The 57,330-nt window shown below is 62.6% G+C and carries 48 protein-coding genes and 2 pseudogenes (2 of these 50 cut by a window edge); 22 read left to right on the top strand and 28 right to left on the bottom strand.

Going from position 1 to position 57,330, the window contains the following annotated elements; genetic code table 11:
• Positions 1-121, top strand: partial view of a hypothetical protein gene (locus tag NMG46_RS07460; protein ID WP_254817043.1) — the final stretch only. 131 nt of this gene lie to the left of the window's left edge; only the last 121 of its 252 coding nucleotides appear in the window; the start codon falls outside the window, past its left edge; the stop codon is at positions 119-121.
• Positions 122-202: 81 nt separating this feature from the next.
• Here the strand turns inward: NMG46_RS07460 and NMG46_RS29860 are convergent.
• Both NMG46_RS29860 and NMG46_RS07455 read right to left on the bottom strand, forming a co-directional pair.
• A pseudogene (locus NMG46_RS29860) lies at positions 203-360 on the bottom strand (FAD-dependent oxidoreductase); the annotation flags it as partial.
• Positions 361-454: 94 nt separating this feature from the next.
• Positions 455-1,786 (bottom strand): sorbosone dehydrogenase family protein, encoded by a 1,332-nt coding sequence (locus tag NMG46_RS07455; protein WP_254817042.1) that lies wholly within the window; start codon positions 1,784-1,786, stop codon positions 455-457.
• A gap of 396 nt (positions 1,787-2,182) precedes the next feature.
• Here NMG46_RS07455 and NMG46_RS07450 point away from each other — a divergent pair, with 396 nt between their 5' ends.
• Positions 2,183-3,142 carry a DMT family transporter gene (locus NMG46_RS07450; RefSeq protein ID WP_352800181.1) on the top strand — a complete coding sequence of 320 codons (960 nt, stop codon included), beginning with the start codon at positions 2,183-2,185 and terminating at the stop codon, positions 3,140-3,142.
• 68 nt (positions 3,143-3,210) lie between these two features.
• Here NMG46_RS07450 and NMG46_RS07445 read toward each other — a convergent pair whose 3' ends face one another.
• A complete protein-coding gene (locus NMG46_RS07445; protein ID WP_302894053.1) occupies positions 3,211-4,407 on the bottom strand; it encodes an ROK family transcriptional regulator in 1,197 nt (398 codons plus the stop codon).
• Positions 4,408-4,550: 143 nt separating this feature from the next.
• Between NMG46_RS07445 and NMG46_RS07440 the strand changes: the two genes are divergently transcribed.
• The 8 genes from NMG46_RS07440 to NMG46_RS07405 are packed head-to-tail and all read left to right on the top strand — an operon-like array spanning position 4,551 to position 11,440.
• Entirely contained in the window at positions 4,551-5,324 is a 774-nt protein-coding gene (locus NMG46_RS07440; protein ID WP_254817040.1) for an ABC transporter substrate-binding protein, read from the top strand.
• A gap of 15 nt (positions 5,325-5,339) precedes the next feature.
• On the top strand, positions 5,340-5,816 hold the full coding sequence (locus tag NMG46_RS07435; protein ID WP_254817039.1) for a hypothetical protein: 477 nt from the start codon (positions 5,340-5,342) through the stop codon (positions 5,814-5,816).
• Positions 5,817-5,873: 57 nt separating this feature from the next.
• A complete protein-coding gene (locus NMG46_RS07430; protein WP_254817038.1) occupies positions 5,874-6,812 on the top strand; it encodes a carbohydrate ABC transporter permease in 939 nt (312 codons plus the stop codon).
• Positions 6,805-7,707: a carbohydrate ABC transporter permease gene (locus NMG46_RS07425; RefSeq protein WP_254817037.1), complete on the top strand. Its 903-nt coding sequence runs from the start codon at positions 6,805-6,807 to the stop codon at positions 7,705-7,707. The genes NMG46_RS07430 and NMG46_RS07425 overlap by 8 nt, the downstream gene beginning before the upstream one ends.
• A gap of 10 nt (positions 7,708-7,717) precedes the next feature.
• Positions 7,718-8,815 carry an ABC transporter ATP-binding protein gene (locus NMG46_RS07420; RefSeq protein ID WP_254817036.1) on the top strand — a complete coding sequence of 366 codons (1,098 nt, stop codon included), beginning with the start codon at positions 7,718-7,720 and terminating at the stop codon, positions 8,813-8,815.
• A gap of 3 nt (positions 8,816-8,818) precedes the next feature.
• Complete coding sequence (locus tag NMG46_RS07415; RefSeq protein ID WP_254817035.1) at positions 8,819-9,592, top strand: SDR family NAD(P)-dependent oxidoreductase; 774 nt, start codon at positions 8,819-8,821, stop codon at positions 9,590-9,592.
• A gap of 37 nt (positions 9,593-9,629) precedes the next feature.
• Entirely contained in the window at positions 9,630-10,631 is a 1,002-nt protein-coding gene (locus NMG46_RS07410; protein ID WP_254817034.1) for a sugar phosphate isomerase/epimerase, read from the top strand.
• Positions 10,628-11,440: an SDR family NAD(P)-dependent oxidoreductase gene (locus tag NMG46_RS07405; protein ID WP_254817033.1), complete on the top strand. Its 813-nt coding sequence runs from the start codon at positions 10,628-10,630 to the stop codon at positions 11,438-11,440. Before NMG46_RS07410 ends, NMG46_RS07405 begins: the two co-directional genes overlap by 4 nt.
• Positions 11,441-11,500: 60 nt before the next feature.
• Here the strand turns inward: NMG46_RS07405 and NMG46_RS07400 are convergent, their stop codons facing one another.
• The gene (locus tag NMG46_RS07400) at positions 11,501-12,019 is read right to left on the bottom strand and encodes a DUF2267 domain-containing protein (RefSeq protein WP_254817080.1); all 519 of its coding nucleotides are present in this window, start codon (positions 12,017-12,019) and stop codon (positions 11,501-11,503) included.
• A gap of 677 nt (positions 12,020-12,696) precedes the next feature.
• Here NMG46_RS07400 and NMG46_RS07395 point away from each other — a divergent pair.
• Positions 12,697-13,068, top strand: coding sequence for a VOC family protein (locus NMG46_RS07395; protein ID WP_254817032.1), 372 nt, complete (start codon positions 12,697-12,699; stop codon positions 13,066-13,068).
• 760 nt (positions 13,069-13,828) lie between these two features.
• Positions 13,829-14,380: a hypothetical protein gene (locus NMG46_RS07390; protein WP_254817031.1), complete on the top strand. Its 552-nt coding sequence runs from the start codon at positions 13,829-13,831 to the stop codon at positions 14,378-14,380.
• Between the two features lie 39 nt (positions 14,381-14,419).
• Here the strand turns inward: NMG46_RS07390 and NMG46_RS07385 are convergent, their stop codons facing one another.
• From NMG46_RS07385 to NMG46_RS07375, 3 genes are all read right to left on the bottom strand, one after another.
• The gene (locus tag NMG46_RS07385; RefSeq protein ID WP_254817030.1) at positions 14,420-15,094 is read right to left on the bottom strand and encodes a response regulator transcription factor; all 675 of its coding nucleotides are present in this window, start codon (positions 15,092-15,094) and stop codon (positions 14,420-14,422) included.
• Positions 15,091-16,509: a sensor histidine kinase gene (locus NMG46_RS07380; RefSeq protein WP_254817029.1), complete on the bottom strand. Its 1,419-nt coding sequence runs from the start codon at positions 16,507-16,509 to the stop codon at positions 15,091-15,093. Before NMG46_RS07380 ends, NMG46_RS07385 begins: the two co-directional genes overlap by 4 nt.
• Before the next feature lie 172 nt (positions 16,510-16,681).
• Positions 16,682-18,199: a S10 family peptidase gene (locus NMG46_RS07375; protein ID WP_254817028.1), complete on the bottom strand. Its 1,518-nt coding sequence runs from the start codon at positions 18,197-18,199 to the stop codon at positions 16,682-16,684.
• Positions 18,200-18,473: 274 nt separating this feature from the next.
• On the opposite strand from NMG46_RS07375, the gene NMG46_RS07370 reads away from it, so the two are divergent.
• On the top strand, positions 18,474-18,977 hold the full coding sequence (locus NMG46_RS07370) for a hypothetical protein (RefSeq protein WP_254817027.1): 504 nt from the start codon (positions 18,474-18,476) through the stop codon (positions 18,975-18,977).
• A gap of 112 nt (positions 18,978-19,089) precedes the next feature.
• On the opposite strand, the gene NMG46_RS07365 is transcribed toward NMG46_RS07370, so the two are convergent.
• Positions 19,090-20,424: a four-carbon acid sugar kinase family protein gene (locus NMG46_RS07365; protein ID WP_254817026.1), complete on the bottom strand. Its 1,335-nt coding sequence runs from the start codon at positions 20,422-20,424 to the stop codon at positions 19,090-19,092.
• Between the two features lie 4 nt (positions 20,425-20,428).
• On the bottom strand, positions 20,429-21,691 hold the full coding sequence (gene oiaX / locus NMG46_RS07360) for a 3-oxo-isoapionate-4-phosphate decarboxylase OiaX (RefSeq protein ID WP_254817025.1): 1,263 nt from the start codon (positions 21,689-21,691) through the stop codon (positions 20,429-20,431).
• Positions 21,692-21,875: 184 nt separating this feature from the next.
• On the opposite strand from oiaX, the gene NMG46_RS07355 reads away from it, so the two are divergent.
• Both NMG46_RS07355 and NMG46_RS07350 read left to right on the top strand, forming a co-directional pair.
• The gene (locus NMG46_RS07355; protein WP_254817024.1) at positions 21,876-22,589 is read left to right on the top strand and encodes a transcriptional regulator NanR; all 714 of its coding nucleotides are present in this window, start codon (positions 21,876-21,878) and stop codon (positions 22,587-22,589) included.
• 277 nt (positions 22,590-22,866) lie between these two features.
• Positions 22,867-23,835, top strand: coding sequence for a GlxA family transcriptional regulator (locus NMG46_RS07350; protein ID WP_254817023.1), 969 nt, complete (start codon positions 22,867-22,869; stop codon positions 23,833-23,835).
• Positions 23,836-23,912: 77 nt separating this feature from the next.
• Here the strand turns inward: NMG46_RS07350 and NMG46_RS07345 are convergent, their stop codons facing one another.
• From NMG46_RS07345 to NMG46_RS07315, 7 genes are all read right to left on the bottom strand, one after another.
• A complete protein-coding gene (locus NMG46_RS07345; protein WP_254817022.1) occupies positions 23,913-25,820 on the bottom strand; it encodes a hypothetical protein in 1,908 nt (635 codons plus the stop codon).
• The gene (locus tag NMG46_RS07340) at positions 25,817-26,851 is read right to left on the bottom strand and encodes a Gfo/Idh/MocA family protein (protein WP_254817021.1); all 1,035 of its coding nucleotides are present in this window, start codon (positions 26,849-26,851) and stop codon (positions 25,817-25,819) included. The genes NMG46_RS07345 and NMG46_RS07340 overlap by 4 nt, the downstream gene beginning before the upstream one ends.
• A gap of 1 nt (position 26,852) precedes the next feature.
• The gene (locus NMG46_RS07335) at positions 26,853-27,917 is read right to left on the bottom strand and encodes an ABC transporter permease (RefSeq protein WP_254817020.1); all 1,065 of its coding nucleotides are present in this window, start codon (positions 27,915-27,917) and stop codon (positions 26,853-26,855) included.
• The gene (locus NMG46_RS07330; RefSeq protein WP_254817019.1) at positions 27,914-29,458 is read right to left on the bottom strand and encodes a sugar ABC transporter ATP-binding protein; all 1,545 of its coding nucleotides are present in this window, start codon (positions 29,456-29,458) and stop codon (positions 27,914-27,916) included. The genes NMG46_RS07335 and NMG46_RS07330 overlap by 4 nt, the downstream gene beginning before the upstream one ends.
• Positions 29,455-30,108, bottom strand: a complete 654-nt coding sequence (locus NMG46_RS07325; RefSeq protein ID WP_254817018.1) for a DUF2291 family protein — start codon at positions 30,106-30,108, stop codon at positions 29,455-29,457. Before NMG46_RS07325 ends, NMG46_RS07330 begins: the two co-directional genes overlap by 4 nt.
• A gap of 111 nt (positions 30,109-30,219) precedes the next feature.
• Positions 30,220-31,161: a D-ribose ABC transporter substrate-binding protein gene (locus tag NMG46_RS07320; RefSeq protein WP_023675475.1), complete on the bottom strand. Its 942-nt coding sequence runs from the start codon at positions 31,159-31,161 to the stop codon at positions 30,220-30,222.
• A 263-nt stretch (positions 31,162-31,424) separates the two neighbouring features.
• On the bottom strand, positions 31,425-32,252 hold the full coding sequence (locus NMG46_RS07315; protein ID WP_254817017.1) for a phosphogluconate dehydrogenase C-terminal domain-containing protein: 828 nt from the start codon (positions 32,250-32,252) through the stop codon (positions 31,425-31,427).
• Between the two features lie 336 nt (positions 32,253-32,588).
• Here NMG46_RS07315 and NMG46_RS07310 point away from each other — a divergent pair.
• The 3 genes and pseudogenes from NMG46_RS07310 to NMG46_RS07300 all read left to right on the top strand — a co-directional run bounded on the left by NMG46_RS07310 (position 32,589) and on the right by NMG46_RS07300 (position 35,117).
• A pseudogene (locus tag NMG46_RS07310) lies at positions 32,589-33,262 on the top strand (DUF2161 domain-containing phosphodiesterase).
• Between the two features lie 172 nt (positions 33,263-33,434).
• Positions 33,435-33,860 (top strand): hypothetical protein, encoded by a 426-nt coding sequence (locus NMG46_RS07305; protein WP_254817016.1) that lies wholly within the window; start codon positions 33,435-33,437, stop codon positions 33,858-33,860.
• A 66-nt stretch (positions 33,861-33,926) separates the two neighbouring features.
• The gene (locus NMG46_RS07300; protein ID WP_254817015.1) at positions 33,927-35,117 is read left to right on the top strand and encodes an NADH-quinone oxidoreductase subunit D; all 1,191 of its coding nucleotides are present in this window, start codon (positions 33,927-33,929) and stop codon (positions 35,115-35,117) included.
• 263 nt (positions 35,118-35,380) lie between these two features.
• Here NMG46_RS07300 and NMG46_RS07295 read toward each other — a convergent pair whose 3' ends face one another.
• Positions 35,381-35,812 (bottom strand): hypothetical protein, encoded by a 432-nt coding sequence (locus NMG46_RS07295; protein WP_254817079.1) that lies wholly within the window; start codon positions 35,810-35,812, stop codon positions 35,381-35,383.
• A gap of 349 nt (positions 35,813-36,161) precedes the next feature.
• Here NMG46_RS07295 and NMG46_RS07290 point away from each other — a divergent pair, with 349 nt between their 5' ends.
• The 3 genes from NMG46_RS07290 to NMG46_RS07280 all read left to right on the top strand — a co-directional run bounded on the left by NMG46_RS07290 (position 36,162) and on the right by NMG46_RS07280 (position 39,149).
• The gene (locus tag NMG46_RS07290) at positions 36,162-37,265 is read left to right on the top strand and encodes an HlyD family secretion protein (RefSeq protein ID WP_254817014.1); all 1,104 of its coding nucleotides are present in this window, start codon (positions 36,162-36,164) and stop codon (positions 37,263-37,265) included.
• Entirely contained in the window at positions 37,262-38,875 is a 1,614-nt protein-coding gene (locus tag NMG46_RS07285) for a DHA2 family efflux MFS transporter permease subunit (protein WP_254817013.1), read from the top strand. The genes NMG46_RS07290 and NMG46_RS07285 overlap by 4 nt, the downstream gene beginning before the upstream one ends.
• 94 nt (positions 38,876-38,969) lie before the next feature.
• Positions 38,970-39,149 (top strand): hypothetical protein, encoded by a 180-nt coding sequence (locus NMG46_RS07280; protein WP_254817012.1) that lies wholly within the window; start codon positions 38,970-38,972, stop codon positions 39,147-39,149.
• Between the two features lie 48 nt (positions 39,150-39,197).
• Here the strand turns inward: NMG46_RS07280 and NMG46_RS07275 are convergent, their stop codons facing one another.
• Both NMG46_RS07275 and NMG46_RS07270 read right to left on the bottom strand, forming a co-directional pair.
• On the bottom strand, positions 39,198-39,950 hold the full coding sequence (locus NMG46_RS07275) for a metallophosphoesterase (RefSeq protein ID WP_254817011.1): 753 nt from the start codon (positions 39,948-39,950) through the stop codon (positions 39,198-39,200).
• Positions 39,943-40,755 (bottom strand): nucleotidyltransferase, encoded by an 813-nt coding sequence (locus tag NMG46_RS07270; RefSeq protein ID WP_254817010.1) that lies wholly within the window; start codon positions 40,753-40,755, stop codon positions 39,943-39,945. The genes NMG46_RS07275 and NMG46_RS07270 overlap by 8 nt, the downstream gene beginning before the upstream one ends.
• A gap of 713 nt (positions 40,756-41,468) precedes the next feature.
• On the opposite strand from NMG46_RS07270, the gene NMG46_RS07265 reads away from it, so the two are divergent.
• A complete protein-coding gene (locus NMG46_RS07265; protein WP_254817009.1) occupies positions 41,469-42,332 on the top strand; it encodes a hypothetical protein in 864 nt (287 codons plus the stop codon).
• A 59-nt stretch (positions 42,333-42,391) separates the two neighbouring features.
• Here the strand turns inward: NMG46_RS07265 and NMG46_RS07260 are convergent, their stop codons facing one another.
• From NMG46_RS07260 to NMG46_RS07220, 9 genes are all read right to left on the bottom strand, one after another.
• Positions 42,392-43,903, bottom strand: coding sequence for an aldehyde dehydrogenase family protein (locus tag NMG46_RS07260; RefSeq protein ID WP_254817078.1), 1,512 nt, complete (start codon positions 43,901-43,903; stop codon positions 42,392-42,394).
• A gap of 182 nt (positions 43,904-44,085) precedes the next feature.
• Positions 44,086-45,348: an RNA polymerase sigma factor gene (locus NMG46_RS07255; RefSeq protein WP_254817008.1), complete on the bottom strand. Its 1,263-nt coding sequence runs from the start codon at positions 45,346-45,348 to the stop codon at positions 44,086-44,088.
• A complete protein-coding gene (locus NMG46_RS07250) occupies positions 45,345-45,719 on the bottom strand; it encodes a YciI family protein (RefSeq protein ID WP_254817007.1) in 375 nt (124 codons plus the stop codon). Before NMG46_RS07250 ends, NMG46_RS07255 begins: the two co-directional genes overlap by 4 nt.
• 85 nt (positions 45,720-45,804) lie before the next feature.
• The gene (locus tag NMG46_RS07245) at positions 45,805-46,926 is read right to left on the bottom strand and encodes a DNA topoisomerase IB (RefSeq protein ID WP_254817006.1); all 1,122 of its coding nucleotides are present in this window, start codon (positions 46,924-46,926) and stop codon (positions 45,805-45,807) included.
• Positions 46,927-47,039: 113 nt separating this feature from the next.
• Positions 47,040-47,924, bottom strand: a complete 885-nt coding sequence (locus tag NMG46_RS07240) for a transglutaminase family protein (RefSeq protein ID WP_254817005.1) — start codon at positions 47,922-47,924, stop codon at positions 47,040-47,042.
• Positions 47,925-47,931: 7 nt separating this feature from the next.
• Positions 47,932-50,343 carry a circularly permuted type 2 ATP-grasp protein gene (locus tag NMG46_RS07235; protein ID WP_254817004.1) on the bottom strand — a complete coding sequence of 804 codons (2,412 nt, stop codon included), beginning with the start codon at positions 50,341-50,343 and terminating at the stop codon, positions 47,932-47,934.
• Positions 50,344-50,349: 6 nt separating this feature from the next.
• The gene (locus tag NMG46_RS07230; RefSeq protein ID WP_254817003.1) at positions 50,350-53,721 is read right to left on the bottom strand and encodes a DUF2126 domain-containing protein; all 3,372 of its coding nucleotides are present in this window, start codon (positions 53,719-53,721) and stop codon (positions 50,350-50,352) included.
• 446 nt (positions 53,722-54,167) lie between these two features.
• Positions 54,168-55,373 carry an acyl-CoA dehydrogenase gene (locus NMG46_RS07225; protein ID WP_254817002.1) on the bottom strand — a complete coding sequence of 402 codons (1,206 nt, stop codon included), beginning with the start codon at positions 55,371-55,373 and terminating at the stop codon, positions 54,168-54,170.
• A 238-nt stretch (positions 55,374-55,611) separates the two neighbouring features.
• Positions 55,612-57,330, bottom strand: partial view of a Tex family protein gene (locus tag NMG46_RS07220; protein ID WP_254817001.1) — the 3' portion only. It continues 594 nt past the right edge of the window; the window shows 1,719 of its 2,313 coding nt (coding positions 595-2,313); its start codon lies off the right edge, out of view — the gene reads right to left on this strand; the stop codon is at positions 55,612-55,614.

Raw genomic sequence — 57,330 nt, 5'->3', positions numbered from 1 at the left:
CAGGGAAACAAAGCTGGATCGCAGTTCAACCGGAACTGTCTCCAGCGGGATTTCGAAAGGCAAATCGGAGCCGCGCCTGGGCTATGAAATGGTTAATCCTGCAATCATATCGATCTATTAGCTGCGGAAAAGCAGGCAAGTCTATCGGCGTCCCGGCTACGCAGGCTTGATCCTGCCGGACAGAAGTTGCCACTGCCTGCGCTCAATGTCTGATGCGGTCGCGCAGTGCGTACCAAAGCATGCCGAGCACGTGGAGCGGGCCGCTCAGCGGCGTGCCGCCGGGGAACGGCAGCGTCGACAGGTTCACCCCTTGCCCACCTCGCCGTAGCGACCGACATGCGGCAGGCGCGGTGTCGTTACCTGGCATTTGCATCGAGTCGCAGCCGACTGAAAGTCATATCGGGCGTGGCGCTGTAGCCGAAGGCTGAGGTCGGACTCAGAAAGGCACCTGCGCTCAACGGCCATTCGCCCGGCGGACCCGCCAGATGACATTACCGACGTCATCGGCGACGAGCAGTGCGCCAGTCTGATCGATAGCTACGCCGACCGGACGGCCCATCGCCTCGCCATTACGCCCGATGAAGCCAGTGAGCACGCCTTTCGGAGGACCGCTCGGTTTGCCGCCACGGAAGGGCACGAAGATCACCTTGTAGCCGCTATGCACGCTTCTATTCCACGAGCCGTGCTGGCCGACGAAGGCGCCGTTGCCGTAGGCCGGACCGAGCCGGGCGCCTTTGGAGAAGGTCAGTCCCAGCGAGGCGGTATGAGAGCCCAGGGCGTAATCGGGCTTGATCGCCGTCGCCACGAGATCGGGGCGCTGCGGCTTGACGCGTTCGTCGACGTTCTGTCCGTAGTAGCTGTAGGGCCAGCCGTAGAAGGCGCCGTCACGAACCGAGGTCATGTAATCCGGCACGAGGTCGTCGCCGATCTCGTCACGCTCGTTCACGGCGACCCAAAGCTCGCCAGTTTCAGGATTCCAGGAGAGCCCGTTCGGGTTGCGCAGGCCCGAGGCGAAGACCCGAGTACGACGGCTCGACCGATCCACTTCAAGAACGGCGGCGCGGTTCTTCTCGGCGGCTATGCCGTTTTCTCCAACGTTGCTGTTGGAACCAACGGTGACATAGAGCTTGCGTCCATCCGGACTTGCGATCACGTCCTTGGTCCAATGATGGTTGAGGTCCCCGGCCGGCAAGTCGATGATCTTTTCCGGCGACGTGCCGGCTCGGGTCTGGCCGTTGGAGTAGGGGAAAGCGACGAGCGCGTCGGTATTCGCGACAAAGAGCTTGCCTTTGGACAGCGTCATGCCGAACGGCGAATTGAGGCCTTCCGCGAAGGTCGTTCGCACATCCGCAATGCCGTCGCCATCGGTGTCGCGCAGGAGCGTGATGCGGTTGGCGCTTTTGGTTGCGGCGCCGGCCCGCTTCATGGCCAGGTCCATGAAGACCTTTCTAAGACTGAAACCTTCGTCATGCTTGGCAGGGGCATTGGTTTCAGAAACCAGCACGTCGCCGTTCGGAAGCACATGCAGCCAGCGCGGATGGTCGAGGCCGGTAGCGAAGGCGTTCACTGCCAGCCCCTTCGCCGGGGTCGGCATACCTCCTTTCTGCCAGCCTTTCGCCTCGGCGATGTTAACCGTCGGGATCAGCGTCGGTCTTGGTTTCGGTAAAGTGGGGTTGGGGCCATAGCCGATTATCGCCTCGGTTTTTTGCGCCGGAATGCCAGCGCAGCTCGCCATGACGGCTCCCAACACCGCTACGAGTACGCTTCCTCGGAAGCCGGCATGCATCGGAAGTCCTCCGCATGGATTTGCGTCGTGCTCTTTGTGTAAACGGAAATCAGTGGCTTATTCTTCCAATTGCTTCGAAACAGCGGCGCGTGATCCGAGGGCCAGGAATTCGCGACAGATCTGCTCTCGGTAGAAATATGGCGCGAGGAGATTGTGGCAACCGCCCGAATATCTGTCGCGCGATATGAATCTCACATTCGTATCGCGCGAAATCGATACGGCTTGCGCTTTTCGGTATCGAGTTGCTCATGGGCCAACATGCGTTGGAAAGGAACGAGACCGTGAACGGCGGGACCCACAATGACCCACCGATTGCACTGGCTGGTGAAACAGCTGTTGTCGCTGCTTAGCAAGGCGCTGCAAATCTGCTAAAGTCTGCGGTGGGAGGAGACGGATATCCAATCGCTGCCGATAGCACATCCAAGTGTAGCGAAGGCGAGACCCGACGCATCACTCCCGCTCGCCTATTCTCTCGCGACGCTCTGCTGGCTCCTGTCGGCCGGCGTCTATATCGCCGCCAAGTGGGTTGCCCCCGAGATGCCGCCTTGGGCACTCTGCTTCTGGCGGCTGACGCTTGCCTGCGCGATCCTGCTGCCTATCGTCCATCGTCATCACGGGGCGATGCTCGAGCTGATCCAATCCCGGGTGATCGAGGTGCTGGTCATCGGCGCCATCGGGCTGACCTTGTGTCAGGGCATGATCTACACGGGCCTCAACTACACCAACGCGACAACCGCCGGCATCATCATGGCGCTGTCGCCGATCATGACGATGGTGCTTGCCCGCTTCGTGCTCGGCGAGCCCCTCGGTGTCTGGAAAGCGCTTGGAGCGCTGGTCGCTCTGGCCGGGATGGTGGTGATCGTGGCGCGCGGCGACCTTGCTGCGCTGATGCAGCTGCAGTTCAATCCCGGCGAGTTGTGGATCGTCGGCAGCGCGTTTTGCTGGGGCCTCTACACCGTGCTGCTGCGTCGAGCCAAATTCGCTATCGAGCTTCTGCCGATGGTGGTCCTGCTGCTGGGAGCCGGCGCGCTGGCCGCGCTGCCCCTTTATCTCTGGGAACTGTTTTCCGGGGATCGTTCGGCGCTGCATGCGAACGGCCTGCTGGCCCTCGCCTATGTTGCTGGCCCGGGCGGCGCTCTGATGTACTATCTCTACAATCGTAGCGTCGAGACGCTTGGCGCCGGGCGCGCCAGCATGCTGCTCTATCTGCAGACCGCCTTCGTCGCCGTTCTCGCTTATCTGTTCCTCGGCGAAAGCTTGCACGACTACGATCTCGCCGGCGCCGCCCTCATCATCGCCGGCCTGCTGCTCGCCACCGCGATCAAGCCGAGGCAGCGCACGGTGCGTGTCGCGTAGTGAACCTCAGCACCGCCGCTTCGGCCAGCAACTCGTAAAATCAGAGTACCACCCGAAGCGGAGTCAGGTCATTGAAGCCGGCTGTTGTGGCGCAGCACGAGGCCGACCGCGCCGAGCAATGCGTCGTTCTCCGTGTGCTTGCCAACGATTATCCGCGTGCGCAGCGCAGGTGCCACATCGCGGGACTTGATCAGCGTATGGCGTTCATATGACGCGATCAGTGGCGCCAGGAGAATGTCGCCCGCCAAGGCCATGCGGCCGCCGATTATGATGAGCGGCGGATTGAGCACCGAACCGATCAGGCCAAGGCCACGGCCGGCGAACTCGGCGGTGTCCTCGATCATCCGGAGCGCCCTCACGTCGCCCTGCTCGGCCATCATGATCACATCGTCCATCGTGACCGGCCGCCGCACGATGCGCGAAATCTGCTCGAGCGGCCGGGCAAAGCTGGCATAGAGCTCCAGGCATCCGCGATTGCCGCACCGGCAAAGGTCGCCGCCGGGATCGATGCTGATGTGCCCGAATTCGCCGGCGCCGCCGGCGATGCCGCTCACCAGCCGGCCGTGCTGGACAATGGCCCCGCCGACGCCCAGATCGACCTTGAACAGCACGAAATCGTCGTGGCCGACGGCCGCACCCCACATCAGCTCGGCAATGGCCGAGCAGTTGCTCTCATTGTCGGCGAAGATCGGCTGTTCGAGGACCGGCCCGAACACATCGCGGATGTTGACCCCGGCCCAGGTCGGAACAATACTCGCGCGCAGCACCACTCCTTCGCGGCTGACTGGGCCAGAGACGGAGACCCCAACCCCCAGGAGCCCCGCCATCGGCAGACCGTTCTCTTCGTAGCATCGGGCAATTACTGACTTGGAGAGCTGGGCCGCCTGTTGCGGCTGGTAGTCCAGACCCATGGGGATAGTTTGTTCGGCAACGAAAGAATGCGAGACGTCGGCGACGACGCACCGCATCTCGTCGAGGCCCAGGTGGATGCCGACGCAGGTGCCCGCAGCGGGATTGAGCGTCAATGCCGTGGCCGGCCTGCCAATGCCCCTGGCCGCGTCATGATGGGCCGAGGATTCGATCACCATCCCTGACTTTCTCAAGCCGTTGAGCGCGGTTGAAACCGTCGACCGCGCCAAACCGGTAATGCGGGTAATTTGCGACGCGGAAAGCACGCCGCGCTCGCGCAAGCATCGGACGATCAGGCTCTCCGGCGACGCGGACGGCCTGTCGATCAGCCAATTTCTAAGCGACGGTTTGTTCATGATGGGCACAAAGCATGTTGACTGATAGCTCAAATATGTCATCTTGGAAAGAACGGAGATAACTGCATCTCGCCGGCCACGACCTCAAATCGCAGGCCACAAGCGGTCGAAACGAACCGTGCATCACATATGGGAGTGAAACGATGAAATACCTGAGGACGGCCTTTGCGGCCGCTACCGCCTTCACCTTGATTACCGGAACAGCGCTCGCGGAGCCGAAGACCAACCTCTTGCATCAATGGGCCACCGGATCGGACGCCCAGGCTATCGCCAAGCTCGGCGAGATGTTTACCGCCAAGGGTGGCACCTGGCAGCAGACCTCCATCGCAGGCCATACGGCCAATACATTGGCCAAACTGCGTGCCGATGTGATCGCCGGCAACGCACCTCCCGCTGTGCAACTCAAAGGCCCCGAGATCGCCGAATGGAACGAGACGGGCATGACAGCCAATCTCGACGACCTGGCGAAGGCGGAAAATTGGGAGAAGGTCGTCGCTCCCGAATTGCTGCCGGTGATGAAGCCGACCGGGAATTGGGTGGCAGCGCCGATGAACATCCACCGCATCAACTGGCTGTGGGCATCGCCGAAGGTCATGAAGGACGCGGGCGTCACCGAGATGCCGAAGACATGGGCGGAATTCAACGCCGCCTGCGACAAGATCGTGGCCAGCGGCAAGATCTGCATTTCGCACTCGACCGCCGACTGGACCGACTCGACGGTCTTCGAAGTGGTCGTGTACGGTCAGGACCTCGATCTCTACAGGAAAGCTTTCGTCGAGGGCGACGTCGATGCCATGCGTAGCGACGGCATGGTCAAGGCCTTCGAGCAGTTTCGCACCATGACCTCGAAGTACATGGACCCCGGCATGAACGGGCGTGACTGGGATACCATGTCGCATCTAGTCGGCCGCGGCTAGGCCGCCTTCCACATCATGGGCGACTGGACGATCGGCCTGCTGACGGCCGGCGGCTTCAAGGAGGGCACCGACTATGTCTGCGCACAGGCGCCGACCGATTGGGGCAAGCCCGGCTTCATCTTGAATTCGGACTCGGTCGTGTTCTTCAAGCAAAAGGACCCGGACTACATCGAGGGACAGAAGCTGCTTGCCAGCATCATCCTGTCGCCCGAATTCCAGACCATTTTCAATCAGACCAAAGGGTCCATCCCGGCCCGCCTCGACGTCGATCTTTCGAACGGCTTCAATCCCTGCCAGCAACTCTCGCAAAAGGATCTGCAAGCCTCGATCGCCGCCGGCACGCTCGTGCGTTCAATGGCGCACAACATGACGGTTCCGCAAAAGGTCCGCGGCGCAATAATGGATAGCATCACGGAGTTTGTAGCAACGCCGGATATGAGTGCGCAGGACGCGGCCAATGCGATGGCGGATGCGGCCGAAGCGCAGAAGTGACGCTGCCGATGATGGCCGGGGGCGAAGCGCCTGGCCAGACCTCGCCGGAGCAGCCCGATGTCCACCCATGATCTGATTGTACCAGCCGCAGCTGCCGCCGCCCGTCCGTGGCGCGAGCGCCTGGGCACGATGGTGCCCATTCTGGTGCTGGCGCCGTCGATTGCGGCGAGTTTCATCTATGTTTTCGTCTTCACATTCTGGACGCTCTACATCTCGCTGTCCAATTCGTCGCTGTTGCCGACCTATGGATTCGTCGGCCTGGACAACTACGCTTCGCTTTGGGCAAACCGGCGCTGGAACATCGCCTATACGAATCTCTTCCTGTTCAGCGGCTTCTATATCGTTGGCTCGATGGCGGTTGGCCTGCTGCTTGCGATCGCGATCGACCAGCGCGTCCGCGGCGAGGCGGTTTGGCGCACCATCTTCCTTTATCCGTTGGCGGTGTCCTTCATCGTTACCGGTACGGTGTGGAGCTGGCTGTATAACCCTGTCGACGGTATCCAGGCCTTCGTGCGCGGGCTTGGCTGGACCGACTTCAGCTTCGCCCTGACGGCCAACCGCAACACCGCGATCTATGCGGTGATCATAACCGGTATCTGGCAGTCGTCCGGTTTCGCAATGGCACTTTTCCTGGCCGGTCTGCGGTCGGTCGATCCGGATCTCGTCAAAGCCGCGCAAATCGACGGCGCGTCGGTTTTCCGGACCTATCGGAGGGTCATCCTGCCAACCATCGCTCCGATATTTCTGGCGGTGGCGGTCATTCAGATACAATTCGCCATCAAGACCTTCGACCTGGTGGCGGCGTTGACGCGGGGCGGGCCGGGCGTGTCCACGACCTTCCCCGCCATCTATGTCTACGACCTGATGTTCCAGCGCGGCCAAATCGGCGAGGGTGCCGCCGCGGCGATGATGATGCTCGCGGCGGTCGCGGTGGTGCTGGTGCCGTACTCCTTGTGGATCGTCTGGCGCCGGCGGGCGGAGGGCCGCAATGGCTGAAGTTGCCCCCAATGCCCGTTTTGATCCGGAAGAAGCCGCTGCCACGCGCCGGCATTTCTGGAGCCGCTTCCTTGTCTATGCCGTGCTGACGCTGTTCGCGGTCGTCTATCTCGTGCCATTGCTGGTGGTGATCTTCAACTCGTTGCGCGAGCAGTCGGAGATTGCCCGCAACGGCCTCATCTCCGTACCGCGCAGCTTCCGGTTCGATGCATGGGCGCAGGCCTGGGGATCCTACTGCGTCAGCGGTACCTGCGAGGGCATGAAGCGCAATTTCTTCAACTCGCTGGCGATGACGATCCCCGCCACCATCATCTCGACCATTCTCGGAGCGATGAACGGCTACATCCTCTCCAAATGGCGCTTCAGGGGTTCCGAACTGATCTTCAATCTGATGCTGCTCGGCGTATTCATGCCCGGCCAGATTTCGCTGATGCCGTGGGCGTTCCTGCTCGGCAAGCTCGGCCTGACCAATTCCACATATGGGCTGGTGCTGATCCACGTCGTCCAGGGCATCTCGTTCACCACCCTGTTCTGCCGCAATTTCTACGTCAGCATACCGGACGACCTGATCAAGGCGGCACGCATCGACGGCGCCGGCTTCTGGCGGATCTTCCGCAAGATCATCCTGCCCCTGTCGCCGCCCATTCTGATTGTCACCGTCATCTGGCAGTTCACCGGCATCTGGAACGAGTATTTGTTCGGCGTCGTTTTCACATCAGGCCAGCAGCAGCCGATTACCGCGGCACTGGTCGCGCTCACGGCCGGCGGCACGACCGCGCGTGCTTACGATGTGATGAGCGCAGCCGTGCTGATCGGCGCGTTGCCACCACTGCTGATCTATCTGTTCGGTGGAAAATACTTCGTGCGCGGCCTCACCCAGGGCGCCATCAAATGAGGCGTCGCCCATGTCCGCGTTGATGATCCGCAACCTTCACAAGAGCTACGGCTCGCTCGAGATTCTTGCCGGCATCAATCTCGAGGCTAAGACCGGAGAATTCGTCGCCCTTGTCGGCCCGTCGGGTTGCGGCAAGTCAACCTTGCTCGCCATGATCGCCGGCCTCGAAACCGTCACGTCGGGCGAGATATGGATCGGCGACCGGCTGGTGAACTCCGTGCGACCCAAGGACCGCGACATTGCGATGGTGTTCCAGTCATACGCCCTCTATCCCACCATGACGGTGCGCCAGAACATCACCTTCGGCATGGAAAGCCGCGGCGTGCCAAAAGCGGCGCAGGCGGAAGCTGTCCAACGGGTTGCCGCGCTCCTGCAGATCGAACAGCTGCTTAAACGCAAGCCGGGCCAGCTCTCGGGCGGCCAGCGGCAGCGCGTCGCGATGGGGCGCGCCCTCGTACGCGACCCGAAGCTGTTTCTGTTCGACGAGCCCCTGTCCAACCTGGACGCCAAGCTGCGCGTCGATATGCGTACCGAAATCAAGAAGCTTCACCATCGCGTCGGCAAGACTACGGTGTACGTCACCCATGATCAGGTCGAGGCGATGACGCTTGCATCCCGCATTGCTGTGATGAACCAGGGCTCGGTCCAGCAGTTCGACACGCCGAAGCGGATCTACGACCGGCCGACCAACATGTTCGTTGCCGGTTTCATGGGATCGCCGGCGATGAATTTCATCCCCGCCCGGCTTACGGGATCGACCAGCATCTCGGTACGCGCCGCTGACGGCAGCGACGCCAGCCTTGCTCTTGCCGCGCCGATGTCCGCCGGTGCGCCAAAGGACGTCGTGCTCGGTATCCGGCCGGAACACATCTACCGTTTCACGACCGACCTGAAGTCGCGCAAACCTGCTGTGGCGTCCATGCAGGCGCCGGTCGAACTGGTCGAGCCGACCGGGGCCGAGACGCTTGCCGTGCTAAGGCTGGGTGACCTGGAGATCACCGGCCGTTTCGAGCCGGACGACGCTCCCGTCATGGGCGAGACGATAACGCTGGGCATCGATATGTCGCGCGCCTGTCTGTTCGATCCAACAACCAAGGCGCTTCTGTAATCGATGTCCGTACAATTCGCAACTTATCCGAGCTTGACCGATCGGGTCGTGCTGATCTCCGGCGGCGCCTCCGGCATCGGCGCCGACATGGTCCGTGCCTTCGCCTCGAATGGCGCCCGGGTAGCCTTTCTCGATGTGCAAGATGAGCCAGCGGAGGCGTTGGTGCGCGAGCTCGCTGGTGCCGGCGGGCAGGCTCCCTTATATCTCCATTGCGATGTGACTGACGTCGATGGGCTAAAGGCGGCGGTAGAAGGCGTGCGCGCGCGGCTTGGTCCGGTCGCCGCCCTGGTGAACAACGCCGCCAATGATCAACGCTATCCCATCGACGCGGTAACGGCCGACTATTGGGACCGCAGCTTCGACGTCAATCTGAGGCATCACTTCTTTGCCGCGCAGGCTGTGCATCCGCATATGAAGGAACTCGGCTTCGGCTCGATCATAAACTTCTCTTCCATCGCCTGGCGTTTCGGAGCGGACCAGATGGTGGCCTATGCCACCGCCAAGGGGGCTGTGGTGGCGCTGACGCGTGCTTTGGCGCGCTCGTTCGGACCGGATAACATCCGCGTCAATGCGGTCGAACCCGGCGCCGTCATGACCGAGCGGCAGCGCGAGCTGTGGTTCAAGACGCAGGAGGCAGTCGACCAGACGGTGCAGCGGCAATTGATCCGCCGCGTCCTGCTGGGCGAGGAGATTGCACGCACAGTGCTCTTCCTGGCAGCCGACGACAGCCGCATGATCACCAAACAGTCCATTACCGTCGATGCTGGTCTGCGCTAGTGACGCTTCTCCGCTCTCCATTGGAACCGCCAAGCTGATGCTTCGTCTCGGCCTTAACCCCTACGGACTGACCTATCATCTCGGACTGCAGGGCCGCGGCACGGCGCGGCACAATCCGGACGGGGTGGGGCTGGAAGGCTTCATTACGCTGGCGCAGGAACTGGGCGCACGCACGCTCGAGATCTACGAACCCTGGTTGACCGACTTGACTGACGCCGAAATCGTCGCCCTGCGCAGGCGTCTTGCCGCGCTGGGCATCGTCCCGGTGGTGAGCGGCGGACTTCTAGTGGCAGGTCCGCTGGACAACGCCTTTCGGGCTGCGCGCCTGCTCGAGGCGACGACGATCCGTATCGCACTGACGCCTGTCCTGTGCGGCGACCGCAATGCGTGGGGTCCGAAATGGAGTGAGTTCAACGCAACGATTCGCGCTGCCTTGACGGAATGGGGGCCGCGTGCGGCGGCCGAGGGCCGCGTGCTCGGCATCGAGAACCACCAGGACTTCGGCAGCGACGAACTTGTTGCGTTCTGCGAACTCGGCGGGCCGGGTGTCGGCATCACCTACGACACCGGCAACACCTTTCCTGTCGGCGAGGCGCCGCTTGCCTTCACGCGCCGGATCGCGCCCCATGTCCGCCATGTTCACCTCAAGGATTATCGCATTCAGTTCACGGATGAGGGCTACCGTCTGGTCCGCTGCGCGATCGGCGACGGCGCCGTGCCATTCGCCGAACTGGCAGCCATCCTTGGCGAGCACCACGACACGCTGACGGCGGTGCTTGAGCCAGGCGCGCTGGAGGCCCGTCACGTTCGCTGGCTCACCGACGACTGGTGGAACGGATATGCGCCGAAGACCGCCCGCGAGTTCGCCGCGTGCCTGAGTGCTGCGCGCGTGAACCGGCTTGCGGACGACGCCGACTACCGCACGCCATGGGAACGGGACGATGACGGCGCGCTCGTTTCGTACGAGCTCGACATGATCCGGCGCAGCGCCGCCAACATGAAGAAGTTCGATTTCATTGCAATGGAGAAATCAGCATGACTGCCCGAGAACTCAGCGGCCTGACCGCCTTCGTAACCGGCTCGGGACGCGGCCTCGGCCGCGTGATGGCCGACCGCTTGGCCGGACTTGGCGCAAACGTCGCGGTCCACGACCTCGATTGGACCCGGCCATCTCAATATGGCGAATTCGCGGATCTCGGCGACTCTGCCCGGGGCTTGGAGAAGCATGGGACGCGGGTGACCGCGGTCACCGGCAATATAGGCGACAAACAAGCTGTCGCCGAAATGAAGAGGAAGATCGAGGCCGATCTCGGCGACGTGCACATTCTGGTCAACTGCGCCGGCGGCGACATCGGCGCCAAGGGCGTAAAGCCCAATCCCAACAACGCACTCGATATCGACTACGAAGACATCAAGGTTCTAACCGAGAACAATCTCATCGGCACGATGCTGGTCTGCCAGGCGTTCGTTCCGCCGATGGTCAAGCGCGGCTCAGGCTCGGTGATCAACATCGCCTCGGCGGCAGCGCATATCGGATGCTCGCCCGAGGTGGTCTACTCGACGCTCAAGGCGGCTGTCGTCCATTATACGCGCTGCCTCGCCAAGGAATTGATCGACGATGGCGTACGCGTCAATGCGGTGAGCCCTGGCGCCACCAAGACGGCACGCTTCCAGGCGAGCCGCGTGGTCGATCCGCAGCGTATGAACTCGAGCAAGAAATCGCTGAACCGGTATGCGGAGCCTGAAGAGATCGCCGAAGCGGTGGCCTTCCTCGCCGGTCCGCGCGCGCGCTTTATCAACGGGCAGGTCATCCGCGTCGACGGCGGTTTCACGATCTTTCCAGGTTAGGCCGCGACAGCCCACATCGGCTGCCCAGCTAAGCCTTGCCATCGAGCGCGGCACATAGCGTCACCGGGGTCGACCAGACCCACTCGCGCTTACGTTCGAAGCTTCGGTCCGTCGCGCGTCCGCATGAGCAGGATCGCCGCTATTGACGCCCACGCTTTCAGGCCAGAGGACCTGGATTTCCTTTGGCAGCGCATCCCGCACCTTTGCCGACTGGCCAAGGTCGATATGCCGTGCAAGCACACGCAGCACCGAGCGTGCCGCATCCCCGGGATCGACAGCACGGGTCGATTTCAATTCATCGGCGATGTGTTGCAGGAACTCCTCGAGCGAGCGTGTCTTGTCGGGCATGTCGGCGGGCCGATAGCGATCATAGTAGGCGCCGCGCACGAGCAGCGGCAGTTCCGCTCCCAATTTGGCCGCCAGTCCGACCTGCAGCCTGTCCCGAAGGGTTCGCAGAACGGCGCCCAATGTATGCCAGGCGACCTGTCGATCCGGACCAAGATCCGTCATGATCTCGTCAAGCCAGATGTTTGTTATCTGCAGCGTTTTGTCAAAAACGTCCAAGCCGGTTGCGCTCATCGTCGCCTCCTCGAAAGGTTCTGCGGGCGAAACGGCGACCGGAGATAATTGTTTCGCGGTCCTGTGAAAATCGCCTGGCAAAGCGGCGGAAAGCGGTTCGGTCGGAGAGCCTGTCGGGGGTTGGTCTGCTCGACACTCTGCATCTGCCGGATTTCGGCGATCTGTCGGAAGTGGCCGTTTTCCACCACGTTGAGTGCAGTCACCGCGGCCAGATTGTCGCCTTTCATTCCACCGTACGGCCTCGCGATAGGCGATTCCCTTGAAACGGATATCGCGCACTGCCGCTAGAACGTCGCACCGGCTCGGATGTCCCTTGGATACAGTGCTGGCGTCTTTGATCGCGGCAAGAAGAAGACAGGCCGAATCGTGGGCGTTCACGGCATAATTGCCGATCGGTCCGAAGCGCGCTGCATAGCGCGCGGCAAACTCGGCCGAACCGCCACCCTGCCCGGTTCGGGCGTGGCGGAAAGCACGAGAACGCCTTGGCCAACACTGAGCTTGCGCTTATCGGCTCCGAACGCCGTCAGCAATGAGACCAGTCCTCACGTTGCCCGAACCCGGCTTTTGCCGGATATCTCTTGACTGATTGAGCGGCCCGCGCCGACAATGTTGGGAAGCTGGTGGGATGTCGCCCACGGTGTTCGGCACCACTTGGCGAAAGCTGCGAAAGGGCTGTCATGGATTGGAAGCTGGAACTGGTCCCGGTCCCCGTATCGGCCGTCGACAATGCCATCGCCTTTTATGTTGGGAAGGTCGGCTTTCACCTTGATCATGATCACACGGTAAGCGACGAGATACGTTTCGTGCAATTGACGCCGCCCGGTTCGGCCTGTTCGATTGCCATGGGCAAAGGCATCGTCGACAGCACCCCGGGATCCATACGGGGTCTGCAGCTGGTTGTGCCCGACATCGATGAGGCGCACCGGCATCTGGCCGCCCAAGGCATCGAGGTCAGCGATATCAAGGATTTTCCCTGGGGCAGATTTGTCTTCTTTGAGGATCCCGACGGCAACACATGGTCTGTCCAGCAGCTCCCTCCTCGCAACTGAGGCGGCGCGCTGCGGCAGGACGATGCTCGACCCAGACGCGATGACCAAAAGAAAAGGCCGGACTGTTGAGCCCGGCCAAGCGTGAAGGTCTGTAACCTCCAGAGGGGAACGCGCCGGACGCAATGGGAGGAGACATCCGACGCAATCCGCATATGGGTCTCTACTGGTGACGTTTCAATGACATTGCAGTGGACCAATGTCGCTTCGCCATAGAGCCAGGAAGGTAAAGCATTCGAAGGGACCGGTGGATCGCGCCGCCTGGTGGACACAAAGGTCGCCGAATGCAGGCGGCTCCTTGCATAGGGACTTCAGTCTGTAGGCCTGTCGACCAAGGGCCTGCACAGCCGAACTTTGGTCCGAGGCTGCTATCGCAAAAGCCCGAAACGCGAGAGTTTCAGGAACCGAGTTCAGAAGAGCCCCGTTGCGATGCCGACTGTTACAGGAGGCCGCTATGGAGTCGAGCGTTCACCAGGCGCGTTGGCTGCTTTTTCCGTTATTTGGCCTGTGTTTCGGGATCGCAGCCATTGGATTTATTGTTGGCTGACGGTGAGAACTCGGCGCCCCCGCCGAGAGACGCAACGAAGCGAAGGCAAAAGACTTGCGCAGTAAATAGTCCCTTCCTGCGCCAGCGAGACCCACCAGTTACCCTCGTGGGACTGGTGGGTCTTGACCTTACCGATACAAACCATTGTTTTAAGCATCGCACGAATTCGAACAGGAGGCAGCACGAAAGGTCCGTATGATTAAGGGGATTTCCGCCATGCGACTGGCAAGTTCATTGATGACGACCCGGAGACGAAGGACCGGATCTTCGCGAGGACGTCATGTCGGCATTTCTGTAGTCGTTTTGACCTTCGTTCTCGTCGTGAACCCCTATCGCGTCGTGTTCGACGGACTATCGCAGCCGCTCGGCCCGCTGGCTGCCTGGGCCAAAGACGGCGGGAACGGCAACGGCAATGGCGGGAACGGAAATGGGAATGGGGGCGGTAATTCCGGCAATCCGGGTGGAAACTCCGGCAATTCGAACTCGAACGCCGGTGCCGGCAAGGGCAAAGCAAAGTCGCAGGACGACAATCTCCCTGATCCCGCCCCTGCGGTAAACCCGGGCAGCATGCCAAAACTCTTTATCAATGCAACCACGGGAGACCGGGTCGAGGTGAGTGGGGCGAGCATTGGCGTGGTGCATTCGAACGGTCTCAGCGAGCGCGTTGATAGCGGCCAATATGAAATGCGCGATGCCAAGGGCCGTACCATCATTCGGCGCCTGGCGACGCGTTCCGATCGGGACAGGTTGCTTGAAATGATCAACTGACGGCCAGATCACACAGCCGCCCCGTGAGGCTGTTTCGGCTCAAGCATGATCGCGAACAGGCGAATGCCGGCGCTCAGTCGCATCGCGTAAAGTCATTGCGGCTTCGGTCCTGTTGCTGACGTTGAGCTTGGCCAGGATTCGCGTCATGTGGTGCTTTATCGTTTTCTCATGCAGGTTCAGCCGAAGCCCAATCCGTTTGTTGCTCAGGCCCGCGGCAACCAGCGTCAGGATCTCCCTTTCGCGGCTGGTGAGTTCGGCAAGTCCGTCGGCTTTCGCCGGCTCATTTGATTGAGCCGACAGATCGGCCAACAGGCGTGCCGACAATTGTGGACAGACATATCGTTCGCCCGACGCTACCGTGCGCAGGATCGCAGCCAACGTCCTCGATCCGACCCCCTTCAGAACATAGCCCCTTGCCCCGCTCTGCAATGCGGTCATCACGTGCTGGTTTTCTTCCGAAACGGTCAGCATCACGATTTTCAGTGCCGGATGGCTCTCCAGGGCCGGTCCGATCACGCTGAGGCCGCCTCCGGGCACCGAGATGTCCATCAGCAGAATGTCGGGCCGCCGGTCTTCGACTATCCGCAACGCATCATCCCTGCTGCTTCCTTCGCCGACGATCTCGAACCCGCCGATCTGTTCGAGCGTGCGCACAACGCCTTCCCTGAACAGCGGGTGGTCGTCAACGATGGCGAGCCTGATGGCTGCTGTCATGTCTGCCCCATTTCAACGATGTTGAGAGCCATTTTCACGATCGTGCCACTTTGTGAGGACGTCACGGTAAACTGGCCCCCGAGGCTTTCCACCCGCTCGCGCAGCCCAACGAGCCCCAGCCCCTCGGGACGCACGATTTGTGGATCAAAGCCGGGGCCGGCGTCGGACACTTCGATACAAACGCGTTCGCCGTCGAAATGTTTCTCGACCGACTGACCTTCACCTCCGGCATGACGGAATCCATTGTTCAGCGTCTCCTGGACGAAGCGGAAGATACAGATCCTGGCCGCCGGCGACAGCGGTGTATGGCCGCCGGTCATGGATAATCTTACTTTGACGCCGGTTCGTTCTTCGTGCGCCTGTACGGCAATCTGGAGAATTTCACCCAGTTCGGCATGCTCTATATGCGGCAGGACAAGGCCCTTGCTGATGCTCCTGATCTCGCGCATGGCATCGTCCAGATGTGCTTTGATGGCCCGCAATTCCTGCGCACGCTTCGATTGCGGCGTAGCAGGATCGGCAATGACCGGGCTATCGATCCCCAGCGCCGCGAGAGCAACCAGTTGCGCGGGGCCATCGTGCAAGTCCGCGCCGATGCGCCTGAGATAGCGTTCGTTGAGTGCGGTGGCACGCTGCGAAGCGCGCTGCACCCGCAGCCTCAACAGTCTGTTTTGAGCAAGCAGATCGGAAAGCTCGGCAATGCGCTGCTTCAACGAGCGGCTCTGCGAACTGATCGTGCGGCTGCCACGGAACACGATTGCCGACAGCCCGAGAAAGAAGGCCGCTGTGACCGCGGCAACGTCCAGCCAGGTTCGAATGAGTGCCTGATGCAGGTTTCTTTCAAAATCAGTGGCGACCTCGTAGAATTCCGAAACGGCCACCACTTCCCCCGACCATGGCTGCAGCACCGGATTGTAAATCTCGAGGAGATGCAAGCCGCTGGCTCTTTCGGCCTCGCTGTCCGGATCGTCGAGCTTGTCGAACTCCGAAACCATTTGGCCTGCGAATGCCGCCCGGAGATTGTCGCTGGGTTCAAAGCGCTTGCCGATCAATGTCTTGTCGGTCGAATACAGGATGGTTCCGTCGCGACGCCAGAGCTTGAAGGATTCGAGCCTTGTGCCGAGTGCCCCTTGTCCCAGCGTTTCATCGAGCGCATGGGCTACGCTCTCGTCGAGGACTTCGCTCTTGCGCATATCCGGAAGCAGCGGCGCAATAACGCTGTCCACGTAAAGAGCCGTAGCGGAAGCCGAATTCTGCGTGACCACGGTTTCTATATGGTTCGTGACTGAAATCCCCACCACCACCATGGCCGACAGGGAGAATAGACCACCCGCGAGCAGGAACTGCGTGGCCAGCGACAGCCCGTTCCAGCGGTCGACGAGGCTTGTCAGCCTGTGTGGCCTGGTATTCCGCATGGCCCGCTCGGCAGCACGCCGCGCCAGTGGCGCGATTCTGGAGAGCCGGCTAATCCGCTGTCGAACGTCGCTAAAAGACGCCATCCTAGGTGTGTAACCGATCAATCGCGATGGAACTAGGGCCTGATGAGAGGGCGAACAGCGCATCCGACGCTTTTTTGCGCAAATCGTCTCATTGCGTCGTTCGGTAAAGCTCGGACGCAGCCTGCTTCAGCGCCGCCCGCCCGTCCGGCCTCAGATACATCATGTGCCCGCCTTCCAGCACCTCGCTGCGAATGGGCTTTGCACCGGCAAGCGAAGGAATTTGACCAAGCAGGTAGCGCGAGCCCAAGTACGGCGTCACCAGGTCGCTGTAGCCGTTGACGATCAGCACGCCGAGGCTGGGGTTCAGCGTGCGCGCCTGCTGAAGGTCGTCCATGACACCCGCATAGCCCTGACGCGTCGGGCTCGTTCCATAATCCCAATTGCCGCTGACTTCGCGGTTGAGAAGCCGATAGCTGATATCCGTACGGAAGTTCAATTCATCACGCACATAGCCGACGAAAGCGGAGGTAAGCGCCGGCACGCTTCGGTCGAGCACCGGATCGGGACCCTCGACTCCCAGGCTCTCTGGCGCCAAATCCGCCGTTGCGATGTTGCCGTCATAGGCGCTGAGAACATTGCCCTTTGCCCGTGCAAACTCCTTGGCGAACAGCCCTATGGGAATGCGTGCAAAGTGCCGCTGGACGAGATCGAGCGGCAGACCGGTGATTGCGGCGACACGCTGGCTCGCCAGGCGCCCACCCTGCTCCAGCCCACCTGCCAGCGCGGCCAGATAATCGCCGAGCGCATAGCGTTCGACTTCCGCCAGCCGCTCCTGCAGAGCCGGGCCGGAAACGCCTTCGCTGTGTAGGCGCACTGCCGCCAGCGACGGCAGTTCCAGCGCCCAGTGGAGCGGCTGGAACTCGTGCGGACGCACCAGCGTGAATTCGAGCGCCGGCGAAATCAGCACGACGCCGCTCGGGCTGATGCCGATGTCTTCCTGAAGCTTCCTGGCGAGCAATGCTGCTCGAAAGCCGCCATAGCTTTCACCAGCCAGGAAGACAGGCGATGCCGTACGGCTGGTCTGCGCCAGATAGAGCCGGATAAACGCGCCTATCGACGCGGCGTCCTGGCTGACGCCCCAGAAGCTGTGTGCTTCCGTGCCGGGCGCTTCACGGCTGTAACCGGTTCCGACAGGGTCCACAAAGACCAGGTCGGTCATGTCGAGCCAAGTGTCGGGGTTGTCGAACAGCCTCTGCGGCGGCGGCAGGAAACTTCCATCGGCCGCCGTCGCCAGAACCCGCGGACCGAGCGCGCCCAAATGAAGATAGGCGGAAGCTGCTCCCGGACCGCCATTGAACACGAAGGTGATCGGGCGGCGCGGTTCCGGTCCCGTTTCTTTCCCGGCGTGCAGAGCATAGGCGACATAGAAAATCTCGGCGGTGATATCGCCTTTGCCGGACGGTAATGACAGCGTGCCGGCCCTGGCCTCGTAATCGAGCGTCCGTCCGGCAATGACGATCGAATGATCGGAAGTCTGCGGCGGTGGCAGGAGCGAGAGAACCCCGCCGGTGGGCGGCGGCCGCTGGGCCGTCTCCGCATGACCGACCCCAGTTCCGGCAACCAGCAGCAGAAGAGCGAGGGCGATTTCTTGCAGCTTGATAGGCATGACGTCTCCGGAGCAATTGGCTGGAAACTAGCACACCGTCGGCCGAACCAAAGTCACAGCACCGTGCGCCAGTACATCTGACAAGAAGGGATCGGGAATCCGATGCCCAGGCGGAAGGTAGGGCGCGAGGGTCGCGGCGGCAGCCTCAACCTCTTGCAGCAGATGCGCGCGGCGGAATGACCTACCAAACGACTTCGTGAATTTTCTGCCGGTTGACTCGATTGGCCCACTTCCTAGGTTGCCATTCGGGGCTCCCGTGCAATCCGAAGTCGGTATGACATCTTTCCACACCCGAAAGCTTGCCCTTCTCCTTCTATCGGTAGGCGCCGCCATCCTGTCTTCCTGCGTCATGCCCGACGACACCTCGAGCACCGCGAGGGAAGACGCCACGGCGGCGGCAGCCCGCAAGGAGATGGTCGGCCTTAGCGAGGCGGACGTTCGAATGTGCGCCGGCTTTCCGACCGCCACTGCCGATGTCGGCAAATCCGGCCAGATTTGGACCTATCAGCGGGTCGTACAACGCGGCAATCTCAACATTGTGGTTCCGACCGTGGCCATTGGCCCGGTCCCTGCGCTCGGAGGTTCCGTCAACGTCGCCCCCGGCGGCTATTGCAACACGCAAATTCGAATGGTTGACGGCCGTGTTGCGGAGGTTGCCTACGCCGGCGACAACAACCTGCCGAACAACCGCGATGCGCTCTGTGTCAGCACGGTCGACGCCTGTGTCGCCTATGCCCGTCAATATCGTCCAGGCAAGGCGATGGGCCGTACCAGATAGCGGGATGAGTGGCATTGCCGCCGACCTAAACGTCTGGGGTTCTGGTTTGCCGGCTAACGACTATCCCCGATCTCGATCGAGCATCACCGATTTGAACTGATGTTCCCCGCTCTCAACCGCCGACCCCATCGCGAATAGCGGAGAAATAGCGGTCGGTTCCGACCTGCCCGCCCTTGAGGGCAATTTCCAGCCCCTCGATCACCTTTACGCGCGAATGCGCCACACAAAGCGGCGAGCCCGGCGATGCCGGCAGCGGCATTCGCACCGTCAGCGCGTCGACGCCCATCTGGCCAAGTGCATGGCTCGACGTGTCGCCGCCGGCGATGACCACGCGCGGTAGCTTCTCTTGAAGCGTCAGTTCGCGGAGAAGCTCGCCAAGGCCGCGCGCGAGCTTATGGCGGGCGCCTTCCCTGAGATCGATTTCAGCACCGCGGTCGGCCGCAGGTCCGAGCGCGGTGTAGAGGATGACGCTCCGCCCGGCCCGTAGGCTGGAGCGGCCGGTTGCGACGGCGCGCGCAATAGCGTCGTTCGAAGCCTCAGAAACCAGTTCGAGCGGGTCGAGCTCGATCCCGTCGAAGCCTTCGGCCAGGGCATGCCGGATCTGTCGTTCCGTCGTCGGCGAGCAACTCCCCGAGACCACGGCGATCCTGTCGGCAGCGCCCGGCGGCGAAAAGGCGGGTTTGGCATCCACGATTCGGTTCGATGCCCATTCGACCAGCAAGGCATATTCGATGCCCGAAGAGCCGACGACGAAATAACCGCCCGGCTTGCGAGCGCGCCAAATCTCCTTGCCGGCAAGCGCTTGGGTTTCCAGGCTGTCGACATCGACAAGCACGATTCCTGTGCCCTCCTCCACAAGCCGGTCGAATGCTTTCGACCGCGACGCAGACTGCAGCGTCGCCAGGTCGACCAGGCCCGAGGCGAGGCTGGTCTGGCGCGACAGATGGATCAGCAGGTCGGATTCGTCCATCGGCGTGATCGGATGGCGGCTCATCACGGGATGGCGGTCGATGCGGAAATATTTTTCGCGATAGGCCGCGAACAGATGGCCGAAGGCGGTGTAGCGCTTCAGCTGCGGCGCGCCGACCACCAGCGGCACGCCGTCTTGCCGGAAAACCGAGCAGCCGATCTCGATCGCCCGGCCGATGCTGCCGATCGCCGGGCTGGAATCGAAGGTCGAGCAGACCTTGTAGTGGCAGATCTCGGCGTTAAGGGTCTTCAGCCAGGCGAAGGCATCTCGCAGATGCGTGTCCATCCACTGCGGCGTCTCGCTGCGGCTGGTGCCGGCCAGCCCGACGGCGCGGCAATGCGCAAACTGCGAAAGCAGCGCCTCGTCCGGCTGGCGCATGAACAGCACGGTCGGCACGCCGCCGAGCTCGAGCGCCTCCATCACGTCGGTCGAGCCGGTCAGGTCGTCGCCATAATAACTCAGAAGCAGGTTCTGCATGGCGTCAGGCCGCCTTGCCGTCGCCGAACTTCTCGATCGACCGCGCCAGCTCGACATGGCTCACGGCATAATCGGCCAACGGAATGTCCTGGACCGCCGCCTGCCAGGCCTGCTGCACGGCGCGCACGCCGGCGCCGGGCCCGTCCGGGTGGCTGACGATGCCGCCGCCGCACAGATAGAGAAGATCGACCGTCCGGCCGGTTCGCTGGAAGGTTTCAGGCGCCTGCCCGCCCCACTGGCCGGAACCGGCGACCGGCAATGCGCAATCGGCCGGCGAAAAGATCGGCGTGGTCACCGCCTTGAAGGATTCGACGAAGGACCAGTCGGGTTCCCAGTATTTCGAGGCGATGCCGTTGATCTGGAACTGGTCGACGCCAAGCAGGCGCCAGAACTGCTGCCACACCTTGAAATCCATGCCGAGGCCGGGATGACGGGTGAGAATGTCCCATCCATTGCGGTGGGCATGGAGCACAAGGCTGGAGCGTTTTCGAAGGTAAGCCATGCCGCCGAAACCGATCGAATTGATGTTGACCACGGCGCAATTGCCGCCGGCCTTTGCCACCAGGTCGTGGTTTCGCATCATCTCGTCGGGATCGGCATGTGAGATGCCGAAGGCATACATGACCTTCTTGCCGGTCTTCTGCTCGTGGTCGAGGATCAGCGGCATGATTGCCCTCACCCGCTCCGACAGCGGTGAATAGGCCGGGCTCATCAGCTTCTCGTCGTCCTTGATGAAATCGACGCCGGCGGCAATCAGCTCTTGCACCATTGCGGCCGTCTCGGGCGGGCGGAGCCCCAGCGCCGGCTTGACAATGGTCCCGATGATCGGACGATCCGCGACACCGGTCAGCCTGCGGCTGCCCGTGACGCCGAATTGCGGGCCCGGATGCGCGCCCCGGTACTCCTCGGGTAGCCTCATGTCGACGATCCGGATACCGGACAGGCCCTTGATCGAAAATATGCCGCCGATGGCGATGGTCATCAACGCCGACAAATCGGTGCCGATGGCGTCTAGCGGAAACGCGATGTCGACGTCGGCGCGCTTGACCGGGCCATTGCGCGCTTCGGGACCGGTTTCGGGAAGAGACGGCCGATCCGCATCGGGCAGATGCCGTATCGCCAGGACTCGCGCCGCGACCCTGGCCTTGAGCTCTTCGGTCTCGCCGGCCAGCGCGACGAAGGTTCCAGTCGACTGGTCGCTTGCGATCTTGGCCGCCAGCGCCTCGATATTGCCGGGCGTTTCGATGCGATAGGTGAGAACAATCATATTCGCGCGGCCTGCCGAGGTGGTTCGAAAAAGGTTCCTTGGCCCTTGAAATCTGGTATAATGAGTACATAAGCTTTGCAAGCCCTCTCCGGCTGGGCAGAGCCGGGCGAGCCGGCAGCAGGCGTTCCGGAATTCGCGCCGGAAATGCTAGATAGGGGCCGGCCAAAAGGAGTGATTCGCGACGATGAACCGTTCGGAGCCGATCGTCCGGCGCAAGCTTTCCGACGAAGTATTCTTGAGACTGAAGCGCCTGATCACCAGCGGCGAATTGCTGCCGGGTGACGACATGCCATCGGAGCGCGAATTGATGGAGCGCTTCGAGGTCGGCAGGCCGGCGATCCGCGAGGCAATGCAGGCGTTGAGCAATATGGGCCTCGTCGCGATCTCGCATGGCGAGCGGGCGAAAGTGCTGCAGCTGACCGCCAAGTCGATCATCAAACAGGTCGACGGCGCCGCCAAGATCATCCTGTCGTCGTCGAAGGACACGCTGGAGCACCTCAAGAACGCGCGTATCTTCTTCGAGCGCGGCATGGTCAGGGAAGCCGCGGAGAGGGCAACCGCCGAGGACGTGCAGCGGTTGCGCGCAACGGTTGCAGAGCAGCGCAGCCATCGTGGCGACTCGGAAGCCTTCATATCCGCCGACATGAAATTCCACACCCAGATCTCGGCAATATCCGGCAACCCGATCTATGTCGCCGTCAGCGAGGCAATGCTTGGCTGGTTAAAGGAATACCACACCGAAATGCTGATCTGGACCGGCAAGGAAAAGTTCACGCTGACCGAGCACGAAGAGATCATCGGACGCATCGAAGCCAAGGATGCGGATGGCGCCGAGAAGGCGATGATCAAGCACCTCGAACGCTCGCGTGCGCTTTACGTGATGAACTCCGGCAGCTGAAAACAAGAGCAAGGTCCCGACCGGCGTAGCGGCCGGCACCTGCTCTCGGCCTACTGACTGACCACAGATCAGCCTGAGCCCGGACCGACGCAGTTTTCTGTTGCCCTCTGAATCCGATGTATTTGCCGCGTGTTTTCATTCAACGATTTCCGCGGCCCGCTTTCGTCAGCAAGCCCGCATAGGCCCTCCTGGAGCCCCCGCGCTTGGCTTGGATTGGCAATTCTTGCAAAGACTATGCTAGGCTTGCCATCCACGAGAACGACACTGGAGTACCGCAATGGCTGTCAGGAGCCTTCACGTTGTGATCTGGCTGCCGTCGAATTTCTATTCGGCCGTCGTCTCGACGCTCGTGGAAATGTTTCAGCTTGTGAATGACGTCTGCCGTTCGCAGGTTCTCTCCTGTGAGTTCGTTTCAAGGAGCGCGCCGTCGGCATCAAGCACCGGAATTTCCTTCCCGACAAAGGCTCAACCATCCCGGAAAATGGATGTCCTGATTCTCATTGCCATGCCGGGTGTCGAGATTCCGGAGCTTCTGCGCTCGCTCGACGAGGAGAGTGAACATTCAAAACCGCTGATCGCGCTCGCGCAGCAGCAGGACGCAATCATCGCAGCACATTGCGGCGCGTGTTATCTGCTCGCCAATTCAGGATTATTGGACGGTAAACGCGCGACGATATCCTGGTGGCTGAGAGCCGAGGCAAGCCGCCGGTTTCCGCAAGTGCGATGGGACGCTTCCCGGCTCCTCATTCGCCACGACCGCCTCTACACATGCGGAGGCGGGTTTTCCGGACTCGAACTCGCCAGGGCCTTGCTGATCGATCTGGGCTTCTCGAAGGAAGAGCGGATCATTCGAAAACTTCTGGTTCTCCCGCCGCCGCGCACATTCCAGAGTCCCTACGAATTTTCCCTCGATGGAATTTCGAACGGAGCCAGCCCATTCGAGGACAAGTTGCGTGAGCTCTCGAAAGACAAGATGTCGGAAATCGATCTGAAATTTCTGGCAACCGAATTGGGCATGTCTTCGCGAACCCTGTCTCGCAGGTTTTTCGACGAACTCCAGACAACGCCGGGAAAATGGATCCAGGAAAGGCGGCTGGAGTTGGCAAGGTCCATGCTTGAGGAAACGAAACTGAGCGTTTCAGAAATTTGCTATCGGGTGGGTTATCAGGACGTCGCCTCGTTCAGCCGTCTTTTTTCCAAGACAACTGGAATGGCACCGGGCGAGTTTCGAAAGCAAATCCGGTGACAACGCGGCAGCGGAGTGCTGCGGCTACACGCAACCGCTACGCAAGTGCGGCTACCCATGAGCCTCGGCAAATGACTTCAGCCGATCCGGACGATTGCGTAGGGTGTCATCACAAGATGGTCTCGGCCCGACGTATCGCGCGGAATCTGGCGTGACAGTCGTCCATTCCAAATCTTGAGAGGGCCCTGATCGGAGCCGAGCCCGGAAACGTCGACCGGAACATCGACCGGGGTAAGGTTCGCCAGCCAGACGATGATCTTGCCTGTCTGGGAGCGGCCGGCAAGTGCCAGCACCCGCCTCTCATCGGTCGTTGTCGCCGCCACATGCGCATGGCCGGCCAGATCGCAAAGTCCTTTCACCGCGTGGAAAATCGGCCGGGGTGTACCTTCTTCGACAGGTTCGCCCGACGAGGCCAGCACGCCGAATCGTCCGGTGAAGCTGCAGAGCGTCAGCATTTCGAGTTCGGCCGGCGCAACACGTGCGGCATAGCCGATCGTCCATGCGGCTCCGAACAGCCCGGTATGGCGAGGGTCGCGGTCGGCCATGGCAATGCGCTGACTGTCGGGATTGGCCTTGGTCGCACCGCCATAGGGGTTCTGGCGCATGGCAATGGTCGACGGCCCGATCCGATAGGGTTTTGCCCCGAAGATCGCCCTCACGGAGGCTGTGATGGAAGGCAGCGCCTCCAACGATTGCATGACGCTGAGATCGTCGGCGGCGTGCACGATCGGGCAGGTGCAATGCGTGACGAAATCGAGCGGGTCGGGCGGCACACGCTTGCGATTGAGTTCGGTGAAATAGCTGAACATGCCGCCGCCGAGGCGGCTGTCGGGAAAGGCGCGCCGCGTCGCGGCATAGACGCCTTCGAGCGGTGGGCAGCGCGGCCACGCGCTGCCCGGTGGCGTCGACTGCCGGTCGACCGAGGGCGAGACGGCAATGGCCGAAAGCTTGAGCCCGGCCTGCCGCACCCCGTCGGCGACGCCTGAAAGCTCGGCGTCGAGATCGCCGTCGCCGGCAATGACACATTCGAGCGTTGTCCGGACCGGATAGGCGGCGGCGAGCCGGGCGTAGGATCGCAAGACATCGAGCTCGTGGCCGCGCGTCGGGTCATAGTGGAACATCAATTGCTGCGGGCCAAGCTCGCACAGCATCGGCAGCTTGCCCAGCGCCCCCTCGACCTCATCCGGGTAGATGATCACGCCGACATCCGGCAGCACCGGTCCGGCTTGGCCGAGCGTGATACGAATCGGTTCGGCGCTTGCCGCAACAGCCGGCACTTTCCCGCCAACCTCCATCCGCAAGCTGATGGTCTGGCGGAAGGTCTTGCCGGCCGGCAGCACGTATGGCCATGGCAGCGCGAGCGGCCGGACATAGGTCTTGTAGGAGGCATCCGACCAGTTGCGCTGGTCCTCCATCTCGAAAATGTCGCCTTCCATCCGGCATTCAGCGGTGACGCCCGGCCGGACCTCATGGGTGATCGCCCGCAGATCCTTGAAAGGCTGCCGGGGATCGATCAGCTCTGGAAGCCTGGTCGCGACCACGCTGCCATCGGTATGCTCGACCGTGACCGGGCTGCCGGCCAAGCCGGCAATCGGGTGCAGGATGCAGAAGCCGCAGCGATTGGTTTCGAAATCGCTATCCGGAAGAGCGCTCACGTCGAAGACCAATTTGCCATCGGCGGAGCCCTTGATGGTTGCGCGGAAGTCGAGCCGGCTGCCGTCCGGTGCCCGGCAATTTGCCGAATAGCTCACGGAAAAAGCCTCGGCATTTTGTTCGATGGCAAGATCGGCCAGTCTCGGCTCGTAGGTGCCCCAGTCGCGATCCCTGACGATGTAGGCGATAGCGCGCAGAACTTCGGTGCCGCCATGCCGAATGGTGCGCAGATTGCCGTTGACGAAGTCCGCCGTCAGCGCGCCGGCTCGCAGCCTGACCGGTTCGGCTTCAACGGCACCTGTGCCGTAGAGGAGGAAGGCGTCGGCTGTCATTTCAGCAAGGCGTCGAGTTGCACCGGCTCCCGGCTTGCGGCGCCGGCGTACGCTGCCTCGACCAGCGCTAATGTCTTGAGGTTGTCCGCGCCCGAGGTCGCGGGCTCAGTTCCGTTGGTCAGGCAATCGACCCAATGTTTTTGAATGGCGACGACGCTTTCCTGGATGTTGTGCCACGGCCGCGATGCCCAGGCCAGCAGCGGCGGCGAGACGTCGCTACCGACCGTCCCGCTCCTGCCGGTGACGGTGAGGCGGTAGCCCTGCGCCAGCCGGATCGTGCCGTCCTTGCCATCGATCTCGATCAGCGTCTCGGGGAACGGCTCTGTCGCGAGCTTGCTGGCGTAGCTACAGTCGACCACCGAAGTGGCGCCGCCCGTGTGGTCCATCAGCATCGTCGCAACGTCCTCGCCGGTTATCCCAGGATTGACGCGCGCCGTTCGCGCGGTGACCGTCGAGACGTCGCCCAGCAGAAAGCGGGCGATGTCGAGGATATGGATGCCGAGATCCTCTATAATGAAGCGCCTTCCGGTCGCCAGATAGGGCTGGCCGGAAAACACGTCATAAGCCGATCGAAACGAGATCCGTCCGAAGAAGGGGGTGCCGATTTCGCCACTGTCGAGCACCGCACGCACCGCCTGGATCGGCGACTGCCAGCGAAAATTTTCATGCACCATCAACGGCACGCCGGCGTCGGCGCAGGCTTTCACCATGGCCTTGGCGTCGGCAAGCGACGGCGCGAACGGCTTTTGGCAGATTACCGGAACGCCATACTGCGCCGCCATCTCCACGAGCGTTCTGTGGCTTGGTGCGGTGGTAGCGATGTCGACGAAATCCAACCTTTCGCCGGCAACCAGCGCAGCCGCGTCGGTATAGCGCCGCGTGATGCCGAACTGGTCGCCGACGACCCTCAACCGGTCCGGATCGCGGTCGCAGATGGCGGCAATCGAAGCGCCCTCTATGTCGCGCCATGCATGCATCTGGTTGACGGCAAAGAAGCCGCAGCCGATCAGCGCGCCACGCAGCTCCGCCATGTCAGCCGGCCTTTGCCATCTGCATCAGCGTGACACGGCTCTGCAGCCGGCGCTGGGCTTGGTCGACGACAACGGCTACGATGATGACGAGGCCCTTGATTACCATCTGCCAGAACGAGCTCACGCCCATCATCACCAGCCCGTCCGAAAGGATGCCGATTACGAAGGCGCCGACAATGGTGCCGCCGATGGTGCCGCGTCCGCCCGACATCGAGGTGCCGCCGAGCACTGCCGCGGCAATGGCGTTGAGTTCGAAGCTCTCTCCGGTCGCCGGATGCGAGGCCATCAGTTCGGACGAGATGATCAGCCCGACGATCGCCGCGCAGAACCCGGAAAACATGTAGACGAACATCTTCACCATGTTGACGCGGACGCCCGAAATCCGCGCCGCCCGCTCATTGCCGCCAACAGCGAAGACATGGCGGCCGAGCGGGGTGTATCTGGCGAGATAGGCCGCCCCCAGTGCTACGACGACCAAGATCCATATCGAAACCGGCAAGCCGAGCAGCCGGCCGGCGCCGAGGAAGCCGAACCCGGTGGTGCCGAGCTCCGGCTTGCCGATGAGATTGGGGAAGGTGCGCCCGTCGGACGACAGCAGTGCCAGGCCGCGTGCGACATAGAGCACGCCGAGCGTGGCTATGAATGGCGCAACGTTAAGCCTGGTGATCAGCAAGCCGTTGACGGCGCCGATCAATATGCCGACGGCAAGCGTGATCAGCGCGATCTCGAAGACGTTGAAATAGATGGTGTAGCCGACCTGCAGGTCGACGCCGTTGAGCACGAGATAGCCGGCCACCATGCCGCACAGGCCGACGATCGAGCCGACCGACAGGTCGATGCCGCCGGTGATGATGACGAAGGTCATGCCCATTGCGAGGAATGCGTTCAACGCCACGTGCTTCGACATCAGGATAAGATTGGCGGCCGATAGGAAATTGGGCGCAGCTATCGAGAAGAATAACAGCACGGCGATCAGCGCGATGAACGTCCTCGCCTTCATCAGCGTCAGCAGGACCGAGCCGCTCGAAATGGAGTTGACCACCGCCTTGGCTGGAATGTCAGTCATGCGCCTTGCTCTCCGTGCGGGACCGGGCCGTGGCCGAGGGCCGAGGCAGCGACGAGCGCGGCCTCAGTCGCCTCCGCGCGATCGAAGATACCGGTCAATTTTCCATTGCTCATCACTGCGATACGGTCGGACAACGCCATCACTTCGTCGAGATCGGAGGTGGCAAACAGGATCCCTAGGCCGTCGCGCGACAGCTTGCGCATGGTGCGGAAAACGTCGGCCTTGGCGCCGACGTCGATGCCGCGGCTCGGCTCGTCCATCAGCAGCACCTTCGGTCCGGTGAGCAGCGCCTTGCCGATCACCACCTTCTGCTGGTTGCCGCCCGACAGCGACGAGACTTCCTGCGTCGGATCGGCGACCTTGATGGCCAGTTCGCGCACCGTCTGGGTCACCGCCTGTCGTTCGGCGGCACCACGAATGTGGAACAGGCGCACGAACCGCGACAGGCTGGCCAGAGTCAGATTGCTGGCGACGGAGAGGATCGACACCAGCCCTTCGCGTTGGCGGTCTTCGGGGATCAGCGCCAGCCCGCGCCGGATGCGCCGCGTCGTGTCGCGCTCGTGCACCTTTTTGCCGGCAATGAATATCGCGCCGGTCGAATGGCCGTGGCGGCCCATGATGCAATCGAACAGCTCGCTGCGTCCGGCGCCCATCAGGCCGTAGATGCCAAGGATCTCGCCAGCGCGCAGCGACAGCGAGACGTGGTCGACCGCAAGCCCGCCGGTGACGCGCGGTAGGCAAATGTCCTCGGCGCGGAATATCTCTTCGCCCGGCACATGGCCGTCGGCCTTAGCGAAGTCCTTGGCGTCCGAGCCGATCATCTGCCGCACGATCCACTGGGTGTCGACGTCTTTCATCTCCGCCTGGCCGGTGATGCGCCCGTCGCGCAGCACCGTGATGGTGTCGCCGATGCGGATCAATTCCTCGAGCCGATGCGAGATGTAGACGATTGCCACGCCGCCCGCCTTGAGGTCGGCAATCACCTTGAACAGGATCTCGACTTCCGCCGCGCTGAGCGCCGAGGTCGGCTCGTCCATGATCAGGATGCGCGCATCGAGCGAAACCGCCTTGGCGATCTCGACCAGCTGCTGCTGGCCGATGCGCAGATCCTCGACCAGCATGTCCGGCCGTATGCCAGCCTCCAGGCGTTCAAGAAATTCCGCCGCGCGGCGCTCCTGCTCTTTGCGGTCGATCTTGCGGAAGCGGTTGGTGATCTCGCGGGTGGCAAAAATATTTTCGGCGACGGTCAGATTGCCGAACAGGTTGAGCTCCTGGAATACCATGCCGATGCCGCGGGTTACCGCGTCCCCGGATGACGAGAAGGAGACCTCCTCGCCGTCCAGCAGAATGCGCCCGAGCGTCGGCTGCTCGACGCCGGCGATGATCTTCATCAGCGTCGATTTGCCGGCCCCGTTTTCGCCGACCAGCACGTTGACCGCACCCTTGCGCACCTCGAAATTCGCACGTTTGACCGCGACGGTGCCGGAATAGACTTTCGAGACATCCTCCAGCTTCAGGATGACGTCTTGATCGCCGGTCATGGCTTCGGCCCGATCTCTGCCTCCGCCGGCGTCACCAGCGGCAGGTCCTGGCCACTGCCTGGCGTATAGGCGCCGAGGATCTTGACGCTTCGGCCCTCGAGTGCCTCGCGCGGCAGCTTGGAAAGTACGGTCTTGTCGGCGTAGGCGTTGAAGGCCTTGCCGAACTGGGCGAAGTCGATCTGATTGGTGAAATCGTTGAATTGAATGAAGTCAAGGCTGTCGCGCAGCGCTGTACCGCGCATGGCGGGTCCGATCTGCACTCGCGCATCCGCCTTGCCGTCGCCGTCGGCATCGACGTCCATTGTCGCCGCGCGTGACTGTGTATTGGCTGCAACGACCTTGCCCCCGAGCCGGACGGCGAAGGTCCATGGCGAATTCGCCTGCTTTTTCGGATTGCCGTATTTGGCGCCGGCAGCGGCGGGATCGGTCTTCGCCAAAGCATGAACCTCGGGAAACGGGCCGGCCTTCTGCTGCAGATAGGGTATCGCTTTCGCCGCCCAGATGTCCTCGACCTTCTTGTCGGGATTGAAGGCCGAGCCAGTGCCGCCATTTTCCGCTGACGGCGTCGGCAGGATCTTGCAGGCGGTCAGGCTGACTATAGCTGCAAGGAGCGATCCGACAAGGATCGGCCGGGTCAGCGTGTTGAACATGTCGGCTCGTTCGGCATGGCGGTCAGGAGCACCCAGAGAAATGGAAACAAGGGCGAAATGGAAGCAAGGGACGAACCGGAGCTCGTCCCTTGCGCTTGATGTTACGCCGGCTCAGTTGGTGAGCGCGAATGTCTCCAGCTTGGCGGCATTGTCACCATTGACCAGGACGCAATCCATCAATTGCTTTTCCTCGGCCGGAGACTTCTTGTTCTTGATGAAGTCGTTGGCCTGCTCGACCGCCATCTGCGCCTGCGCGAAGGCCGGCTGCAGGACCGTCGCCTTGATGCCGCCGGAGGTTATCGAGTCGCGCACGTCGTTCGACCCGTCGAAGCCGACGACGATCACGTCCTTGCGGCCGGCAGCGGCAAGTGCCGCATAGGCGCCCATCGCCATCGTGTCGTTGCCCGAGATCACGCCCTTGATATCGGGATTGGCCTGGAGGATCGATTCCATCTTTGAATAGGCCTCGGTCTGGCTCCAGTTGGCCGACTGCTGCGCCACCATCTTCAGGTCCGGATAGTCGTCGATGACGTCGTGGTAACCCTTGGAGCGGATGCCGGCATTGGTGTCGGATTCCTTGCCGACGAGCTCGACGAAATTACCCTTCTCGCCCATCAGCTTGACGAATTCCTGCGCGCCGAGCTGGGCGCCCTGATAATTGTTGGAGACGATCTGCGCGACGGCGACGCCGGTGGCATTGATCTCGCGATCGATCAGGAAGGAAGGAACGCCTGCGTCCTTGGCCTTCTGCACCGCAGCGACTGTGGCGTCGGCGCCGGCATTGTCGAGGATGATCGCCTTGGCGCCGCGGCCGATCGCCGTATCGATCAATTCGGACTGCTTGTTGGCGTCGTCGTCATGGACGAGCACCAACGCCTCGTAGCCGAGTTCCTTGGCCTTGGCCTCCGCGCCGACAGCTTCCGCCTTGAAGAACGGATTGTCATGCGAGGGCGTGATGATGGCGATCAAATCCGCCGCATAGGCGGGTGCGGCGGTGCCAAGCGCCAGCATGCCGGCGAAAGCCGCAAGCGTCATTCTGCGTGTCAGTTTCATGTATTCCTCCCGTTGAAAATCCGCGCCTTGTCCCAAGGCTATATGCATTCGATTTCGCTAGCCGGCCGTAGGTGGTGGGTCGCGTCAGATTCACAAGCCTTTGCCGGCTTCACTTCGACGGATCGCTTCCACTACCCCCACTCATCTGGCCCCTGAGCCTGCTGCGAAGCTTGACGGTCCGATCCATCGAACAGCTAAGGCAACTGGTATAATGAGTCAATGACAATTTCAGGTGACATGTTTCGAAAGACGCGTCACTGCCCTCAAGTGATGCGCTGAATGCTCGCGGCAATTTCCTCCGGCTCGAACACCCGTTTCCAGTCGTCGCGCATCAGAACCGGCTTGCCGAACTCTATCGCCTTGTTGCAGGCGTCGGAGAACACGCCTTTGGTCTCGCCGAAGATGACGGCGCCAAGCACGTTCATATGACCAAGCAGGAAGTCGAGCGCCGCCTGCTTGTCGACCCCGCGCGCCACCACCTCGTCGACCGCCTCTTTCATGACGACGAGCAGCGAAGCGCATACCGTTTCCGAAAGGCCGGGCTCGAGCAGGGCCATCTGATCGACAGTGACGCGATGGGAGCGCATGACCGGCGCCCAGATGATCTTTGCGATCGCCTCACCCTTGGCGAAATCCTCCTCCGGTCCTTGCATCAAGGCGCTGACCATATGCTGCTTGGCCTTGACGCCGCCGAAATAGTCCTTCTTGGCCGCCATGTCGGTCTCGTCGTTGAAGATCGGCGGATGGCAGGGGTGGGTGACGAAATAGGTCAGGTCCGGCCGCTTCGGCAAATGCCCGGCGAAAGGTGCCGCGGCGTCGAGCACGACGACCATCGTGCCTGACGCAAGCTTGCTCTCGATACTCGCCGCGACCTTGCCGATGTGCGTGTCCGGCACCGCCAGGATCACCACATCGGCGCCATCAAGCGCCTCATCGGCGCTGACGGCATCGATGCCGAGGCCCGACTTCAGCCGCTCGCGGCCGGCGTCGCTGACCTCGACATGGCGTATCGTATACGAAGATCCGCGAAAATTGGTCGACAGACGGTAACCCATTTTGCCGCCTGCACCAAACAGCGCAATCGTTGTCATATGTCCGTTACTCCTGAATTCCAACGACGGCCCTACCGATCGTCATCTCATTGACTCGTATGCACATTGCCGCCGGCTGGCGGATTAAAAAACGCGGGGAAGCCGCCGCTCAAATGACGATGCCTGGACGATGTCTCGGGCGCCCCGATGTCCAGCGCAGCCACGCGGAGCATGCTACCTCAGGTACACATTATACCAGCATACCAAATTCGCAAGCGGCCGCGGCACTGCTCTGACCATTTGTTTGGCCGTCGTTTACCTCCTGTTCAACGGCAAAGAGCGATCATCGCGCTGAACCGCGGATCGGCGGGATGATTCGCAGCCAACAAAAGGCCCATGCTCGAAACTTCACTCTACAGCCCGGTCAAGGCCTTCCTCGAAGGCCTGGGATTTATGGTCAAGGGCGAGATCGGCGGCTGCGACCTGCTGGCGCTGAGTGCCGACTCTCCACCGATCGTCGTCATCTGCGAGCTGAAGCTGAAGTTCAATCTCGAGCTGATCCTCCAGGGCGTCGACCGTATGGCGGCGAGCGACGAGGTCTGGCTCGCGGCATGCATGTCGGCCCGTGGCAAGGGCCGCGAGAGCGATGTGAGATACCGCAATCTCTGCCGTCGGCTCGGCTTTGGCCTGCTTGGCGTGCGACCGAATGGCGAGGTTCAGGTGCTGCTCAGCCCGACGGCATTGGCTCCGCGTCGGGATCCCCGGCGCCGCTCGAAACTAATCGACGAACATCGGCGTCGGCAGGGCGATCCTGTCGCCGGCGGCGGCTCACGTGCGCCGATATGACCGCTTATCGCCAGCAGGCACTGGCATGCGCCGCAGCACTCGCCGACGGCCCAAAACGGCCGCGTGACTTGAAGCCCAACCTGCCGAACGCACCCAAGATTCTGCTGCACAACGTGTATCGCTGGTTCGCGCGCACCGATCGCGGGATCTACGAACTGACCGCTCAGGGCCGTGAAGCCTTGCAGCGCTGGCCGCAGCCCGATCGCAGCCACGCCGCTGCCTGAGACAGGCAACGCCGGATTTCGCGCCCTGCTCTCCGCGACAATCACGGCTTTCGGCCAGACAGCACTCAGTAACTCAGTACAAGACAGCACCTCAGTCACGGAACCATATTTCGACACGATGGTTTTGTCGTCACCGAATTGATCGTCCGCTGAGCAAACGGAAGGAACGGCCATGCGCCTATCGACGACAATTGCCACACTTTCGGCACTGGCCCTTGCCTCGCCGGTCTATGCGCAATCCGTGGGACCAGAGCTTGCCCCTGTGCCGCCGACGGCGCCGCAAACCTTGCCGGAGCAAGCCACGCCCCAAGGGACCACTCCCGACCAGGCTACACCGGACGATGCCTTCTCCGCCCAGAATTTCACCGCAGTGACAATCGTGGCGATGGAGGATCTGCCTCCTGACATCAAGGCACAGGCGGAGGCCGTCGTCACCCAGACCAGCGCCGAGGATTTGCGCATCCTGCAAAGTTCGATCGACGCATCGCCGCAGGCGGCATCGGCACTGGCGGCGAACGGGCTCAATTCCACGCAGGTCGTGGCGGCCAATATCGACGGCGACGGCACGCTGACGCTGATCATCCAGACGACGACGTGAGCGGCTGAAAGCGGACAAGCCGGCTCCGGCACGGAACCAAAGCCCGCCTGATCGCGGAGGACTGTCATGGTCGAGGCTGCAGTTCGCAACTTCACCATCAATTTCGGGCCACAACATCCCTCCGCTCACGGCGTCCTGCGGCTGGTGCTCGAACTCGACGGCGAGATCGTGGAACGCGCCGATCCCCATATCGGCCTGCTGCATCGCGGCACCGAAAAGCTCATCGAATACAAGAACTACCTGCAGGCCTTGCCCTATTTCGACCGGCTCGACTACGTCGCGCCGATGAACCAGGAGCATGCATTCTGTCTCGCCGCCGAGAAGCTCCTCGAAATATCGGTTCCGAAACGCGGACAGCTCATTCGCGTGCTTTTCTGCGAAATAGGCCGGCTGCTGTCGCACCTCCTCAACGTCACCACGCAAGCCATGGACATCGGCGCGCTGACGCCGCCGCTCTGGGGTTTCGCCGAGCGCGAGAAGCTGATGGTCTTTTATGAGCGCGCGTCCGGCGCCCGCATGCACGCGAATTATTTCAGGGTCGGCGGCGTGCATCAGGATCTGCCGCCGGAACTCCTCGACGACATCTGGAAGTTCTGCGATCCGTTCCTCAAGGTCTGCGACAATCTCGACGAGCTGTTGACCGAGAACCGCATCTTCAAGCAGCGCAATGTCGATGTCGGCGTGATCGGCCTCGATGATGCCTGGGCCTGGGGCTTTTCCGGCGTGATGGTGCGCGGATCGGGGGCATCCTGGGATCTGCGCAAGGCGCAGCCATACGAATGCTATTCGGAGATGGATTTCGATATTCCGGTCGGCAAGCATGGCGACTGCTACGACCGCTATCTTGTACGCATGGAGGAAATGCGCCAGTCGGTCCGGATCATGCGGCAATGCCTGGAAAAGTTGCGCTCACCCAAAGGCCAGGGACCGGTCGCGATCCCGAACCACAAGATCACGCCGCCGCCGCGTGCCACGATGAAGCGCTCGATGGAAGCGACGATCCACCATTTCAAACTCTACACCGAAGGCATTCGCGTGCCGAGCGGTGAAGTCTACGCCGCCGTCGAGGCGCCGAAGGGCGAGTTCGGCGTCTACCTCGTGTCGGACGGAGGCAATGTTCCCTACCGATGCAAGATCCGCGCACCTTCCTTCGCCCACCTGCAGGCGATGGATTTCCTGTCCCGAGGCCATATGATCGCCGATGTTGCCGCGATCATCGGCTCGCTCGACATCGTGTTCGGAGAAATCGATCGTTAGCCACGTCAAAGGGTCGCGGGTCCATCCTAGCCAGATCGCACCTGCCTCGACTGCGCTCGAACGCCGGTCGGACGACGGCTCTCACTTGCGGCGGGCCAACTCAAATTCTCGCATCAAAACGGACGCATGGCCGCGACAAGGCGCAGCCAAGCGTCGAGGAGTTTCACAATCTGCGCGGCCCGACGTGGCACGTGCCCTTCCAAGTTCGGAAGCGCTCTCAACGGCGCAGAAAGAACGCGTGTTCCGCCGTTCCTCGTACCGCGTCAATGCGCGATCAATCCCTTCAGCCAGGCAACAAATCTGTTGCCGCGGACTATCCCGCGCACCCTGGCAGCGGCCCATCGCGCTTGCATCGTAGCACCGACATGGCAATGGCAAACGATTTGGTGCAACTGCCGATCGCTCAGTTCGAAGAAGCGCTTTGCCTCACCATAGGTATCGTCCTTCAGCCCCATGGCACGCAGAACCGGATCCTCGAAGGCGACGGTGAGCGGCGTTCCAGCACCACGCGATCTGTCGCGCGCTTCCCTGTTCATATATTCGGTGCCTGGAAGCGCCCCAAGGCATCGCGTCGGGTTTTGTTCGAGAAGTTCCGCCCAACGTTCAATCCGCTGGTTTCGAGTCATCGCCGGATACGCCGCGAAGGACTCAACTTCCGCGACGGCTTGCAGTTGGTCGAGTGTTTGATGTTTCATGGTCGGCTCCTGTCGACAGGTGAATTTGCCCACGCCTTCATGAGCAATTATCGCGCCGTGGAGCGCTGACAAGGCCGGACCGCCGCAACATGAAGCATATGAATCACCTACCCGGTGAAACGGCGCTCTAGTTCCAACGCGTCGGCACCGCTCGATGGGTTCGATGTCGACCCGTTAACCCGACCACCCCATTCCGGACAGGAACTTTTGCGGAAGCTTGCCGTTTGGCTTTGCGTCCGCTTCGGCGGCTGCAATATCAGTCTTGAAAGCAATTCCGTTGGACACGAAGCCTCAAAGCGTCGAGCAAGACGTCGAGCCTGTAAATGAAACTCGGGAGCAACCGGCCCGGGTGCGAGAATCTCGTGGGCGATCGGCAGAGCCCCGGCAGGAAAAGCCCGACGGGAATGCCTCGCAGCGAAAGGCCGGTCTGCTCGGCTTTCCCAGGCGCCATCCCTATGCGGCCGCAGCGATAGCACTTGCGCTGTTGCTCGTCGCGGCAGGCATCGCGATCTGGTGGCTGAACGCTCGCCAGTACGAATCGACCGACGACGCCTTCATAGACGCGCGCACGGTGACGATCGGCGCGCAAATAGCCGGCCGCGTTACCGAGCTGGCGGTTACCGACAATCAGCATGTACAGGCCGGCGATGTCCTCCTGCGTATCGATGACAGCGACTATCAGGCAAACCTGAAGCAGGCCGATGCCGGCGTCGCTGCGGCCGAGGCCGCAATCGTCAATGTCACCGCCCAGATCGAGGCTCAAAACGCAAAGGTGAACGCTGCCCAGAGGCAGGTTACCCAGGCCAAGGCAGCGCTGGATTTCGCCAAGGCCGAGGATCAACGCAACCGCGAACTCCTGGCCAGGGGCACGGCAACGCAGCAGCAGGCGCAGCAGGCGGCATCGACGTTGCGTCAGGACCAGGCCGCGCTGGACAGCGCCGAGGCCAATGTCGCCTCGGCAAAAAGCCAGGTTTCGGTCTTGCAGGCACAGGCCAGGAGCGCCGAGGCGCAGCTCGAGCAGGCCAAGGCCAGCCAGGAGCAAGCTCGCACGACGCTGTCGCGCACGACCATCACAGCACCCGCAGCCGGGCGCGCAACGAGCATTTCCGCCGCGAACGGCACCTACGCCCAACCCGGCCAGGTATTGATGATGTTCGTTCCCGACGAGGTCTGGGTAAGGGCCAACTTCAAGGAGACGCAGCTCGATCTGATGCGGCAGGGACAGCCGGTCGACATCGACATCGACGCCTACCCGGACAAGTCCTTCCATGGCCGCGTCGACAGCATCCAGGCCGGCAGCGGCACCGCCTTCAGCCTCCTGCCGGCTGAAAATGCCACCGGCAATTACGTCAAGGTGGTGCAGCGCGTGCCGGTCAAGATCGTCTTCGACAAGCCGCCGGATGTGCTTCTCGGTCCAGGTCTGTCGGTGGTGCCGACGGTCAAGGTGCGATGAACGGCGAAACCGCCAGAAATCAGGGCGAAAGCCGATCCGCCGCCGGGACGCACAATCCCTGGCTTATCGCCGTCGTCGTCTCCATCGCCACTTTCATGCTGGTGCTGGACACCTCGATCGCCAATGTCGCCCTGCGCAATATCGCCGGCAGCCTGGCGGCCGGAATGGACGAAAGCACCTGGGTGATTACCACCTATCTCGTTGCCAACTCGGTGATCATCCCGGTCAGCGGCTGGCTGGCAAACGTCATCGGCCGCAAGCGCTACTACATGCTCTGCGTTGCGACCTTCACCGTCGCGTCGCTGCTGTGCGGACTGGCACCCAACCTGGAACTGCTCATCCTGTTCAGGGTCCTTCAGGGACTCGGCGGCGGCGGCATGGCGCCAAGCGAGCAATCGATCCTTGCCGATACCTTCCCGCCAGAAAAGCGCTCGCAGGCCTTCGCGCTTTACGGCATTGCGGTCATCGTCGCGCCGACGGTCGGGCCGACGATCGGCGGCTGGCTGACGGACCATTTCTCCTGGCACTGGATCTTCTTCATCAACGTGCCGTTCGGCATCCTGTCGCTGGCGCTGGTGCAGTGGCTGTTGGTCGAACCGGACGTACTCGAACGCGAACGCAAGGAACGGCTGAAAGGCGGCCTGAAGATCGATGGGGTCGGTTTCGTCCTGGTGGCGATAGCCTTGGGGTGCCTGGAGATCTTTCTCGACCGGGGCCAGCGCTACGATTGGTTCGCCTCGAATCTCATCACCACTTTCGCAGTGATTTCCGCGATCGCGTTCCTGCTGCTTATCCCATGGGAAATCGGTCGCAGCGATCCGGTCGTCGACATGCGCCTATTGTTCACGCGCCAGTTCGGCACGGCGTTCCTGGTCATGATGGCAGTCGGTGCTATCCTGTTCAGCACCACCCAGATCGTGCCGCAGCTGCAGCAGACGACATTTGCCTACACCGCGACGCTCTCGGGCCTTTCGATGATGCCGGGCGGCATCGCCATGCTGATCTTGATGCCGGTGTCCGGATTTGTAGGCAGCATCGTGCAGCCCAAATATCTGATCATGATGGGCATGTCGGTGGTCGCAGTGGCCCTTTGGCACATGACTTCGCTTACTCCGGACGCCAGCTTCCGCTTCTTTGCCTTTGCCCGTGTTTTCCTGATGGTCGGGCTGCCGTTCCTGTTCATTCCCATTTCAACCGCGGCCTATGTCGGCCTGCCCCCGCAGAAGACCAACCAGGCGTCGGCGCTGATCAACGTTGCACGCAATATCGGCGGCAGCATCGGCGTCTCGCTGTCCAACACCGTCATTGCGCAAAGCTCCCAGATCCATCAATCGAATCTGGTCGGCCACACCGTGCAATCGTCGCCCGGCTATCAGCAGGCGCTTCGGCAGGCGACTGAGCATTTCGTCGCCCAGGGTTCGCCGATGGTCGAGGCGAAGCAGCAGGCGATCGGCTGGCTTGGTCAGTTGATCGCCCGCCAGGCCACGCTGCTCGCCTATGTCGATGTCTTCCGCTACTGCGCGGTGGCAACCGCCCTGCTGGTTCCGCTGGCGCTGCTGCTGCGGTCAAGCAAGTCGGGTCGCAGCCAGCCGAATCCCGAAATGGGCTGACCGGCAAGTGCGACGGTGTGGTTTTTCCAAAAACGGGCAAGCCGGGAACCAGCCGACCTGTTGCGTTGTTCTGCGCCAAGAGGAGATGATTACGATGGCCACTATTCCCACACCCGAGCCGACACCGACGCCGGTGCCACCGCCTCCCATCCCCGATCCCAAGCCCGTGCGTGAGCCGGACCCCGACAGGCTCCCCGACGAGGACCCCGTTCCCAACCCGGATGAAAACGACATTCCACCGAAGCGGACGGCTTTTAGCCGGCAATTGCCGTGATCGTTCTGCAGTGTGTACTGCGATTGCCTGCGCCAGTGGCGCCGCCTGTCAGATTTCGAGCATGGCGTAGGGGCGGCCGGTCGGCTTGGCGACATGCATGGCAACGTTATAGACCGACGCCCCGCCCGGCGTGCGGCCCTCGTAAGCGCCGCGATGCGCATGACCATGCACAACCGCGCTGACCTGGAACCGGTCTATCGTCTCGGCCAGACGTGACGAACCGAGAAACGGGAAGATCTCCAGCGGCTCGCCTTCGACCGTCTCGACGACAGGCGCGTAGTGCAGAACGACAAGCGTGCGTTTGGCGCGGACCTGCCGCATAGCGTTTTCAAGCCGCATCGCTTCGTTCACGCTTTCCGCCACCATCGACTTGATGGCCGGCTCGCCGAAGGAGCCGAGCATGCGCGACCCAAAACCGCCAACGAAACCCTTGACCCCCACGAACCCGACCTCGTGAATCTCCGTCGCCTCGCCATCGAGGAGGTGAACGCCCGCCTGGCGCAGAATATCGGTGACCTGCTCGACGGCGCCTGACTCATAGTCGTGGTTGCCAAGCACGGCGACGACCGGGATCGTGCAGGCACGCAGTTCCTCGGCAAGGATTTCGGCCTCCCTAGGCTTGCCGAGATTGGTAAGGTCGCCCGTCAGCACGAGAACCTGGGCTTCGCGCGACATTTCGCCGAAAAGGTCGCGGTACGAGGCCTGGTCCTCTTTGCCGACATGCAGATCGCCGATGGCGGCGACCTTGAGAGTGCCGCCATTTTCCGCCTTTGCCGAAGCAGATTCGAGCTCGTCAGCCATCGCTATATTCTCCTTCACCGCCGACGTCGGCAAAGCCCCATTGCTTGACGTCGATCTCATAGTCGGTTCGTGAAAGCATGCGCCCGCGGCAGATCCGCATCCGGGAAGGCGGCAATTCGCGCTGCTTGGCCAGCCGGTCAAGCAATTCGTCGAGCAGCCACGCGGGCACCCGGTCGCGCTCCGTCGGATAGATCCATCGGAAGTTCAAGAGATGCATCAGCAGAACTTCCCAATGGACTTCCATGTAGGAAAGCAGCCTTTGCCAGTCGATCTGGTCGTGCGCCTTGAGGATGGTATGCGCGACGTCGGCCCCATCGTGGCGGCCGCGATCCTGGATGAAGCATTTGGACCAGATAAGCTCGGTTGGGCCGATGATCCGCACCTGGCTGCCCAGCAATTCGGCCTGGCGAGCATGCTCCAGCCACTGGTCGTCGACAGGCATTGTGCCGTTCATCGAGGTGAAGATGACGTCGAAAAAATGCGTGCCCTTGAACACTTTGCCCAGCCACCGGTCGTCCTCGACCACGACGGCGTAGCCGATCTGCTTGAAATGGGCGAGGATGCGCGCGCAGTCGCCGGCCTTGCAGAAAATGTCCAGATCCTTGGTCGGGCGGGTGATCCCGGTATAGGCACTTACGGCATAGGTGCCGGCGACGAGAAAGGGGATGCCGGTCGCGACAAGCTCGCGGATCGCTTCGATATAAAAGACCTCCGCTTCGGCATTGCGAGGCGTCGGGGCGGCTTTTGGATCGACCGACGGAACTGATGCCGGGATGGCGCTTTTCGGTGGGGGATCGATGATCATAAGCAATGGCTCCTGGCTCGGCAGACCAGCAGCCGCCTGTATCTAATAGCCAAGCATGCCCGATGGTTCCCGCCTGCTGCATCAGGCCGACACGCCGCCGTGGCCGGCCTTCGAAGCGGCTATGGGCGAGGTTGCGGCGGCGGCCATAAAAAGAAAAAATATGTGAGCGGCTATTTTTGGAGTCAAAATCGCAGCGCGGTCGGCCTCAAACGCGTCGAGATCGGCTCAAACGCGTCGAGGCGGAGTGGACCCCGCCATCATCCTCCGGTCCAGCAAGGATTGGCTTCAACATGGTTCCGGAGCTGTCGGAGGCGCTGCGCACCCGGCTTAACAGCCACTTGAGCGCCCGTAGCCAAACCGACTCTGTTTTTCGGAACGCTGCAGGCGGCGTGGCGAAAAGCCCATTCTCCATTTTGTAATTCCTCACTGTCTCGGTCCAATCGGCGTTCTTCAACGAGCAAAACTGGTGTTGGTTCCGCGCCGCGTCGGGGAATGCCGGCTGGCCAGGCGAAGCCACCATTATGGGTTCAAGCAGGCTAGTCTCGCGCGGCAAGATCAGCGCCTCGCGAGATCAGGTCCTCGGCGACCAAGTCGCGGAATTGCTGGCCGGCGGGATTCAGCTCGTATCCTGATGCGCCGGCTCTGGACACGGTCCGCGAAGGCTGAAATTGTGACCGGTATTTCCAGTTGCAAATTGGTTGGGCTCGGCGGGGATGGCGCTGGTTTCTGAAGACATTGCCAGTCATCCGGCATTGCGTCGGCACGTCCAGGCTCAGTCGCGGACGCTGCTCCAGACCTATGAAGCAACCCCGCGGCTGGCTTCGGTGTTCGCCACGCAACAACGCTGGCTGATGGCCCACATCGGCCTTGCCTTGTATTTCGATCGAGAGCCGGACGACCATCGCAAGGGACTTACGTCCGCACGGTTCATGGACGGCATCCGCCGGCATTCGGTGGCCAGCCGCAACACCGCCGATGCCTTCCTGAAGGAGATGCTGCATTACGGTTTCATCCGGCATCTGCCGATTAAACACGGGCGCATTCGCCCCTTTGAGCCGGTCGCGGGCACTCTGGAGACGGTTGCCGGCTGGGTCATGGCTCATCTGAAAACGCTGGACAGCCTGGACGGTGGATCTCGACTGGCAGCATTCGTCGGACAACCGGACGTGCTCGCCAAACTGCAGCCGCTGGTGGCTGACGGCCTGCTTTCGTCGCATGCCGTGCGCGAGCCGAGACAGACCTTGTCCTTGTTCACCTGGCTCGACAATGGCGGCATTGTCATGGATTGGCTGATGTCCGGCATCGATCCCGATCATGCCGACCTGGACCGAATTCCGACTGGTGTGGTCTCAATCGGAGATTTCGCGAACTGGCTCAAGCTTTCCCGGACCCACCTGTCACGCAAATTGCGCGCTGCCGAAGAACTTGGCAGCATTGGCTGGCTGGGCCAGCGCGGTCATTCGGTCATGTGGGTGTCGAGCGAGTTCTATCAGGAATACATGACCGCCCAGGCGGTCAAGCTCGCCATCATCGATGCAGCCTTCGACAGTTGTGTTGTAACTCCCGACGCCAGCTGAACCGCGAGCCGAACGCCGTCGTGGCGGCCTTGGAGCCGCCGCGACGAAGGTCTGGCATTTCAATCGATATCGAACGACACGCCCTGCGCAAGCGGCAGCGCCTTGGAATAATTCACCGTATTGGTAGCGCGCCGCATATAGGCCTTCCAGGCATCGGAGCCGCTCTCGCGGCCGCCGCCGGTTTCCTTCTCGCCACCGAAGGCGCCGCCGATCTCGGCCCCTGACGTGCCTATATTGACGTTGGCGATGCCGCAGTCCGATCCGTCGACGCCAAGAAAGCGCTCGGATTCCTGCAGGTCGCGGGTAAAGATCGACGATGACAGCCCCGCTCCCACCGCATTGTGTTCTTCTAGCACGGCGTCGAAGTCCGAATATTTCATGACGTAGAGGATGGGCGCGAAGGTCTCCTCCGTCACTGGCGAAACCTGCCGCGGCATTTCGACCAGCGCCGGACGCACATAGTAGGCCTCGGGATTGCCGTTCTCGACCCGCATTCCGCCGGTTATCTTACCGCCATGCGAAGCCGCCTCCTCCAGCGCCTTCTGCATATTCTCGTAGGCAGCCTTGTCGATCAGTGGGCCGACCAGCGCGCTTGTCTCCAGCGGATTGCCGACCGAGACGCTTTCATAAGCCTTCTTCAGGCGAGGAACGAGCTGGTCGTAGACGCTCTCATGCACGAACAGGCGCCTGAGCGTCGTGCAGCGCTGGCCGGCCGTGCCCATGGCGCCGAAGGCGATGGCGCGGAGCGCCATGTCGAGATCGGCCGTCGGGCAGACGATGCCGGCATTGTTGCCGCCGAGCTCGAGCACGGCACGGGCAAAGCGCTTCGCCAGCCGTGGTCCGACGTCCCTGCCCATGCGCGTCGAGCCGGTGGCCGAGACCAGCGGCACCTTGGGATGATCGACCAGGATCTCGCCGACGGCGCGATCGCCGATCAGAACCGGCGCCAGTCCCTTCGGCGCATCGCCGAAACGCTCTGCTGCACGCTTGAAGATCGCTTCGCAGGCGAGCGCCGTCAGCGGTGTCTTCTCGGACGGCTTCCACACCACCGCGTCGCCGCAGACCAGCGCAAGTGCTGCGTTCCACGACCATACCGCGACCGGAAAGTTGAAGGCCGAGATGACCCCGACGACGCCGAGTGGATGCCAGGTTTCCATCATGCGATGGCCGGGACGCTCGGTGGCGATGGTCAGGCCGTACAGTTGCCGGGAAAGACCGACGGCGAAATCGCAGATGTCGATCATCTCCTGCACTTCGCCAAGACCCTCGGATGGGATCTTGCCGACTTCGATCGATACCAACCGGCCAAGCTCGGTCTTGTGTGTGCGCAATTCCTCGCCGAGCAGCCGCACCAGTTCTCCACGCTTGGGAGCTGGTACCTGCCGCCACGCCAGGAAAGCTTTGTAGGCATTGTCGATGGTCGTCGTCGCATCGGCCGGCGAGATGGTCTTCAGCGCGGCGATCTGCTCGCCGGTCACCGGGCTGCGGACGATGAGGTCGCCGCCCGTGAGCGCGCCTTCGGCAACGCCCAGTTTCGCCAGAAGCCCGGCCGTTTCCTTCGCAATCGTCATTTTCATCCCTTTCAGATCCCGTCGCTCATATGGCGTCGGGCCAAGCCTGGCGCCATACCCGCCCCTGCCGGTCGGCACACCAGGCGCTGTCATGGCGTGGCATTACTCGCTTCAAGGAAAAATCGCCACCCCGGCATGGTCTAAGCAAAGGTCAGACCGTTGAACCAGGCGAAGGCGTCGGATCAATGCGCCGTTTGCTTGGCGCCTTCTTTCATCAGCCGGTCGATATGCATGCGGATATGCGCTGCCTCGGCGGCCGTATTGGCAAGCGCGATGGCGCGGTCGAAAGCGACGCGCGCCTCCTCGCCGCGGTCAAGCTGCATCAGCAGTCCGCCTTTGAGGCCGAAGAAATGGAAATAGCCGGAAAGCCTTCCCTCCAGCGGCTCGATCATGGCGAGTGCGGCTTCCGGTCCACGCACCTTGGAGACCGCGACGGCGCGGTTGAGCGTCACCACCGGCGACGGCTGCATCTGCTCGAGCAGGCCGTAGAGCAGGTCGATCTCGTTCCAGTCCGTATCCTCGGGTTTTTCCGCCCGCGCATGCAGTGCGGCGATCGCCGCTTGCACCTGGTAGGGACCGGGCTTGCGATGGCGCAACGCCTTGTCGACCAGCGCCAGGCCTTCATCGATCATCTTGCGGCTCCACAGGCTGCGGTCCTGGTCTTCGAGCAGCACGATCTCGCCGTTCTCGTCGAAGCGGGCAGGCGCGCGTGCATGTTGCAGCAGCAACAGCGCCGTCAGCCCCATGATCTCCGGCTCGGTCTGGAACAGCCTGAGCAGCAGCCGGGCCAGCCGGATCGCCTCTTCGCAAAGCGGCGCACGCGCCGATGCCTCGCCGCTATTGCTGGAATAGCCTTCGTTGAAGATCAGGTAGACCATGGCAGCGACGGCGGCGAGCCGTTCGGAGCGCTCGACCGCTCCCGGCGTCTCGAACGGCACCCCGGCGTCGGCGATACGCGCCTTGGCGCGCGTGATACGCTGCTCCATCGCGCTTTCACCGACGAGGAAGGCGCGGGCGATCTGCTTGACCGTCAGGCCGGAGACGATGCGCAACGCCACGGCGATCTGCTGTGTGGCCGGCAGGTCTGGATGGCAGCAGATGAACAGCAGCCGCAAAATATCGTCACGGTAATGCGCCCCGTCCAGCCGCTCGGCGACGTCGCTCTCGGCATCTTCCAGGTCGGAGATCTGGTCCTCCTCCGGCAGCGGCGCCTGCTTGGCGCGCTTGCGCACCGCATCGATGCCGCTGTTGCGGCCGACGAAGATCAGCCAGGCTGCCGGATCGCGCGGCGGGCCGTTTTTCGGCCAGTTATTCAGTGCCCTCAGGCAGGCGTCCTGGAATGCTTCCTCCGCCGCGTCGAGGTCGCGGAAATAGCGCAGCAATGCCCCCATCACCTGCGGGCGAGCGGTGCTGATTGCCGTGCTGATCCAGGCGAGTTCGGTCATGCGGAAACCTTGGCGGGATTGAAGAGCGAGACCGGCCGGATTTCATAGGAGCCGCCGCTCGGGTTGACCTCGGAAAGCTCACGCGCGAAGTCGACAGCCTCATCGAGGTCGGCGCATTCGAGCGTGTAGAAGCCGAGGAACTGTTCCTTGGTTTCGGCAAACGGGCCGTCGATGACGATCGATTCGCCCTTGACCTTCCTCAGCGTCGTCGCCGCGGTCGTCGGCAAGAGCCGCGCCACCGGGCCAAGGCGGCCCGCCTGGGCATATTTTTCCTGCACACCCAGAAGTTTTTCCATGACGGCATCGTCCTGCTCCTTGCTCCAGGAGCAGACGACGTCTTCAGAGGCATAGCAGAGGATCGCGTAGAGCATGGTTCGTCCTTTTCTCTGTCAAAGGACGAAACACTAGGACCGATGCCGACATGGCGTCGACAAAAAAATACGCCGCGGTCCGACGTCAGCTTTCTCTCGCCTTCAGCCATCTCAAGACCAGGGCCTCCTCGTCGTCGAGGCCGGCGATCGAGCGCTTGCCTTTGTTGGCATCCGCCATTTCGTCGAGCAGCCGTCCTTCGGACCAGGCGCGGAACACTTCCGGATGGATGTAGCATTGGCGACAAACCGCGCGTGTGTTGCCGAGCCGCTCGGCAACCTTGTCGATGACATTGTTCATCACCCGCTTTTGCTGCGCCTGGCTTTCGGGACGTTCGGTTTGGGCAAACAGCGACGCGGCATGAATGGTGCCGCCCCAGGTTCTGAAGTGCTTGGAGCTGAACTCCGCTCCGGCATTCTCCCTGATATAGCGGTTGACGTCGTCTGAGCGCACCGGATGCCTGTTTCCGCCCTCGTCGAGATACTGAAACAACTTCTGCCCCGGCAAGTCCTGCGCTCCGCGCACGACCTTGGCAATCCGGCGATCGACAAGCTTCAATCTCCATTCCTTGCCGGATTTGCCGACGAAGGCAAAACGCAGGCTTGAGCCCCTGATGTCGACATGGCGGTCCCGCAGCGTGGTCAGCCCAAAACTCTTGTTGTCGCGTGCATAGGCGGCATTGCCGACACGGATCATCGTGTTGTCGAGCAACCAGACTATAGCCGCCACGACGCGTTCCAGCGGCAGGCCGTGACGGCGCAAATCGACGTCGATCTGCCGCCGCAGTTCGGGCAGGCCTTCGGCGAAGGCGACCAGGCTCGAATATTTGACGCCGTCGCGCTCCTCGGCCCAGTGCGGATGATAGCGGTATTGCTTGCGCCCGCGCTGGTCCCGACCGGTCGCCTGGATGTGACCGTCGGCATCCGGCGAGATCCAGACATCCGTCCAGGCCGGGGGGATGGCGAGCGCCTTGATGCGTGCCAGCGCCTCCCCGTCGACAATCCGCCCGTCGGGTCCTTTGTACGAGAACCCCTTGCCCGAACGCAGCCGGCGAATACCGGGTTCAGTGTCGATGACATAATTGAGCGAGGCCCGAACGGCCGAGGCTTGCGCGCCGTTCTCCGGCGCTCCATTCTGCCGCACCCCGTTCTTTGGTGCAGCTTTCCTCACAGCCGATTGGCCAGACGACGATCCGGATTTGTCCAGCATGTCCTCTCCACGGAATTTCCGTAGATAAGCCGCTTGCCGGCTGCGGGTTCCACCGCCTCTTGATCTCTTGGTTCCAGCCTATCGCCGCCGCCGTGCAACGAAGACGTGCGTCATCACGCCTTTTCTAGGACGACCGGTATGACGTCGACCGCCTGTTCGCCGACCTGCCCGCCCGTGGTTTTCAACACGCCGACGATCGGCGCCACATCGGAGTAGTCGCGGCCATAGCCGACCGTGATATGGTCGTTGCTTGCCCGCATGCCATTGGTCGGATCGAATTCCTGCCAGCCGGCATCGCGTCCGCACCACACCTTGACCCAGGCGTGCATGGCGTCGGCGCCTTCGAGCCGCGGCTTCCCGCGCGGCGGGATGGTGCGGAGGAACCCGCTGACATAACCCGCGGGAATGCCGAGGCCGCGCAGGCCGGCGATCATGATGTGGGAAAAATCCTGGCAGACGCCGCGCTTCAGGCCGAAGGCGTCGCTGGCCCGCGTCTGCACGGTGGTCGCCTCGCCGTCATAGGTGAAATCGCGGTGAATGCGGTTGCACAGAGCCATGGCCGTGCCGACTGTCGAACTGCCGGCACTGTCTTTCGCATAGGCAGTGATTGCCGGGTCGATGCCGGCATGATCGCTGGCGGCCAGAAAGTGATGCGGCGAAGCCGGCGCCAGCGAGTGCACGGCGCCGAGTTCTTCCCTCAGCCGGCGTATGTCCGGCGATACGTCGAGCCCGGGCTCCGGCCGCGACACTGAAACACGCGCGCTCATCCTGATGTCGAGCGCATCATGCGCGTCACGAAAGGCGATCGAGGTGACACTGTTGCCGAAAAAGTCGGAAAAGTCGAAGCGTTCGCTGGGCGCCGGCACAAAAGACAGTGAAGCGGCGACGACGCGCTGCACGCCAGGGATGGTCGGCGGCAGCACACGCACCTGATGGCGGCCGCCGCCGGCCGCCGCATCATAGTCGTAACGCAGGTGAAGCCGGATGTCGTAGAGCATGCTGTCTCTACCCGAAATAGGCTTTGGCGAGGCTGTTGTAGAGCCCACCGATTTCATTGGCGAGATCGCCGAGGGCCTCGGCCGTCATGTCCGAGGGCTCCTTGATGGCGATCGATGTGTTGAGCTGCAGAATTTCCTTGGCCGCCGGCGACATATGGCCTTCACCGCCGACGGCTGGCAGCAGCGCGATTTCGGCCTTCAGCCGTTCGAGCTGGAAAAGGATCGAGCGCGGGTTGAGCGGATCGAGCGCCAGAAGGTCGACCACCGTGCGCCGCCCCGCCTGCACCGGATATTGCCGACGGTGCGTCATGACGCTGTCGCCGATCTCCAGCATCATGTCGAGTGCGCCTTCAGGCGCCTGGGCTCTGGTCAGCCGGGCGAGCGTGCGGGCGATCTGGATGCCGCGTTCGAGCCTGCGGCCGATTTCGAGGAAACGCCAGCCGGCAAAGCGGTACATGTTCTCGTGCAGCAGGCCGGAAAACCCGGCCAGCTTGCGCAGGATCACCGTCATTGCCCTTGTCGCGTCATCGCCCGGCGCCACCGTGGCGGCAAATTGATGGATGGTCTTCGACAGATCCTTCAATGCCAGCCAGCCATCCGGCGAGAAACGGTCTCGGATCTGTCCGGCACTGTAGACGGCGCTGTCCAGGGTGCTGATGAGCCCCAATGGGATTGCCGTCTCGACATCGATGCCGAACGGCGCGAGATGGTCCCTGATATCGGCGAGCAGCGGCATCTCGGGATCGGATGTCTCGGCCAGCCGCACATGGTAGGCGCGCAGGATGCGCACCGTGTCTTCCGACCGCTCGATATAGCGCCCAAGCCATGTCAGGTTTTCCGCCGCGCGGCTGGGCAGGCTGCCTGGCAAGGTTCGGGTAAAGCTGTCGTGCTCCTGCGGCAGCAGCGTCTCGCGCTCCACCGGCCTGTCGCTGACCACCCAGACATCCGCCGCCTGGCCGCCGCGCTGCATGGCGATGGCCGTCGGGTCGAGCGAAAAGCCGACACGGGCAAAACCGCCCGGCATCACGGTCCAGCCTTCGGGCGTCCGCGCCAGATAGACGCGCAGGCTTGCCGGCCGCGGCTCCAGCCAGCCGCCGACATAGACCGGGGTGGTCGATAGCGTCACCGCTTCCTGGCCGACAAAGCCGCCGCCGTCCTGTTCGATCCGGGCGACGAGTTCGGCCCGTTCCTCCACCGACAGCGCTGACCCGAGCTTGGTCGAGCCGTCGTCCTCGAAGGCAAGCCGCGTCGACAGCGCCGGGCCGATCACCATGCTATCGATATTGGCGAGCACATGCTCGCGCTCCGCCTCCTGCCCGCACCACCACGTCGCGACGGTCGGCAGCAGCAGCTCCTCATTGCGCAGGGCGCGCGAAATCTTCGGCAGGAAGGCGAGCAGCGCGCGTGTCTCCATCAGGCCGGAGCCCAGCGCGTTGACGGCCGAAACCGCCCCCTGCCGAACCGCTTCGACCAGCCCCGGCGTGCCGATCTGCGAGTCCGGCCGCAGTTCGAGCGGATCGGCGAAGGCGGCGTCGAGCCGCCGCCACAAGACGCTCACCGGCATCAGCCCCGAAACCGTGCGCACCATCAGCCTGCCGCCCGAGACAGTCAGGTCCTCGCCCTCGAGCAGCATGATGCCGAGATAGCGAGCGATATAGGCATGTTCGTAATAGGTTTCGTTCAGCGGTCCCGGCGTCAGGATGGCGACACGGCCACCGGCTTGCTTGGCCATGCCGATCAGCGCATCGCGAAAACGGCGGAAGAAGCCGGCCAGGCGGTGCACATGCATTTCGCCGTAGATGTCGGACAGCGCCCTTGTGGTGGCGACGCGGTTTTCCAGTGCGAAGCCGGCGCCGGAAGGGGCCTGTGTGCGGTCGCCAAGCACCCACCAGCGGCCGTCCGGGCCACGACCGAGCTCGAAGGCGCAGAAATGCAGGAAATGGCCGCTGGCCGGCCTGGTGCCGACGACCGGCCGCAAATATTCCGGGCTGGCCGCGATCAATCCGGCCGGCAGAATACCTTTCTCGACCAGCCGGTTCGGTCCGAAAATGTCGGCGATGGTCTCCTCGAACAGATCGGCGCGCTGGATCAGGCCGGCGCTGATGTCAGCCCATTCCTGCTCCTCGATCAGCAGCGGCACATGCGCCAGCGGCCATTCCCGCTCGTTGGCGCCGGCCTTGTCGTAGACTCGGTAGTAGACGCCGGCATCGCGCAGGTACTGGTCGGCGCGGGCGAAGCGCTGGGCAAGCCTTTCCGGCCCCAGGTCCTCCAGCGCCTCGATGAAGTGCCGCCAGGCCGGCCGCGGATTGCCCGACGCATCGACCATCTCGTCGACGACGCCGTCGATCGGCTGGTAGCGCTCCAGCAGACTGTGGGTCTGCGGCTTGCTGCGCAGCCTTTTGTGATTCCCCTTCGCCATGGCTGATCAGAGTCTTTGCGGTCGCCGAAGGTCAAGGGTCATCGGGAAATCTTCAGAGGCTTCTTCGTTGCGCAGCACATAGCTGGACGGCGTATGGCCACGCGGCTCGAAGCGGGCGAGCCGCCGCGCCTCCGCTTCGTTGCCGTTGACGGGGAACGTGTCGTAGCTGCGCCCGCCGGGATGCGCGACGTGGTAGACGCAGCCGCCGACCGCGCGGCCCGACCAGCGGTCATAGATGTCGAAGACCAGCGGCGTGTTGACCGGCAGCGCCGGATGCAGGCCCGACGCCGGCTGCCAGGCTTTGAAACGAACGCCCGCCACCGCGATCTCGCGGTTGTCGGTCACCTTCATCGGCACCAGGCGGCCGTTGCAGACGACCGCGTAACGCTCCGGGTTGAGCCCCTCGGTCTTCACCTGCAGCCGCTCGACGGAGGAATCGACAAAGCGCACGGTGCCGCCGATCGCGCCTTGCTCGCCCATGACATGCCACGGCTCCAGCGCTTGCCGCAGTTCCAGCTTGATACCGGCATGCTGGACCTCGCCGCAGAACGGGAAGCGGAATTCGAGCTGGGCGTCGAACCATTCCGGACGGAACGCAAAGCCGTTCAGCTTGAGGTCGTCCAGCACATCGAGAAAGTCAGCCCAGACATAATGCGGCAGCATGAAACGGTCGTGCAGCGAGGTGCCCCAGCGCACGAAGCGGCCGTCGAGCGGGTTCTTCCAGGCCCGAGCGATGATGGCGCGCACCAACAATTGCTGCGCCAGGCTCATGCGCGCGTTGGGCGGCATCTCGAAGCCGCGGAATTCGACCAGCCCGAGCCGGCCGGTCGGCCCGTCCGGCGAAAACAGCTTGTCGATGCAGATTTCCGAGCGATGGGTATTGCCGGTCACGTCGGTCAGAAGGTTGCGGAACAGCCGGTCGACCAGCCACGGCAGGGGTGCCGCGCCCTTGTCCGGATGCGGCACCTGCGCCATCGCGATTTCGAGTTCGTAGAGCGAATCGTGGCGTGCCTCGTCGAAGCGCGGCGCCTGGCTGGTCGGGCCGATGAACAGGCCGGAGAACAGATAGGACAGCGACGGATGCCGCTGCCACTGCAGCACCAGGCTTTTCAACAGGTCGGGGCGGCGCAGGAACGGACTGTCATTGGGCGTTGCGCCGCCGACGACGACGTGGTTGCCGCCGCCGGTGCCGGTATGGCGGCCATCGATCATGAACTTGTCGGCGCCAAGCCGCGTCTGCCGCGCCTCCTCGTAGATCGCCGTGGTCGTCGCCACGCAATCCTGCCAATTCGCAGCGGGGTGGATATTGACTTCGATAACGCCGGGATCAGGTGCCACACGGATGACGTTGAGGCGCGGATCGTGCGGCGGGCCGTAACCCTCGATATGCACAGGCAGGCCAATAGCCTTTGCCGCGTTCTCCGCCGCCGCGACCAGTTCGAGATAATCCTCCAGCGCCTCGACCGGCGGCATGAACACACAAAGCCGTCCGTCGCGCGGCTCGACCGAAAGTGCCGTGCGCACGGCGCCACCGATCTCGGTGATCTCCTGTTCGACGCGGTCCTGCTGGCCGGTGGCGGCCGTGAAGGAAACGGCCTGCTGGCGTCGCGCCATTTCGTCGGCGCCTTCAAGTTCGGCCGACGCAGGCGAAGAAGCAGAACCGGGCAAGATCGCCTCACGCGCCGGCAATGGTCCGCGCGGCAGCGATGGGTCGACCGGCACGATGTAGGGGAACTGCGCCGGCGGCACGTAAGGCAGCGTGCCGAGCGGCAGGCGGTAACCTACCGGTGAATCTCCCGGCACCAGGAACAGCCTGCCGCGCCGCGTCTTCCACTTCTCCGAGCGCCAGCGCGGTCCTGACGCCTGGCTGTTCCAGCGCTGGACAGGCAGCACATAGCCCGACGGCTTGGTCAGCCCGCGTTCGAACACCCGCGCCATGCGGCTGCGCTCCTCCGGGTCCTCCAACTTCGAATTGGAAGGATCGACGTTGTCAGGCAGCTTGCCTTCCTTGAGCAGCCATTCGGCGGGGTCCTCATAGGCTTCGCTGACCATCGTCTTGTCGATGCCGAGTTCGTCGGCAATCGCGGTCAGCAGGCTCTCGGCCTGCATCGGTCCGACATCCGCCTCGCTCTTTTCATGCGCGATCAACGACGGGTCGCTCCACACCGGCTCGCCGTCGGTGCGCCAGTAGAGCGAGAAGGTCCAGCGCGGCAGGCTTTCGCCGGGATACCACTTGCCCTGCCCGTAATGCAGGAAGCCGCCCGGCGCGAAGCGCTCGCGCAGCCGGCGGATCAGCGCATCGGCCTTTTCGCGTTTGGTTGGCCCGACGGCGGCGGTGTTCCACTCTGCAGCCTCGAAATCGTCGATCGAGACGAAGGTCGGCTCGCCGCCCATGGTCAGCCGCACGTCGTCGGCATCAAGCGCGGCGTCAACCTGGTTGCCCAGCGCATCGAGCGCCTGCCAGCTTTCGTCGGAAAACGGCTTGGTAATGCGCGGATGCTCGGCGATGCGGTCGACCCGCATGTCGAAGCCGAACTCGACATTGGCGAAGCTCGCCATGCCGGAGATCGGCGCGGCATTGCGGAAATGCGGCGTTGCCGCGAGCGGCACATGGCTTTCGCCGGTGAGCAGGCCGGAGGTCGGGTCGAAGCCGATCCAACCGGCGCCCGGCAGATACACCTCGCACCAGGCATGGAGATCGGTGAAGTCGACGGCGGTGCCGGGCGGTCCGTCAAGCGCGACGAGGTCGGGCTTCAGCTGGATCAGATAGCCGGAGACGAAGCGCGCGGCGATGCCGAGGTTCCTCAATATCTGCACCAGGAGCCAGCTGGAATCCCGGCACGACCCCCTGCCGGCGGCCAGCGTTTCCTCGGGCGAGAAGACGCCGGTTTCCATGCGCACGATGTAGGCGATCTCGCGCTGCAGCCGCGCATTGAGGTCGACGACAAAATTGACGGTGTTGGTCGGGCCGCGGTCGAGGGTTTTGAGGAATGCCTCCAACAGCGGCCCCGCCGGTTCCGGCGTCCGGTAGATGGTCAGATCGTCCCTGGTCTCTTCGGGGTATTCGAACGGAAACGTCTCGGCCGAGGGCTCGACGAAGAAATCGAACGGATTGTAGACCGTCATGTCGGCAACGAGATCGACCTCGATCTTCAGTTCCGTCACCGGCTCGGGGAAGACGAAGCGGGCAAGGAAATTGCCGTAGGGGTCCTGCTGCAAATTGACGAAGTGATTTGCCGGCCCGACCTTCAGCGAATGGCTGAGCACTTTCGTGCGGGAATGCGGCGCAGGCTGCAACCTTATGACTTGCGGGCCCAAGACGACCGGCCTGTCGTATTTGTAGTGGGTCAGGTGATAGACGGCTGCCAGAATTGCCATGGTGCCCCTGAGGTCGGTGTTTCAAAAGGAGTTCGCTGAACCCTGACACGAATGCTGAGCATTCTCCAAGCAGAGATGTTGCGCTGCACCTAAATTAAGCAGCTTTCATAGCTTCACGAAACGGAGCGCCGACCCGGGATTCCGCAGTGTGGCGGCAAGACGTTGCAACGCTGCAGAGCCGAAGTGCGGCGGGTCAGCACCGGGCGCTTCCCGCCGATATCGATGATCGGCAGCACACGCGATGCTTCGTCGAAAACAGCGGAAAAGAAAAACCCGCCTCGGCGGGCGGGTCGTTGGAGCCAATTAGCACCATATCCGAATTAGTAGCATAGCTGCCGGCACAAAGCAAGAACAAAATGTGGCACCGTCGTCGAAAGCTGCCGATCGCCGGCCTTGCGGGGGGATACAGGCAATGGCGCCCTGGAAGCGGAGGACCCCTGCCAATGCTAGAAGAACGCCTGCAACCCGGTCTGCGCCCGCCCGAGGATCAGCGCATGCACGTCATGCGTGCCCTCATAGGTGTTGACGGTTTCCAGGTTCTGGGCGTGGCGCATGACGTGGTAGCCGATCTGGATGCCATTGCCGCCATGCATGTCGCGGGCCTGGCGGGCGATGTCGAGCGCCTTGCCGCAATTGTTGCGCTTGACGAGCGAGATCATCTCCGGCGCCATCTTGCCTTCATCCATCAGCCGCCCGACGCGCAGGCTGCCCTGCAGGCCGAGCGCGATCTCGGTCTGCATGTCGGCGAGCTTCTTCTGGAAAAGCTGCGTCCCGGCCAGTGGCTTGCCGAACTGCTTGCGATCAAGGCCATACTGGCGGGCGCGGTGCCAGCAATCCTCGGCCGCGCCCATCGCACCCCAGGAGATGCCGTAGCGCGCCCGGTTGAGGCAGCTGAACGGTCCTTTGAGACCCGAGACATTGGGCAGCAGCGCATCTTCGCCGACCTCGACGCCTTCCATCACCACTTCGCCGGTGATCGATGCGCGCAGCGACAGCTTGCCGCCGATCTTCGGTGCCGACAGCCCTTTCATGCCCTTTTCCAGGACAAAGCCGCGAATCTGGTTGTCATGCGCGCCCCCAGTTTCGTCGGACAACTTTGCCCAGACGACGAAAACATCGGCGATCGGCGCGTTGGAAATCCACATTTTCGAGCCGGAGATCCTGTAGCCGTTCGCGGTCTTCTCGGCCCGCGTCTTCATGCCGCCCGGGTCGGAACCGGCATCAGGTTCGGTCAAGCCAAAGCAGCCGATCCATTCGCCCGACGCCAGCTTCGGCAGGTATTTCCTGCGCTGTTCTTCCGAGCCATAGGCATGGATCGGATACATCACCAGCGACGACTGCACGCTCATCATCGAGCGATAGCCGGAATCGATCCGCTCCACTTCCCGCGCGACCAGCCCGTAGGTGACGTAGTTGGCGCCGAGCCCGCCATATTCCTCGGGGATGGTAATGCCGAGCAGACCCGCCTCGCCCATTTCGCGAAAGATCCCGGCGTCGGTCTTTTCCTCGAGGTAGGCTTCCTCGATCTTCGGAGCGAGCTTGTCGGCTGCAAACGCCGCGGCGCCATCGCGCACCATGCGCTCGTCCTCCGAAAGCTGGTCCTCGATCAGGAAAGGATCATCCCAGACGAATGCGTTCTTGTCGGCGGCCATGGCTCTCGGTCTCCCAAACTCATGCATGTCGCCCAAAGCTTGCCCGCGGGCCTGACCCGAGGGTGTTCGGCAGCCTGGAGATAACGACATGCATCGAAACAGAAATCTTGAAACGCGCGGCTTATCGGCTCCCGTCCTGAAAAAATCAAACGAAATAGCTTCGCCGATCCATGAGCATTGGTGATGGATCATCAATGTCGAGCGCCGCCGTCTGACCTGCCACAGCCCGGCTCGCGAATTATTTCCGCTTCAACGCATCGGCCAACGCGGCACCGAACGCGCCCTGCTGCGCCGGCCGCTCCGGCTGGCGTTGGGGCGCCGGCGCGCGCGGCACCGGCCTGCTGCCATTGTCGCGTGGCTTCGGTGCGCCACCGTCGCCATCCTTGCGCATCGACAGGCCGATGCGCTTGCGCTTGATATCGACGTCGACGACACGCACTTTGACCACGTCGCCGGCCTTGACCACCTCATGCGCGTCCTTGATGAACCGATCAGCCAGTTGCGAGACGTGCACCAATCCGTCCTGGTGCACGCCGATATCGACGAAGGCACCGAAGGCCGCGACATTGGTGACGGTGCCTTCAAGCTGCATGCCGGGCTTCAGATCCTTGATGTCGTCGATGCCATCGGCAAAGGTCGCGGTCTTGAAGCCGGGGCGCGGATCGCGGCCGGGCTTTTCCAGCTCCGCCAGGATGTCGCGCACCGTCGGCAGGCCGAAGCGCTCATCGACGAAGACGCGCGGATCGAGCGCCTTGAGTGCGGCGCTGTCGCCCATCAGAGAGCGAACGTCGCGCCCGCAGGCCGCAACGATCTTCTTGGCCACGCCATAGGCTTCCGGATGCACGGCGGAGGCATCGAGCGGCTCGCTGCCGTCGGGAATGCGCAGGAAGCCGGCGCATTGCTCGAACGCGCGGGGTCCAAGGCGGGAGACCTTCAACAGCTCCCGGCGGTTTGCGAACGGGCCGGTCGCGTCCCGGTGCGCGACGATCGCCTCGGCCAGCGATGCGCCGAGACCCGAAACCCGCGCCAGAAGCGGCGCTGACGCCGTGTTGAGGTCGACGCCGACGGCGTTGACCGCATCCTCGACCACCGCTTCCAGCGAGCGGCCGAGGCGGTACTGATCGACGTCGTGCTGATACTGGCCGACGCCGATCGACTTCGGCTCGATCTTGACCAGTTCGGCGAGCGGATCCTGCAGGCGCCGGGCGATCGACACCGCCCCGCGCAGCGACACGTCGAGGCCGGGAAATTCCGCCGCCGCCGTTGCCGAGGCGGAATAGACCGAGGCACCGGCTTCGCTGACGATCACCTTGAGCGGCTTCGGCCCGGACCCGGCAGGCATGTCAGCCAGCATGTCGGCCACCAGCCTTTCGGTCTCGCGGCTGCCGGTGCCGTTGCCGATCGAGATCAGCTCGACTTTATGCAGCCGGATGAGCTTGGCCAGTTCGGCCTGCGTGCCGCGGACATCGTTCTTCGGCGGGAACGGATAGACCGTCGTCGTCGCCAGCAGCTTGCCGGTGCCGTCCACCACCGCCACCTTGACGCCGGTGCGAATGCCCGGATCGAGGCCCATCGTCGGCCGTGAGCCGGCAGGGGCGGCAAGCAGCAAATCCTTGAGATTGCGGGCGAAGACATGGATCGCTTCTTCCTCGGCCCGTTCACGCAAGTCCCGCATCAGATCGAGCGTCAGGTGCAGCGACAGCTTTATGCGCCAGGTCCAGCTGGCTACTTCCATCAGCCAGCGGTCTCCCGGCAACTGGCGGCCGATGGCATAAGCATCGGCAATCATCCGCTCGACCGGCTTCACCGGCGAGGCATCGTCGGCATCGACCTCGATGTCGAGCGACAGAACCTCCTCGTTGCGGCCGCGCAGCATGGCCAGCGCGCGATGGCTCGGCACGTTGGCCCAGCGCTCGACATGGTCGAAATAGTCCGAAAATTTGGCGCCGGCCTCCTG

This window comes from Mesorhizobium sp. LMG 17147 (genome assembly GCF_024297145.1).
In the GTDB taxonomy this organism is placed as follows: domain Bacteria; phylum Pseudomonadota; class Alphaproteobacteria; order Rhizobiales; family Rhizobiaceae; genus Mesorhizobium.
The sequence above is the reverse complement of the archived record's forward strand: the minus strand, read 5'-3'. Positions and strand labels throughout refer to the sequence as shown.

Bases quoted from the DNA above. Each gene is read 5' to 3' on its own strand.
- NMG46_RS07455 (WP_254817042.1), bottom strand. From the start codon at position 1,786: ATGCATGCCGGCTTCCGAGGAAGCGTACTCGTAGCGGTGTTGGGAGCC.
- NMG46_RS07445 (WP_302894053.1), bottom strand. From the start codon at position 4,407: ATGAACAAACCGTCGCTTAGAAATTGGCTGATCGACAGGCCGTCCGCG.
- NMG46_RS07440 (WP_254817040.1), top strand. From the start codon at position 4,551: ATGAAATACCTGAGGACGGCCTTTGCGGCCGCTACCGCCTTCACCTTG.
- NMG46_RS07435 (WP_254817039.1), top strand. From the start codon at position 5,340: ATGGGCGACTGGACGATCGGCCTGCTGACGGCCGGCGGCTTCAAGGAG.
- NMG46_RS07430 (WP_254817038.1), top strand. From the start codon at position 5,874: ATGTCCACCCATGATCTGATTGTACCAGCCGCAGCTGCCGCCGCCCGT.
- NMG46_RS07425 (WP_254817037.1), top strand. From the start codon at position 6,805: ATGGCTGAAGTTGCCCCCAATGCCCGTTTTGATCCGGAAGAAGCCGCT.
- NMG46_RS07420 (WP_254817036.1), top strand. From the start codon at position 7,718: ATGTCCGCGTTGATGATCCGCAACCTTCACAAGAGCTACGGCTCGCTC.
- NMG46_RS07415 (WP_254817035.1), top strand. From the start codon at position 8,819: ATGTCCGTACAATTCGCAACTTATCCGAGCTTGACCGATCGGGTCGTG.
- NMG46_RS07410 (WP_254817034.1), top strand. From the start codon at position 9,630: ATGCTTCGTCTCGGCCTTAACCCCTACGGACTGACCTATCATCTCGGA.
- NMG46_RS07405 (WP_254817033.1), top strand. From the start codon at position 10,628: ATGACTGCCCGAGAACTCAGCGGCCTGACCGCCTTCGTAACCGGCTCG.
- NMG46_RS07400 (WP_254817080.1), bottom strand. From the start codon at position 12,019: ATGAGCGCAACCGGCTTGGACGTTTTTGACAAAACGCTGCAGATAACA.
- NMG46_RS07395 (WP_254817032.1), top strand. From the start codon at position 12,697: ATGGATTGGAAGCTGGAACTGGTCCCGGTCCCCGTATCGGCCGTCGAC.
- NMG46_RS07390 (WP_254817031.1), top strand. From the start codon at position 13,829: ATGCGACTGGCAAGTTCATTGATGACGACCCGGAGACGAAGGACCGGA.
- NMG46_RS07385 (WP_254817030.1), bottom strand. From the start codon at position 15,094: ATGACAGCAGCCATCAGGCTCGCCATCGTTGACGACCACCCGCTGTTC.
- NMG46_RS07380 (WP_254817029.1), bottom strand. From the start codon at position 16,509: ATGCGGAATACCAGGCCACACAGGCTGACAAGCCTCGTCGACCGCTGG.
- NMG46_RS07375 (WP_254817028.1), bottom strand. From the start codon at position 18,199: ATGCCTATCAAGCTGCAAGAAATCGCCCTCGCTCTTCTGCTGCTGGTT.
- NMG46_RS07370 (WP_254817027.1), top strand. From the start codon at position 18,474: ATGACATCTTTCCACACCCGAAAGCTTGCCCTTCTCCTTCTATCGGTA.
- NMG46_RS07365 (WP_254817026.1), bottom strand. From the start codon at position 20,424: ATGCAGAACCTGCTTCTGAGTTATTATGGCGACGACCTGACCGGCTCG.
- oiaX (WP_254817025.1), bottom strand. From the start codon at position 21,691: ATGATTGTTCTCACCTATCGCATCGAAACGCCCGGCAATATCGAGGCG.
- NMG46_RS07355 (WP_254817024.1), top strand. From the start codon at position 21,876: ATGAACCGTTCGGAGCCGATCGTCCGGCGCAAGCTTTCCGACGAAGTA.
- NMG46_RS07350 (WP_254817023.1), top strand. From the start codon at position 22,867: ATGGCTGTCAGGAGCCTTCACGTTGTGATCTGGCTGCCGTCGAATTTC.
- NMG46_RS07345 (WP_254817022.1), bottom strand. From the start codon at position 25,820: ATGACAGCCGACGCCTTCCTCCTCTACGGCACAGGTGCCGTTGAAGCC.
- NMG46_RS07340 (WP_254817021.1), bottom strand. From the start codon at position 26,851: ATGGCGGAGCTGCGTGGCGCGCTGATCGGCTGCGGCTTCTTTGCCGTC.
- NMG46_RS07335 (WP_254817020.1), bottom strand. From the start codon at position 27,917: ATGACTGACATTCCAGCCAAGGCGGTGGTCAACTCCATTTCGAGCGGC.
- NMG46_RS07330 (WP_254817019.1), bottom strand. From the start codon at position 29,458: ATGACCGGCGATCAAGACGTCATCCTGAAGCTGGAGGATGTCTCGAAA.
- NMG46_RS07325 (WP_254817018.1), bottom strand. From the start codon at position 30,108: ATGTTCAACACGCTGACCCGGCCGATCCTTGTCGGATCGCTCCTTGCA.
- NMG46_RS07320 (WP_023675475.1), bottom strand. From the start codon at position 31,161: ATGAAACTGACACGCAGAATGACGCTTGCGGCTTTCGCCGGCATGCTG.
- NMG46_RS07315 (WP_254817017.1), bottom strand. From the start codon at position 32,252: ATGACAACGATTGCGCTGTTTGGTGCAGGCGGCAAAATGGGTTACCGT.
- NMG46_RS07305 (WP_254817016.1), top strand. From the start codon at position 33,435: ATGCGCCTATCGACGACAATTGCCACACTTTCGGCACTGGCCCTTGCC.
- NMG46_RS07300 (WP_254817015.1), top strand. From the start codon at position 33,927: ATGGTCGAGGCTGCAGTTCGCAACTTCACCATCAATTTCGGGCCACAA.
- NMG46_RS07295 (WP_254817079.1), bottom strand. From the start codon at position 35,812: ATGAAACATCAAACACTCGACCAACTGCAAGCCGTCGCGGAAGTTGAG.
- NMG46_RS07285 (WP_254817013.1), top strand. From the start codon at position 37,262: ATGAACGGCGAAACCGCCAGAAATCAGGGCGAAAGCCGATCCGCCGCC.
- NMG46_RS07280 (WP_254817012.1), top strand. From the start codon at position 38,970: ATGGCCACTATTCCCACACCCGAGCCGACACCGACGCCGGTGCCACCG.
- NMG46_RS07275 (WP_254817011.1), bottom strand. From the start codon at position 39,950: ATGGCTGACGAGCTCGAATCTGCTTCGGCAAAGGCGGAAAATGGCGGC.
- NMG46_RS07270 (WP_254817010.1), bottom strand. From the start codon at position 40,755: ATGATCATCGATCCCCCACCGAAAAGCGCCATCCCGGCATCAGTTCCG.
- NMG46_RS07265 (WP_254817009.1), top strand. From the start codon at position 41,469: ATGGCGCTGGTTTCTGAAGACATTGCCAGTCATCCGGCATTGCGTCGG.
- NMG46_RS07260 (WP_254817078.1), bottom strand. From the start codon at position 43,903: ATGACGATTGCGAAGGAAACGGCCGGGCTTCTGGCGAAACTGGGCGTT.
- NMG46_RS07255 (WP_254817008.1), bottom strand. From the start codon at position 45,348: ATGACCGAACTCGCCTGGATCAGCACGGCAATCAGCACCGCTCGCCCG.
- NMG46_RS07250 (WP_254817007.1), bottom strand. From the start codon at position 45,719: ATGCTCTACGCGATCCTCTGCTATGCCTCTGAAGACGTCGTCTGCTCC.
- NMG46_RS07245 (WP_254817006.1), bottom strand. From the start codon at position 46,926: ATGCTGGACAAATCCGGATCGTCGTCTGGCCAATCGGCTGTGAGGAAA.
- NMG46_RS07240 (WP_254817005.1), bottom strand. From the start codon at position 47,924: ATGCTCTACGACATCCGGCTTCACCTGCGTTACGACTATGATGCGGCG.
- NMG46_RS07235 (WP_254817004.1), bottom strand. From the start codon at position 50,343: ATGGCGAAGGGGAATCACAAAAGGCTGCGCAGCAAGCCGCAGACCCAC.
- NMG46_RS07230 (WP_254817003.1), bottom strand. From the start codon at position 53,721: ATGGCAATTCTGGCAGCCGTCTATCACCTGACCCACTACAAATACGAC.
- NMG46_RS07225 (WP_254817002.1), bottom strand. From the start codon at position 55,373: ATGGCCGCCGACAAGAACGCATTCGTCTGGGATGATCCTTTCCTGATC.